The following is a 57671-nucleotide window of genomic DNA, read 5'->3' on the forward strand; positions in this document are numbered from 1 at the left end:
AAATAAGCATTTCAATCCTAAAATAACGACGCAACCAGATACGATCTTGATTGAAAAAGTATAATGTATAAAAAGCCCTGCAGATGCAGGGCTTTTTATATGGATTTACGTCAAGATTAAGCTTGAGTCGTGAAGTAATCTTCAGAGAAATTCATTACTACTTCGCAACCAGCTTTCACTTTAGTGATACGCAGTGCTAGTTCAGGCAAGATGCGTTGCGTGAAATAACGCGCCAGTGCCAGTTTGTTTTGGTAGAACTCACCATCTTTGTCTTTTGCAGCATTAGCAATACGTGCAAACATATAAGAGAAGCTCAATAGGCCTACTGCGTGTAGATAATCAACCGCTGCAGCATTCGGGAATTCTGCATTTTCGCCAGCAGCTTCAAGTACGAACTGAGTCAATGATTCGACTTCAGTAGCTGCATCTAAAGTTGCATCTTTAATGAAGTTCAGGTCTGCATCTAACTGGTTTGCAAAGTCACGGATTTCTTCGATGTATTCACCGATGTACGCACCGCCACATTTAATGGTTTTACGGCCGATTAAATCTTGCGACTGAACGCCGTTGGTTCCTTCGTAAATCTGTGAGATACGCAGGTCACGGATACACTGTTCCATACCCCATTCACGGATATAACCATGTCCACCAAAGACCATTTGTGCATCTAGGGTTGCTTGGAATGCAGTATCCGTCAGGTAAGCTTTTGCAATTGGTGTCAACAGTGCCACACGGTCATTGGCTTTTTTCACGGCTTCAGGATCAGTCGAGAACTTGGTGATGTCCAGTTGTTGACCTACATAGACTGCAAATGCACGAGATGCTTCGTTGTTTGCACGAACATTCAGCAACATACGACGTACATCACCATGTACCAAAATGCTGTCTGCCGGTTTAGCCGGTGATTGAGCACCAAGTGCACTACGACCCTGTAAACGATCTGTCGCATACTGTGCAGCATTTTGATAAGCAAATTCTGAAGCGCCTAGGCCTTGGATGCCCATAGACAGACGTTCGTAGTTCATCATCACGAACATGGCTGCCAGACCTTCGTTTTCTTTACCCACCAGGTAACCTTTGGCACCGTCAAAGTTCATAACGCATGTTGCAGATGCCTTGATTCCCATTTTGTGTTCGATTGAACCTGGGCCAACCGGGTTACGTTCGCCAATTGAACCATCTTCATTGACCAGGAACTTCGGTACGATGAACAGGGAAATACCGCGAGAGCCGGCAGGCGCATCAGGCGTTTTTGCCAGCACCAGGTGAATGATGTTTTCAGCGAGATCGTGGTCACCACCGGTGATAAAGATTTTGGTACCGGTAATGCTATACGTACCATCTTCATTACGTTCAGCTTTGGTTTTGATAATACCCAGATCAGTACCGGCATGTGGTTCAGTTAAGCACATGGTGCCTGACCATTCGCCAGAATAGATTTTAGGAAGATAGGTTTCTTTTTGTTCTTGAGATGCATAACTGTTTAAAGCCATACCTGCACCCACAGAAAGAAGCGGGTAGAGCATGAAAGATGGATTGGTTGCAAACAGCATTTCATCAGAAAGTACGGTTAGCATTTTCGGCATTTCCTGGCCGCCCCATTCTGCATCGGCACCCAGACCGATCCAGCCGCCTTCAGCATATTGTTTAAATGCTTCTTTAAAACCTGCTGGTGTGGTGACATTGCCATTTTCATATTTTGCGCCTTCTTCATCGCCGGTACGGTTCAGAGGAAGCATAACGTTTTGCGCAAACTTCGCCATTTCTTCAAGAATGGCTTCTGCTGTGGCAGTATCCAAGTGGGCAAGATTTTCATTCGCCTGCCAGAACTGTTCTGCATTGAAAACATCATTCAGGATGAATTTCATGTCAGCAAGTGGCGCGTTATAAATTGGCATAGTATGTCACCTGTTTTATTGTTTAATTGGATTGTTTTGGCTCAGTCTAAAGCATTAAAAATCTGAATGTTAGACGACTAAAGGTTAATTCTGTAACTCTTTATAAAGAAAAAGGACTGCCTGAAGATGACCGTCCTTTTTCTTATTATGCATTTAAAACTGCATCAGCTTAGAATGCGAAATGTTCAGCATCTAAAGACATAAGCGGTTCTACACCAGTTGCAATCACGTCAACGTGAGAACGAACACGTGGCAGGATTTTCTTGAAGTAGAAGCGTGCAGTCGTCAATTTGGCATTGTAGAAGTCTGCATCAGTGGTACCTGCAGCAAGAGTTTCTTGAGCAACCAGTGCCATACGAGCCCACAGGTAAGCCAGTGTTACATAACCAGAGAAGTACAGGTAATCTACTGCAGCTGCGCCCACTTCTTCAGGGTTTTGCATCGCACGCATACCAATCTGCATGGTCAGGTCGCCCCATTCTTTGTTCAATGCCGCAAGCGGTTCAACAAATTCTTTCATTGCAGAATTGTCTTTGTTCGCTTCCGCAAATTTGTGGATGATCTTGGTGAAGTCTTTCAACATCGCACCTTGAGTACCCAGTACTTTCCGGCCTAACAGATCCAGTGCTTGAATCTCAGTCGTACCTTCGTACAGGCAGGCAATACGTGTATCACGTACGATTTGTTCCATGCCATGCTCAGAGATAAAGCCGTGACCACCGAAGACTTGAACACCATGTTTCGCAGCTTCTGAACCGGTTTCAGTCAGGAATGCTTTTGCAATTGGAGTTAAGAGTGACAGGATATTGTCAGCGAACTTGCGCTCTTCTTCAGAAGTACCTTGTTCAACCACATCAGCATATTGAGCCAACAGGTAAACCAGTGCACGACCACCTTCAGCAAATGCTTTTTGAGTTAAAAGCATGTTACGTACAGCTGGGTGAACAATAATTGGATCTGCTTCTTTTTCAGGTGCCTTAGGACCAGAAAGAGAACGCATTGCCAGACGGTCTTTAGCATAAGTTAAAGCGCCTTGGAACGCTGCTTCAGATGCAGACAGACCTTGTACAGCAGTACCGATACGTGCAGTGTTCATGAACGTGAACATACAGTTCAGACCACGGTTTTCAGGACCAATCAGGAAGCCTTTTGCGTTATCGAAGTTGATGACACAAGTTGCGTTGCCATGGATCCCCATTTTGTGTTCGATTGAACCACAACGTACGCCGTTACGCTCACCGATTGAACCGTCAGCATTCAGATTGAATTTTGGTACGATGAACAGAGAAATACCTTTAGTACCTTTAGGCGCGCCAGGAAGACGAGCAAGTACAATATGGATAATGTTCTCTGCCATGTCGTGTTCACCAGCAGAGATAAAGATTTTCTCGCCAGAGATTGCATAGCTACCGTCTGCTTGTGGTTCAGCTTTAGTACGGATAATACCGAGGTCAGAACCTGCATGAGATTCAGTTAGACACATGGTACCTGTCCATTCACCTGAAACCAGTTTAGGCAGATAAGCGTCTTTTTGTTCTTGAGAACCGTGGTGTTCTAAAGTACGAACTGCACCATGAGACAGACCAGGGTACATGCCCCAAGCCCAGTTCGCAGTACCCACCATTTCAGAAATAGTGATACCTAAAGAATTTGGTAAGCCTTGACCGCCGTATTGCTCTTCAGCAGAAAGAGAAGGGAAGCCTAGCTCGATGTATTTTTGGTACGCTTCTTTAAAGCCAGTCGGTGTTGTTACAACGCCGTCATTCCAGGTACAACCTTCACGGTCGCCTACTTGATTTAGAGGAGATAATTCATTTTCACAGAAGTCAGCTGCAGCTTCTAGGTACTGATCAACCAACTCACGGCTTACGTTTTCTTGAAACGCAGGAAGTTTTGCGTAATGTTCTTCAGCATTTAATAATTCGTGTAGAACGAATTGCATGTCACGTAAGGGCGCTTTGTATTGTGGCATATCGGTTTCCTCAATACTGGTTTAGACCAGCGTTATCATCCTAAATTAATTGAAACGTGCCTTCAGTGACACGTATTGCTATGAATCTAATCGTGCAACATCTTGCCCGGCCATACAAGCTTTCACGCGGCTTTCTTGGTGACTATAAAGTCAAAGATTAATCTGCACAGAACAGTAAACATATTGACTGCAAAGACTTTTGTAGAAATTAGCAGAACATGAATGGTCAAAAGAGGACTGAGGAGTCAGCCATAAAAAAAGGCACCCGAAGGTGCCTGAATTTGAAGGAATAAGAAACGTAGAAAAGATTAAGATGCAGCTTTAGTCATCTTGATGGGTGCATTCGGCTGGAAATGGACGATACATTGACCATCAATGGTTTGAGTACCCGATTTCACTTGAACTGCCTTGCCATGGGTTTGACCTTTACAAGCGTTGGCAAATGCAGTTTGTAAAGCCTGACGTTCTGATAAACGCTGATCATACTGTTTAACCATTTCTGCACGTTGACTATCAGTTAATGCTTCTCCACGGTTCATACCACCTCGGAATTCACCACGCATTGGACGATGTTCACCGCGCATACCACGGAATTCACCACGTTGACCTTTCATGCCTTTATGGTCAGGTTTGAAAGAAACCTTGCATTGACCATCAATGGTTTTATCGCCCGCCTTGATTTGGACTGCACTACCTACAGCTTTACCGTCACAGGCCTGTTGAATCTGTTTATGCAATTGCATGCGTTCTGCACGAGCGGCTTTGAATTGTTCGCGTTGCTCTGGAGTGAGACGATGCTGTTTTTGACCTTCATGATGTTTCATCATACGAGAATGATCTTTCTGCTCATTCACGTTGCTCGTAGATTGACAGGCAGTTAATGCACCCATCGATAAAACGCTGGCACTGATTAAGGCGATTTTTGTCATTGCTTTCATGTTTTTACCCCATTCAAGAACTGATTCTTTTTGATGAGTAAAGATTAAATAATAAAGATGAAGAAACAATGGAGAGTTTTTTAAGTCTGTGTTCGCTACAATAATGAATATAGAGAAGAAAAACTGAGATTTTTACTTTGAAGATTCGCCGTATTCCGATTGCATTACGTCTGTTTTTGACTGTTTTATTGACCACTCTGGTAATTACCACGGTGAGTCTGGGCGTATTGCATCTGAATATGCAGCGCAACTTTACCCGCTATGTCGCAGATGTAGAAATGCAGAAGCTGGATCATGTGATCGAAAATCTGGCTGATGTCTATACGGTATATGAAGACTGGGGTAACGCCATTCAGGCACAAATTCTGCAAATCGAAGGTGAAGCCGCACCGGATGATTATGACCGTTTATCGCGCTGGTGGTTGCGCCGTCAGTATGATATTGCCTTGCAGCAGCGTTATTTTCAGGAGCAGACCTTAGCTACAGTAGCGCCTTCAAGTATGGTTGAACCAAATTTGACACCACGTTCAGTCAATGAAGAAGAATTGCGTATTCTGGCATCTAACCTGCCTTCACAATTCCAGCCCTTTGAAGGTTTAAGATTTCCACTTAGCTCCAATCAGAACCTGTTTAGAACTGACCGTAAAGACAATAATGGCGGTCAACAGCCGGTTCAGCAGCCCACTGGCAAGAAGCAGTTTATCCAGATGCCAGACCGTCTGGGTCTGAGTTCACGCCTGTCACTCTATGATGCCAAACGTCGTTTTGTAGTAGGCGAAGCATCTGATGAGCAGATTTCCTATCGTCCAATTATGGTTGAAAACCAGGTAGTCGGTTATCTGGGCTTAAAACCGGTTTTAGACCAAGATGATGCTTTAAGTATTAATTTCTTTAGTAATCAGAAACGTTACCTATTTTTAGTTTATGGTTTAAGTATTCTAGCCAGTCTGATTGCTGCATTATTACTGGCAACTTATTTTAAAAAACCGATTCAGCGTTTGTTGAACGGAACACGTGAATTGACTTGCGGTAATTATCAGCATCAGGTGAAAGTGAAACGTAATGATGAGCTGGGTGATCTGTCTAATGAGTTAAATCAACTGGCAGTGATTCTAAACCAGCATGAAACTTCACGCCGTCAGTGGGTGGCCGATACTTCACATGAACTGAAAACTCCGCTGGCAGTCTTGCAGGCACAGATTGAAGCGATGCAGGATGGAATCCGTAAACCGACACCAGAGCATTTTGCGTCGATGTTGGCACAGGTAACCAGCCTGAAAAAACTGACTCAGGACTTGGCAGCTCTAGCGCAGGCTGATGCCCAGCAATTACAGTTCTATTATGCAACTGTCAATCCGTGGGATGTGGTGCAGCAGGAATTGATGAACTTCCAGCCTAAATTTGAACAGGCTGATCTGAAAGTGACTGTTGAAGGTGATGGTGCTGAAGTTGATCTGGATCTGGACCGTTTCAAGCAGATTGTAGCCAACCTGCTCAGCAACAGTATTCGTTATACAGAAGCCGGTGGCCAGGTACATATCCATACCGAACAGAATGAGAAAGAATGGACCTTATATGTCGATGACAGTCCATTCGGTCTGACCGATGAGCAGCTGGCTCGCATTGGTGAACGTTTCTATCGTGTCGATGATTCGCGTACCCGTGCCACCGGTGGGACAGGCTTGGGTCTGGCCTTATCTTGTAAAATTACTCAGGCTATGGGTGGTAGCTTAAGCTTTGCACATTCACCATTAGGTGGTTTACGATGCAAACTAAGCTTTCCTAAACAAATGAAACCATAAAGGAAAATATATTCATGAAACATATCATGCTGGTTGAAGACGAAGTCGAACTTGCCCTGTTGGTGCGAGATTATCTAGAGGCTGCTGGTTTTGAAGTCAGCGTGTTTCATGATGGGCAAGAAGCATATAACAGTTTTACCCAGCGTAAACCGAGCCTGATGATTCTGGATCTGATGGTGCCACGTATGGATGGTCTGACCATTTGCCGTAAAGTACGTGAACAGTCAGACTTGCCGATCATTATGGTGACTGCGCGTACTGAAGAAATTGACCGTGTACTGGGCCTGAATATGGGCGCGGATGACTATATCTGTAAGCCATTTAGTCCAAAAGAACTGGTTGCCCGTGTACAGGCCGTATTACGCCGTTTAGACCGTAAAGCTGAGCCGGAAAGCAATGATTTGTTCCGTATGGATAAATCACAACAGCGTATCTGGTACCAGCAAAAAGCCTTGAACCTGACCCCGACTGAATTCCGTTTACTAGAGTTGTTCTTGGAGCATGTCGGCCAAGTGTATTCACGTGCGCAGCTACTTGATCATATCAATCCGGACAGTTTTGATGTGGCAGACCGTGTGATTGATAGTCATATCAAAAACCTGCGTCGTAAAATTTCAGATGCGGCAGAAACCGGAAACCGTCATGAATGGATTCAGGCCGTCTATGGGGTAGGTTATCGTTTTGAATATCCTGAAGACTGATATTCGAATTCGTTAAAGAAAAGTGGATAGACTTCTTGGTTTGTTCGCTTTTTTTATTTCTGAAAATGATCAATATAAGAGAGCCAAAATAATGAAAATTATCATTCGGGATGAACAGTTAGAAGATATTCCAGCCATTGCTGCATTGACTCAAGCAGCTTTTCAAAATGCTGCCCATTCAAGTCATACTGAACAATTTATTGTCAATGCTTTGCGCAAGCAAGATCAACTGACTATTTCTCTAGTTGCATTTGAAAATAACCAGCTGGTTGGCCACGTGGCTATTTCACCTGTTACTATCTCTTCAGGTGAAACTGGCTGGTACGGTCTTGGCCCAATTTCGGTATTACCTGCAAAACAAGGACAGGGAATCGGCACTTTACTTATGCAGGCAGCTTTAGATCGTCTGCAACAGTTAGGTGCTCAAGGATGTGTAGTGCTCGGTGATCCTCAATATTATGGTCGTTTCGGGTTTAAGGTTTTTCCAGAACTTTACCTCAAGGATGTTCCACCAGAATACTTTCAAGTCATTGCATTTAATGGATCTATTCCTCATGGGGAAGTGGTTTACCATGAGGCGTTTAATGCGACGCAATAATTCATCAAAAAGAGCTATTTCTATTTAGAAGTTAGGGAGTTTTAAAATGTTAAATAGTTTTTAACTAGCATGTATTATGAAATCAATTATTTATATTTCTTTTGATCTTAGTAAATACAAAAAATAAAAGTTTAATAATTAATAACTTAAATTTATGTATTAGTTGATTAGTTGGATACCCGTTACAATTCGGTTTTTTATTCATCATGAGAGCGTGTCTTGGAGAGTGAAACACCGCAATTACAGCGCCGTTTAAAGAACCGTCATATCCAGCTGATTGCTATGGGCGGGGCCATTGGAACCGGATTATTCTTGGGGTCTGCACAGATTATTCAGTCCGCAGGACCTTCTATTATTCTGGGCTATTTGATTGGTGGTTTGATTGCATTTCTAATTATGCGCCAGTTGGGCGAAATGATTGTGCATGAGCCTGTGACTGGTTCATTCAGTTATTTTGCATTTGAATACTGGGGTAAATTTCCAGGCTTTTTAACCGGCTGGAATTACTGGATTTTATATATTCTGGTCGCAATGACAGAGCTGACCGCCATTGGCAAATATATCAATTACTGGTGGCCACATATCCCAGCTTGGGTGTCTGTACTTATTTTCTTTTTGGCAGTAACCCTTGCCAACCTGGCCAATGTCAAAATTTATGGTGAATCTGAGTTCTGGCTATCGATGATTAAAGTCTTTGCCATCATTGCAATGATTATCTTTGGTATATATTTGCTCCTCACTGCTGATGCAACCTCAACCGCTTCGATCAGCAATTTATGGATTTATGGTGGCTTTTTTCCGAATGGCTTTGATGGGCTGTTTTATATGCTCGCTTTTATGATGTTTGCTTTTGGTGGTATTGAGCTGATTAGTATGGCAGCGGCAGAAACCGAAAATCCTGACAAGAACATTCCACGTGCTGTGAATCAAACTGTGATTCGGGTATTTTTATTTTATATCTGCTCGCTTGCCGTATTACTTTCACTCGTACCATGGAATCAGCTGAATTTAGGCGATTTAGATCATAGTCCATTTGTAATGATTTTCAGCCAGATGGGGATTGAATGGGCTGCACATTTACTGAATTTCATTATTTTAACTGCTTCACTTTCAGTCTGTAATAGTGGCATGTATGCCAATAGCCGTATGTTGATGGGGCTGGCTCAACAAGGGAATGCACCACAATTATTTAAGAGCGTAAATAAACATGGTGTGCCTGTGGCTGCGGTATTGTTCTCAGCATTTTTGATCTTTGGCTGTGTGATTCTGAATTACTTTGTGCCTGAAAAAGCGTTGAGTTACCTGATTTATATTGTGGTAGCAGCTGCGGTATTGAACTGGATGATGATCAGTTTGATTCATTTGAAATTTAGACAAGCCATCAAACGAAAGGGGATTCAAACCGGATTCCCAGCGATCTTTGCGCCGTTTAGCAACTATTTTGTTTTAGCTTTTATGCTGATGATTCTATACATCATGTGGACGCAAGGCTTTATGTTGTCAGTGTTGATGTTGCCGGTGTGGATTGCGGTGTTGTTTGGCGTGTTTAAGTTTCTGAATAAAAGGAATGCTTAAGCCTAAAATCTCCAATCAGAAGAAGCCCGACCAGAAATGATTGGGCTTTTTTCATATTGTCGCAATATCTAAAGCTTTTAGATGAGTTAAGGTTTATTTTGATCTTAGTGGCAGAATATACTGAATACAGTCTTTAAGGTCATTTCCCAATAAAGGAAAGATGGTCCAAGCACGAAGCAGTTGCTGTTTATGAAAACCTGTTTTTTCTAATACTTGTCTTGACGCTAAATGTTCAGTAGCACAAAAGGTTTCAATTTTATTGAGTTTTTTAGTCTGTTTTAGAAATTGGATTACCGAAGTCATCGCTTCACACATAAAACCTTGTCTCTGATAAGAAGTTCCAAGCCCGAAGTGAATTTCCCCAATGTCATGCCTTTGTATAAAGATCAAAATACCTATGGGTTGCTGAGTTAAATGATCTGCAATAATCCACATAAACTCAGGATCTGAGTTTTCCCACTTTTACCTTGCCCAGTTTTCTATAGTTTGTCGAGTTTGAGTTTGGTTCTGATGTGGATGTCTTTGCAAATATTTTGAAGCTGCTAGATCGCTGAAATAGTTTTGAAATAAATTGATTTCATCACCACAGTGGTAGGAGCGGAGAATTAAACGCTTTGTCCTTAATGTTATTGGCTTGATCTTGATCATCAGTATCTGCACTTATTTTTCTAATGTTCGTAATAATTCAATTCGTACTTTTTCTGCTTTCTTTAATTTCGATATTACTAATTCATAAGAATTCTGTACTAGGTCCTCAACCAGAGATTCATCCAGTTGATTATCTTCATACACTGAAATCCAGTGTTGTTTATTCATATGCCAGCCAGCATGGATATAAGAATAAATATCTCGCAGCATAGCAGCATGATCAGGCGCTACTTTTAAATTAATGACAGCTTTGCCTTGAAGATAGAACTGAAGCATAAAGACTTTATCTAGCACTTTGAATACATCACAACCTTCACCGAAAGGCTGAGTCACAGTGACTTCAGGTAAACTTATCGCTATCTGTGCTGAGATTTGATGTAAGGTCATAAGTTATGAATAAACCGAAATAAAACTGTGGATAATGCTTAAATTATCCACAGTTTTTAGTCGTCTTGTGAATAAATTAAGATGAACAACTTACCATGACTTCAGGTACATCACTCGGCAATGGCCCTAGATCTTCAGGGTGTTCCAGATCCGGCTGTTTTAAATAAGGCTGACTCAATAATTTAAACAGGCGATCGACTTCGGAAAAGTCATCCCGCTCAGCCAGTTCAATTGCTTTCTGTGCCATGTGATTGCGCAGGATATAGTGTGGATTGACGAGTTGCATGGCGGCATCTAATTCTTCAATATCCTGATGTTCGCGGATCGCTTCATATTGAGTCAGGAATGCTTCAAACTGACGGCGATCCAAACAATCATCCTTGATTGCTTCATATTCATGATTCTGCAGGCGAATAAAGCTTTGCGTATAGTCGAGTTGCTCGCTTTGCAAGATTCTGAGAAAAGCCATGGCGCAGTCAAAGCTGTCTTTGTGAAAACTCGGTAAGCCCATTTTCTGGTTTAGGCCATGCTTATAATGTTCCAGGAAGGTTGGTTCATAATGTTCCAGACATTGGGCCAGATCCTGTTTCCATTGTTCTTCATCATAGTTTTCAGGACATAATGGAATCAGGTTATTCAGCCACATCCACAAGTTCCAGTGGCCGATGCTTGGTTGCTGCTGATAAGTATAGCGACCCTGATAATCCGAGTGGTTATTAATCCAGTTGGGACGGAACCGCTCCATAAACCCATACGGGCCAAAGTCTAGCGTTGAACCGGTAATATTCAGGTTATCGGTGTTCATGACACCATGCGCAAATCCGACCAGTTGCCATTTGGCAATCATCACTGCCGTGCGCTGAATCACTTGGGTAGCAAATGCCAGAATAGGCTGTTCTGCTTGCAGACATTGCGGATAATGCCATTCCATGCATTTTTGTGTGAATACAGGCAGCAAGTCTGGCTGATACTGATTGATCCATTCAAAATGTCCAAACCGGATATGACAGTCAGACGTCCGTAATAGCATCGCGCCCGGTTCCAGTTTTTCACGCTGTACACCTTGAGCGGAAGAGGTAAAACCAACCGCATTACTGGATTCTACACCTAGCGCATTTAAGGCATGTCCGGCCAGATATTCCCGAATTACCGAGCGTAAGACTGCACGACCATCTCCCATCCGTGAATAAGGCGTTGCACCAGCACCTTTTAAATGCAGGTCAATGGTCTGGTTATCTTTATCCAGAATCTGGGCGATCAGTAGACCACGTCCATCACCCAATTGACCCGCCCATTGACCAAACTGATGGCCAGCATAAACCATGGCCAAAGGTTCAAACTCAGTAAAGGTTTTTTGACCACTACAGATTTCGACCCATTGTGCTTTATCTTCTTCAGACCATTGCAGTTGCTCAGCAAGTGCAGCATTAAAATGTCCCGCTTTAGCACCTTTTAAAGGCAGTGGGGGCTGATGATGATAAAGGCGAGAAGGGAGAGTTTGATATCGGGAATTAAAATACATGGCAGTTAAAATACTTAGGCAATAGAAGCAATATAACAAAGATCTTTGTTTAAAACTGTTGTAAAAGGAAAGTATAAGTAAGACGAGTAGAAATAAAAAAAGCCCCTGATTTCAGGAGCTTTTTTGAGAATCTAAATCTTATTGAGAGACAGGCGCTTTTTTCAAATTACGTACTAACAGATTCAGTGTTTCACGATGATGGGAAAGACGCTGTTCAACCAGCTGGAATTCAACTTTAAGTTTATCATCCATCTGGTGAATCTTTTCTGCCACAGCAGCCTTTTTCACCTGAATTTCCTGTTCTTTCAGTTTGGCCCAGTCATTCAATGTTTGAGTAAAGGCTTCATATTCCTGAGCAATCTTACTTTTTACATTGATAATGTCTTCATTGACATTATGACCATATACCGCCAGATCCTGCTCAGCATATTTAAACTTCATTGCCAGTTCAGCTTTTTTGATATTAAAGCTTGGAATACGGCGCAGATTTTTAGCCAGACCCAGTTTAGAGCAAGTCCAGATTAACCATTTAGTTGGGTCATATTGCCACCATTTTACGCCATTACGATAATCGTACTGGAAGATGTGATGATAGTTATGATAACCCTCACCCCAAGTCGCAATCGCTAACCAGAAGTTGTCACGTGCAGTGTTTTCATCCGTATAAGGACGTGAACCCCACATATGGCAGAGTGAGTTGATGAAGAAGGTCACGTGATGGCTCAGGATCAAACGAACCAGACCACCCAATAATAATACACCCCAGACATCGCCTACAGCCCAGCCAATTGGCAATAGAATCGCAGCATGTACTGCAATGACTAGAGGCACATAGTATTTGTGCTGGAACATAACGACTTTGTCGTTTTGCAGGTCTGGTGCATTCTTGTAGTTTGGCTCTGCAGCAGGGTAGTCACGCAGCATCCAGCCCAAGTGCGCATACCAGAAGCCGTTATTAATTGAATATGGGTCTTTTTCCACGTCATCGACATGACGGTGATGGGTACGGTGACCTGAACCCCAGTACAGAATACTGTTCTGCACCGCAAAGGTACCCATGATCATTAAAATGATTTTTAAAGGTAAAGTCGCTTCATAAGCACGATGTGCCCAAAGACGATGATAGCCCGCTGTAATCCCCAGGCTACTAACGCCGAGCAAAACAAACATACTGATCCAAGCGGCAAGGCTAAAATCATGGTGATACGCATATAACGGAATCGCGATAACAGCTACAATGGGTAAAACTACCAGAGCAAACACAGCGACCCAGTTAATTGGGGCTTGAGGTAGGGGAGCATTCATCTCCAACAGCACTCCTGGAACCTGGGAAGGTATAACAAAAAGCAGAGGCCGCTATTGTTTATTTTAACAGCGGTTAAGTCATTCATATTAGCACGCCCCCTAGGGCATCACTAGCATTATTGTACGGTTGTATTGTACTTATCGGTAACAGAATAAGTAGGATGAAAACTACCATTTTCGCGGGCTAGACAGGCTCTGATTTCCGAGTAAATCACTGAGATTTTTGAAGCTTTTAATCAAATTTATTTTCTTAAAATGAGTCAAATGAATGTTCATTTTTTCTACTAGATTGCAGAGAAATAAATTTGTAAGCAAACCCGTAACCCAAAGTTAAACAAGATTACAGACAGGCATTCTTCTTTAAATTATTTTTCAAGGCTTAAAGAAAAATAATCTATGTATAGAATCTTGTATTTTGGGTTACTTAAAGATGTTGCATCATTAACTTCGGGTAATCGGTAATGAGACCCTGAATACCCCAGTCACGCAATTCTTTGGCACGATTAACATCATTTACGGTCCAGACGCTGATGGTAAGTTCGGCAGCTTGTGTGGCTTGAATAATATCTTTGCTGGCTAGTTCATTCATCCAGCCAATCTGACAACAGCCAAGTTCCAAGGCTTGATCAATCGCCTGATATTTCACATCTGTTTCAATCAGAAGGCCACGCTTTAAACTGGAATTTTGCTGCTGCAAGGCCTGATGGATTTTAGGATCAAAGCTAGTGATCACAACTGACTGCTCATAACCCTGTAACTGCTGTTCAAGCTCAAGCGTGATTTTTTCGGCATCGGCTTGGCTCGCTACACTTTTGACTTCGACTTCAATATGGTCAAAGTTGTGAATCACAGTTAAGGTCTGATCCAGCATGGGGGTCGCTTCGACCTTATTCCATTCTGACCATTTCACTGCGTGGTTATATTGACTGAGATCCTGACGGCTACATTCGTAGAGGGGTTTCTGCAAACCGGTAGTTCGTACAAAGTTATCATCATGCATGATGATGAGGGCATTGTCTTTAAGCTGGCGTACGTCAAATTCAACCGCACGAATCCCGATATCCTGAATATATTGAAAACCGCCTAGTGTATTTTCAGGCGCTTCCCCACGCGCACCGCGATGTCCGATTATGCGCATGCTGCGATAACCTGAAGAAGTGAAGATGAAAACATAATGATGAAGAGTTGTGACAGGAGTATTGCAATATTCTGCGCCTGAAACACTTTGTTGCAAATACTGTTGGCGCAGAATTTTCCGTGCAATTTAATACATTTTAGCGGATTTATTGATCAATGGTTTCGTTGATATTTTTTTGCCATAACACCTCAGAACCACCTTCAACACGTTGCAAGGTGCGTGAAGCCACAAACAGCCAGTCAGATAGGCGATTTAATAGCTGCAGGGAAGTCGCCTGAATATTCTGGTCGCGTGAGTGAACCGACATCACGCTGCGCTCTGCACGACGACATACAGCACGAGCCTGATGGGCGAAACTGCAAACTAAAGTACCCGCAGGCAAAATAAAATCTTTCAGCATCGGCAAAGCTTCATTCATACGGTCGATGTCATTTTCCAGAAAATCAATCGAGACTGGTTGAACTAAGTTAAAACCTGGAATACACACTTCACCGCCCAGATCAAATAACCAGTGCTGGATCAGGCTTAAAGATTTATCCCAAGCGGCTTGATCTTCAATTGTGCTTGCTGAAATTTGTGCACGTAATACGCCAATCACGGCATTCAGTTCGTCGACATCACCCAGCGCTATGATACGCAAATCATCTTTGGCTACACGTGAACCATCACCCAGTCCGGTAGTGCCCGAATCGCCTGTGCGCGTGTAAATTTTACTTAAACGGTGACCCATGAGAGTTCCTTAAATTATTGCATGCTGTAAATAAAAAGAATCATGCCACAGGCATGACATGATTCTCAAAAGTATTTGCTTGGATTGGAATGAGCTTAATATTTAAAAGTCACGCCGGCAGAAGCGAGGCGGCCTTCATCAACATAATAATTATTCCAGTTGTATTCGATCTTATGACGCACATCACCGACATTTTCTATGTTGGTAAATACTTTGACATGTGGGTTGATATTCCAGTAAGCATTTAAATCGACGGTCGCATAGCCCGGATTATGGTCTGAATCACTCCAGCTTTTTGACTTGGAACGGGCAATAAGAGAAGCACTCATCCCATAAATTTCATTTTCCAAACCTGTGGTCAGAGTGAGGGTTTGACGTGGTCGTTTAGCTAACTCAATATTCGTTTTGCTATCTTTAGCTTGTACATACGCAAAAGCAGTATCGATGAACCAATCGTCTTGTTTCCAGTTCCATGCCAGCTCGCCACCACGAAGCGTTGCTTCGCTGATATTATTTAACTTGCCATCAACTTTTTGGATCATGTTATCCACTTCGTTTTGATACACGGAAAATGAAACAGATGAGTTTTGAGTGAGGGCCTGGTCTAAGCCAATTTCATAAGACAGACTTTCTTCGGCTTTTAAATTTGGATTTGCAGATTCACCACTGTACAGCTCGTTTAAGTTTGGTGAACGAAAAGCTGAACCAATATTCGTATAGACGCTGAGTTGAGGTGATATTGCATAACGTGCAGCAGCTTGCCCTACAGTATGAGAGCCATATTTTTCGTTGTCTTCAACACGGATGCCGAGTTGTGTATTGAGTTTATCTGATTGATATTGATGCTGTGTGTAATATCCTTGAGAGGAAACATCACCTTTGTAGGCAACTCCATAAGAAAGAACATCACCATCAAGATTGCTATGCGTTGTCCCTAGTAAAATATGATGCTGATCATTTAGATTGAGTTTGGCATACAATTCTGCTTCTTGAGTAGTGCTATATGAATAATCGACCTGACCTAGATAATTCGTAGCATTTTGATCTAATTGATCGTCAAACTGGGATAAGCGAGCATTGAGTTCTAATTGTGAGCCTAGGTTAATTCGTCCTCTCAGGTTAACCATTTCATTTTCAAAATCTTGTGAAGTGAGGCTACCTGCATTGTAATCACTTGTGCCTTTATTTTGGCTGTAATCGAGAGATAAGCCATATTGGTCTTTGTGGACGCCAAATTTTGTGCTGAAACCTTTTTGATCAAAGGAGTAATTTTCATCTTCATCATCTAGAACAGATTTTCCGTCAGTTTCCAGGCGTTGACCACGGATTTGGGCATAAAAACCATCTTCAGCTAAATCGGCACCCACGAGTGATTTGTAAGTTTTATTCTCGCCAATTTCACCTGTTATAAATGCACCTGATTGTTCAGGTGTTTTAGAAATCATATGAATGACGCCGCCAATGGCATCTGTACCATATAAAACTGATGCTGGACCCTTCAGAATTTCAATTTGCTTGATATCGGTAGTATCAATAAAAGGGAGAGAAGCTGAACTGCTTAAAGCAGTATTCAATCGCATGCCATCACGCAGAACGAGTGTATGTGACGAGCTTGTGCCTCGCATAAAAATAGAGGATTGTTGTCCATAACCGCCTAGTTGAGCGACGTTTAAAGCAGCCTCTTTTTTCAATAAGTTTGGCAATGAAGCAATAGAGGATTGCTCAAGAGTCGCAGGTTCAATCACTGAAATTCGCGCAGGTACATTTTCAATGTTTTCTGCAGAGCGAGTTGCCGTGACTACAATGGTATCTAAAGAGGCTTTTGCAACTTTTTGCTCGGCGGCATGAACAGATGAAGTAAAACCCAACGCAAGTGCGATCGCACCTACCAAGGCAGTAGGTTGAAATGGAATAGACATGAGATGTGCTCCATACATTCACTCCCCGTGAATGATTGAGTTAAAGAACACAACAAGCAGGTATCCGGACTTAAATGCAGTATTGAAACTCATACTTACTTATCCACCTTCCCACATAATTGATGCAGTGATGTAAATCCTGAAGATTTATAAAGACAAGCTTTTCATTTTTTACCGTTGCGGGGGCAGTGTTGGATTTGCACCAACTTCCCTAAAGCCTTAAGGCCTTGACTCGTTGCAAATTGTAGCAAGTATAAGGTTTGCTTATGACTTAAACAATCAAGATCAAGAATAATCCGTATGAACTTTACGCAAGATCGATGATTTGCATTACAATGATTCACCCCAATCTTATAGATTACTTGATATCTTGGTAAATCAGAGCCAACACTATATGCGAACCCGTGCCAAAATCTGTGGAATCACCCGAGTTGAAGATGTCCAAGCTGTTGCTGATGCCGGCTGTGATGCCATTGGATTTGTGTTCTATCCACCGAGTCCACGTAGCGTGACTCAGGCACAGGCTGAAGTGCTGGTCAAAGCAGTACCAGCTTATATTCAAGTGGTTGGCTTATTTGTTAATAGTACGGCAGATAAAATCCAGGATATTTTAAAAACTGTTCCGCTGGATATTCTGCAGTTTCATGGTGATGAAAGCCCGGAACAATGTCAGGTTATCGCAAAGCAGGTTGGGCGTCGCTGGTATAAAGCGATTCAGGTCAAACCTGATCTGGACGTAGTTGCTGAAATTCAACGTTATCAGACAGCAGGGGCCAGCGCAGTACTGTTAGACGCTTGGCATCCTGATTTAAAAGGTGGCACCGGACACAGCTTTGACTGGAGCACCTTTCCTCAATTAGATATTCCCTTGATCCTGGCTGGGGGCTTAAACCCGGACAATATCGAGCAGGCAATTCACACCACACAGGCTTATGCTGTTGATGTTAGTGGTGGTGTCGAATCCGCAAAAGGTATAAAAGACCAACAACTCATAGAACGCTTTATGCAAGGAGTCCATCGTGGATCAGCAAAGTACTAATCACAACAAGCCCGTGATTGACTATACCCAATTCCCGGATGAGCGTGGACATTTCGGTATCCATGGCGGGCGTTTTGTGTCAGAAACTCTGATGGCGGCTTTACAAGATCTGGAAAAGCTTTATTTCCGCATGAAAGATGATGAACAGTTTCTGGCAGAATTCGACCGTGATCTAGCCTACTATGTAGGTCGTCCTAGTCCTTTATATCATGCTGAACGATGGTCAAAAGAGTTGGGTGGCGCACAAATTTACTTGAAGCGTGAAGATCTGAACCATACTGGCTCGCATAAAGTAAATAACACGATTGGTCAGGCTTTACTGGCTAAACTTTCAGGCAAAAAACGTATTATTGCAGAAACAGGTGCAGGCCAGCATGGTGTTGCAACGGCAACCATCGCAGCACGTTTAGGCCTTGAATGTGTGGTGTTCATGGGTGCCGAAGACGTGAAACGTCAGGCGATGAACGTTTACCGTATGCGTCTGCTGGGTGCAACAGTTGTTCCTGTAGAAAGTGGCTCTAAAACATTAAAAGATGCCATGAACGAAGCGATGCGTGACTGGGTTACTAACGTTGACTCAACTTATTATGTGATTGGTACGGTGGCTGGTCCACACCCATATCCACAATTGGTTCGTGACTTCCAGTCTATTATTGGCCGTGAAGCACGCCGTCAGATTCAGGAACAGGCAGGTCGTCTTCCAGATGCATTGGTTGCTTGTGTCGGTGGTGGTTCGAATGCAATGGGCTTGTTCTATCCTTTCCTGAACGATCAGGATGTGAAAATGTATGGTGTTGAAGCGGCAGGTTTAGGGATCGAAACTGGCAAGCACTCTGCACCACTGAATGCGGGTCACGTCGGTGTACTGCATGGTAACCGTACGTATCTGATGTCTGATAAAGAAGGACAGATCATTGAAACGCATTCAATTTCTGCCGGTCTGGATTATCCGGGTGTAGGTCCGGAACACAGCTTCCTGAAAGATATGGAACGCGTGAACTACGTGCCAATCAATGACCAGGAAGCGTTACAAGGTTTCCGTGACCTGACCAAGATCGAAGGGATCATTCCTGCGCTTGAAAGTTCACATGCCATGGCTTATGTCACTAAACTTGCACCAACTATGGACAAGGATCAAATCATTATTGCCACCGTTTCTGGTCGTGGTGATAAAGACTTAATGACTGTTGCCCGTATTGATGGCGTGGAAATGGTTGAGATGTAAAATCTCCCCCGGCCCCCTCTTTTTCAAAGAGGAAAGAAAGCCCTCCTTTCTAAAAGGAGGGTAGGGTGGATTAAGAAAAATCGTATTGAAGCTATTCAGTACGATTTTTTTATTTTTATAGATAAGAAAATTTTTAAAGATGAAGAGCAAGAAGCAATCTGGCTAAAAATGGGATAAAAACTATTCAAGTTCTGGATAAAACAGCAAAAAATCAGTTTCTCATTCAGAAAATTAAAATAGTTATTTTAAGCAGAATTGGCCGGAAGAGCTGACGAACGGTTTTAAAAAATTCTTTATCAAATCTCAATAATCGGCATAATAGCTTCAAGTAAAAATAGTTTTTGATTGAGATGGAATGTCTTAATGGATTTAATTCAGGAAAATGGACAACCACGTTACGGACGTTTCAAGGAAATTCCAAAAAGTATTGATTACAATGCGTACCAGTACAAAAATCCCTATGGTGATGTACTCAAGGGATGGCGTAAGCAACTAAAATATAAAAAATTTAAATTCTGTAGTATTCAACACGAGCATTATACGATTGGCCTTGCAATTGCGGATATCGCTTGGGCCGGGCACAGTTTTTTCTATATCTATAATCATAGCACCAATGAAGTACAGGAATGGAATGCGATCAATTTCTTCTCGCGCAATACGGTGCTAGATGAACAGCCATTGTTTAATCATAGTTATTTTCATAAATCTCCCTTTCAGATTGATATCCAGCATGCCAATGGGGTGCGTTATATCCATGTGACCAAATATGGTGAAATCAAGCTTAGTGCCCGAATTTTCTGTGCAGGTACAGATCCGCTGAGTATGTGCAGTCCGACCGGAATCAATGGCTGGACCTATACCCAGAAATTGACCACTTTGGGTTGTGAAGGTTATTTCGTAAATAAGCAGGGTGAAACCATCCAGTTTAATGAGCGCACCTTCGCCTCTTTGGATGATACCTGCGGCTTTTTGCGTCCTGAAACTGCCTGGTTCTGGCTATCTTGTAATTTCTGGGATACCAATCGTAACCGTATCGGGATCAATCTCGCTTCCGGCGTCAATGAAAGCTTTGGCAATGAAAACTGTTTGTGGGTAAATGGCAAAATTTATCCTGTGGCGGATGTATTGTTTCAGCAGGAATCTGACGAACGCTGGAACATCCAGTCATTAGATGGCTGTTTGAACCTGAATGTACACACAGGCTGGCGCCGTTATGAAAATCTGAATCTGCGTCTGGTCGGCAGTCAGTTTAGCCAGTGGCAAGCGAAAGTATCTGGTACTATCCGGCAAGATGGCCAAGATATTGTACTGGTCAATGAATATGGACTTTTAGAACAGCACTATGCTAAATGGTAATTCATTTTTCCAACTTCTAAATCTAAAAAAGCCTTCGATTCTGAAGGCTTTTTGATTTCTATATTCAATCTTCTGCAGCTTGCCAGAGTGCTTCTCCAGCCTGAATGGGATCACCGGTTTCAGCCAGCGTCTTTATCCAGATATCATATTGCGCAATCACCGGATGCTGGCTTGGATGAAAGTCTTTTTTAAACCAGTCACGATACTGTTTACTCATACGGGTCAGCGTGCCTTTTTTGCCAAAGAACCATGGCAGGCCACGGATATTCATCTGTAGACGTTGGCGAGGTGTAAATCCGTCATGCTTTAACATCACATTGGCACGATAAATGGTAAAGCCGATCATCAATGCACTGGTCCACGCCAGGGTAAATTTACGCAGATTTTCTGGTACATCCCCGACCTGTTGCATGACATCAAAGGCCACATCACGATGTTCCATTTCCTCAATCGCATGCCAGGCGAATAGGGCGCGTACATAAGGATGCGCTTCTCTCAAGGTGTCTTTATAAGAATAGAAAGTTTCTGCCATGAGGGCCGTCATATGCTCAGCCGCAGCGGTCATGGCAATGTTATATTGAGGTGAACGTCTTTCCAGTTCAAATTTAAACATCTTGTTTAAGCGCTGAATAAACTGATCGACCGGCATGCCTTGTTCCCGCATCAGGTTATTCATCTTGTCATGGGCAATGCCATGCTGGGCTTCTTGACGGATAAAATCCGCTACCCGTTTCTGTAAATCTGGATCTTTGATCTGGTCGCGGAACAGACGCACACTCTGAATGAAATAACGTTCACCATCCGGAAAAGTCAGGCTGAGCGCATCAAACATACGGGTCAGGAATGGATCGCCACCAAACCAGTAACGCGGAATTTCACTCAGCTTAAAATCAAGATTACTACGTACCACAGGCTGTATGGAAGATTTTAAAGGTGCGTTCATCTGCTTTCATTCTTTTTCTGAAGATGCTGACAGTATGTTCAGAATTGCACAAATTGTTTTGACAGATATGGCCAATTTTTATACATTTTACGCCAGAGAAAAATAAAATATACATTCGCAGCGGAGACAGGGACGCGCTCATGCAGGACATCAAAATCTCCAATGGCTATATCCAGCTATGGGCCACCTATTTGCGTAGCTTAAATATAGAACCTTTAACTGCAGAGTTTCTTGCAGATCTACGACCTCAGCTCATTGGACTGATTGATCAGCCTTTTGATGCGCAAGTTCCGCTGGATTTTCTCAATAACATCTTGTTAAGAACCCAAAAACAGTTAGCATGCCCCCAGTTAATTTTTGAAATTGTGCAATGTATTCGGCCAGAACATTTTGGTGTGTTGGGCTATATGGTATCTAAAAGCAGCAGTATTCCTGAGATCATTGGCTACATCATGCGTTTTCAGCGACTGGTCATTGATGGGAGTGAATTTGTCCCATTGCAACTGAGACAGCATGCACAGAGTATTGAGTTATATTGGGTCTATCAGGATGAGCGTTATAACCTGCTGAATGAGCTGACCATCGCAGCCATGGTGCAATTGGGACGTTTTATTTTGCAGGATCATCCTTTGCTCTTGCGTCGGGTGCGTTTTGCCCATGCTCCGAAAATTGCCCAAATTTATTATCAAAAATTCTATGCTGCAGAAGTGCAGTTTTCACAGCAGGATTATGGCTTTGAACTGGATATACAGGGACTGAACCTGAAATCGGAACAGGCCGATCCAATGCTATTACAGTTATTGATTCGTCAGGCTGAAGAAGCGATTGCAGCCAAACCGCCTGTGGAAAGTATTTTGAGCCAAGCCCAAAAAGTGGTTGCGGAGCATCTAAGAAGCAGACAGCAGGCCATTAAAATTGAACAGCTGGCCGAGCAACTGTTTGTATCGACCCGCACTTTGCAACGTCAATTAAATGAACAGGGTATTTCTTTTAAAAAACTGTTGGAACAGGAAAGGATCAAGCGCTGTGAAAGTTTATTGCATCAGCCCCTAAGCCTGACCGAGATCGCTCAGCAACTGGATTATTCTGACCAGTCGGCTTTGGCCCGAGCCTATAAGGCGGCAACAGGCCGGACTTTATTGCAATATAGAAAACAATTAAAACAGGATCAGGCATAAAAAAACGGCCGTCATTGGCCGCTTTATCTTATGACTTAATTTAAGCTGTTTTTAATTTAGGGTACCGGAAAGTAATTGCGATCACTGCAAATATTGCCAGAATCCAGCAATAATACACGCCCCCGATTAGCTCGACTGGAGAAAGCTTGGCAATTGAACAGGCAAGTAATAATTGCGCGCCATAAGGAATCAGGCCCTGTACCACACAGGAGAAAATATCCATCAGGGCGGCGGCACGTTTTGGATCAACCTCGTATTCTTTCGCCACTTCACGGGCCATGTCCCCGGCCAGAATAATCGCGACAGTATTATTTGCCACAAACAGGTTGGAAAATACGACCAAGAAACTGATCCCGATTTCACCGGCACGTTGACGGCCCACTTTAAATAAGCAAGTCAGCACGTAGATGCGTTCGATCAGCCAGCGTAGGCCACCTTCACGTTGCATGATCGCAGACAGGCCACCCAAGAACATGGATAACAACGCCACTTCAAACATGCCGACAAAGCCGTCATAAATGGAAGTGTTCAGCTTGAGGATATTGAAGTCTGGCGTTGCAAATAGCCCAAATAAACCCGATAACACGACACCGATGGTTAAAACCGCCAGAACATGCAGGCGGCTAAAAGCCAGTAAAAAGACCGCAATATAAGGCAGGACCAGGATCCAGTTAAAGTCCTTGTATTCTACTGGACTGGAACTGCCAGCATTGAAGATATAGATCAAAATCGTGACGATGGAAGCCGGCACAGCAATCCAGACATTGACGCTGAATTTGTCACGTAACTGAACTTTCTGGCTGCTGGTTGCGGCAATGGTGGTGTCGGAAATCATGGACAGGTTATCACCGAACATCGCTCCACCGACCACGGCGCCAATTGCATAAACTACCGGAATCTCGGTCACTTGTACAAAGCCAAAGGCAATCGGTGCACAGGCGGCAATGGTTCCCATAGAGGTACCCATCGCCGTCGCAATAAATGCCGAGATCACAAACAGCATTGGTAACACAAAGCTTGGAGGAATGACAGACAGGCCCATTTGTACGGTGGCATCAACACTGCCAATGGCACTGCTAACACTAGCAAAAGCACCGGCTAGCATAAACACCATGAACATCAGAATCAGGTTGGGATGGCTGGCACCTTTCAGAAATTCTTCAATACCCTGGTTGAGTTTGCCGCGATACACTAATGCAGCCAAGATAATCGCGGGCAGGGCGGCAACAGGTGCTTTAATCTGATAAAACGCAAATTCAGTTCCGATAAGAGAATGATAGATCCCGCTACCTAAAAAGATGGTTAAAAATACAATAAGCGGCAGCAGTGCAATGGCGCGTGCCTGCACTGTACCTTCAGAGTCAGTCTGCATAGGAGATAAAAAAATAAGAGAATGGGGCTAGTATAAAACAGGTTTTGCAATTTCAGAAAACTTTAAATGAATGCGCTAACACCTGCATTTTTATTAATTTTTCCATGATAAAAATAAGTTTATCTAAATATTCAACATTTTAGGGAATGCCAAAATTAGGCATCTTTGATCATTGAGAAAAAAATCAAAATAATCGTAAATAGATCCCTTCGGGTTGTTCTGAAATCCTCGCACAGGAAATGAAATGCCAGAGGTCGATGTTGCACACTGTTCAATGTACAAAAAATAGCGTTACAATGCGATGTCTTGTATTTCTACATAGTCAATGTCTCAAGTTTGAAACACCTTAAGGAAAGCTCAGCCCTATGTCACGTTTAGCCACACGATTTGGACAACTTAAATCTCAACAGCGTAAAGCTTTAGTTTCTTATGTTATGGCTGGTGACCCGCATCCAGAGGTAACCGTACCTTTGCTGCACCAGATGGTGGACGCTGGCGTCGACGTGATTGAACTGGGTCTTCCTTTCTCAGATCCAATGGCAGATGGTCCGGTGATTGCTCTGGCCGCTGAACGCGCGCTGGCCGGTGGCACTAATACCCTAGATGCACTGCACATGGTGAAAGAATTTCGCTTGAAAGACCGCGAAACACCAGTAGTGTTAATGGGTTACCTCAATCCGGTTGAAGTCATTGGCTATGAAAAGTTTGTGGCTTATGCCTATGAATGCGGTGTCGACGGCGTGCTTCTGGTCGATCTTCCTCCTGAAGAAGCTCAAGATCTGGGTCAAGTACTGGAAAAATATGAAATGGATCAGATTTTCCTGTTGGCTCCGACCTCAACTGATGAGCGTATTCAGCATGTAGTAAAACAGGCCAGTGGCTTTATTTACTATGTGTCGTTGAAAGGTGTGACGGGTGCTGCAACATTAGATGTATCTGAAGCAGCTGCACGTATTCAGAAAATTAAGGCAGAGACAGATGTTCCTGTAGGCGTTGGTTTTGGTATCAGTGATGCTGCATCTGCGAAAGCGATGGGTGTTGCTGCCGATGCAGTTATTGTGGGAAGTGCGTTTGTAAAACAGTTTGCAACCCTCGCGCCAGAACAAGCCGTTATTGCGACGGTGAATAAAGTCAAGGAGCTTCGAGCAGCGCTCGATGAGTTATAGTATGAGTCAACAAGTGAAATCAGGCAAAATTCTGAGCCCATCGACCCCATGGACGGAGCGTATTGTTCCGGGCATTCATGTACCTGATGAGCAAACCACCCTAAAAGCGACATTCACAGAGCCAACGATTGAGTGCCCTGAATGTCATGCTTTGGTGACACGTACTGCAATGTCATTTAATGCTTATGTTTGTCCACAATGCGATGAACATCTGAAAATGAAAGCACGTGACCGTCTGAACTGGTTCTTTGATCAGGTACAGACTGAAATGGGTCAGGAATTTACTGCTAAAGATCCACTGAAATTTGTCGACAGCAAAGCTTATCCAGAGCGTATGTCGGAAGCGCAAAAGAAAACAGGTGAAACTGAAGCACTGATTGTGATGCAAGGTCTGCTGAAAGGCGTGCCAATGATTGCAACCGCATTTGAATTCGACTTCATGGGCGGCTCTATGGGTACCGTAGTGGGTGACCGTTTTGTGCAGGCAGCAGAGCGTGCGATTGAAACACATCAGCCTTTGATCTGTTTTGCAGCTTCTGGTGGCGCGCGTATGCAGGAAGGCATGCTGTCTTTGATGCAAATGGCACGTACTTCAGCAGCGATTCAGCGTTTGAAAGAAGCAGGTCTGCCTTATGTGGTGGTATTGACCCACCCAGTCTACGGCGGTGTAACTGCATCTTTAGCCATGCTGGGTGATGTGCATCTGGCTGAACCAAAAGCGATGATCGGCTTCGCGGGTAAACGTGTCATCGAACAAACTGTACGTGAAAAACTGGACGAACCGTTCCAGCGCGCTGAATATTTGCTTGATCATGGTGTAATCGATCAGATTGTTCACCGTCATGCATTACGTGATACAGTTTATCGTATTATCACGAAATTGATGAACCTGCCTTGAACACAGCACCATTAGCAACTGATTCACTTGATACATGGCTCGATTATTGGAGCCATGTTCACGTTACGGGGATTGATTTAGGTCTGGAACGTGTCATTCCTGTGGCTGAAAAGCTGGGGGTGATCAATCCGGAGGCTAAAGTCCTGACGGTTGCCGGAACCAATGGTAAAGGTTCAACGACCACGACTCTGGCTGCCATTCTTAATGCTCAGGGATTTAAAGTCGGACTGTATCAGTCTCCTCATGTATATCGCTTCAATGAACGGGTGAAATTACGCGGGGTTGAAGTCGAAGATCAGTTACTGATTGATGCGTTTGTTGAAGTCGATCGGGCACGTCGCGAATGCGATTTAAGCCTGTCATTCTTTGAAGCGACCACACTTGCTGCATTTGTGATTTTTAAACATGAACTGTGTGATGTGTGGGTGCTGGAAGTCGGATTGGGCGGTCGTCTGGATGTGGTCAACGTGGTTAATCCGGATGTTGCGGTCATCACCAATATCGGACTGGATCATACCGACTGGCTCGGTGATACCATTGAAAAAATTGCTTTTGAAAAAGCTGGTATTATCCGTCCGAATATTCCCGTGATTTTTGGCGGTCAGCAAGATATTCCGCAAGCCATTCTGGATAAAGCTGCTGAATGCAATGCGCCGTTATATGCGGTCAACCGTGATTATTTCTATGAAGCTTTCGAAGATAGTAAAACCTGGGCTTTTGCATCGTCAGGTACGACTTTAAAATTGCCGACAGGTTCACTGGCGCTGGATAATATTTCGACAGCGGTTGCAGCGATCTTGCTGAGTGGTCTGGAAGTTAACCAGACAGCGATTGCGGAAGGAATTCAGGCAGCTAAATTGCCGGGTCGTTTTGAAGTCCGAGAAATTCAGAATAAGACCGTAATTTTTGATGCCGGACATAACCCGCATGGGGTAGAGTTCCTGTTAAAACAATTACGCAATTATTTAAATTACAACAAGAAATACAAAGAAGTCATTTGTGTATTTTCCATGCTGGCAGATAAAGATATAAATTCTGTCGTCAAGTTGTTGAAAGACACTGTTCATTTGTGGAAAATTGCACCATTATCTGTGCCACGTGCGGCAGAGGTCACACTTTTGACTGATGCATTGCAGGGTGAATTGATAGAACAATTTGACAATGTAAAATTAGCTTTTAAATCAGCGCTGGATGAAACAGAGAATAATCAGCTGATTTTGGTATGTGGATCATTTCATACCTTAGAAGCGGTATGGGAGTATTTGGAAGAATGTCAATGAATAACAAACAACGCTGGATGGGTGGCGTTGTTTTACTAGGTGGTGGTGTTTTATTGGCAGCATTACTCCTGAAAGGCCAAAATGAAATTCATCAGGATCGTCAGCAAAACCCGGCATTGGCTGCAGAAGTAGAATCAAAAGATACAGTCAATAATTCATTAGGTTCTTTAACAGTTGATGTGGAAACAGAAAAACGTCTGCTGGAACAGCAGCGTCGTGACCGCGAAAAAGCAGTGGCTGAACAGGAAGCCCGTGCAGCTGAATTTTTAGCCATGCAACAGCAGGCTGAGGCAGATGCGGCACGTCGTGCGGCTGAAGAATATGCCGCTTTGAATGCCCATCGTATGGGACAGCAAAGTTCAGACAATATTCCGCCTGAGCTGGCAGAAGATGAACAGACGAAGCAAAAACGTCTGGCTGAAGACAAGGCTGCTGCACAAAAAAAGTTAGAACAGCAGAAGCTTGAGCAGCAAAAAGCCCAAACTTCAGCTGATACTGCCAAGAAACAGGCAGAGCAGAAGGCTGCAGAAGAAAAACGTAAGCTAGAAGAGAAACGTAAAGCTGAAGAAGCGCATAAGGCAGCTGAAGCAAAACGTAAGGCCGAGGAAGAGCATAAAGCGGCTGAAAAGAAAAAAGAAGCTGAGCATAAAGCTGCTGAAGAAAAACGTAAGGCAGAAGAAAAGCGCAAAGCTGAAGAGAAGCATAAAGCAGAAGAGGCCAAGAAAAAGGCTGAAGCTGAAAAAGCCCGTAAACTTCTTGAAGGTGAAAGTGATAAACAGTGGATGGTGCAGGTGGCATTGGCTGCCAATGAAGCCAATGCTGATGCCATTGCGGCCAAACTGCGGGCCAAAGGCTACAAGGTCACCAAGAGCCAGACATCTAAAGGTGTGCGTATCATGGTGGGTCCATCCAAAGACCGTGAAACAGCAGATGCACTGCGTAAGAAAATCGCGTCTGATGCCAGCTTGAATATGAAATCAGCTTGGGTGAATGATTGGGTGCCGCTAGATAAGCGTTAATTTTCTTACTTAATCGAAGTTTCTGTAGATGGATTCGTGAGTTGCTCGCGAATCCATTTTACATTTTCAGGGGTAAATAATTTTTCAATATTGCGCCAAATGGAATGAAAGCCATAACCACCATGCTTCATTTCCTGTACTGCATCTTCAATGCGCCAGTTCTGAAAAATAATCCGGTACATGGCCACACTGGCACCGGTACGGTCTGAACCGTGATAACAGTGTAAAAGTATTTTTTCATTATTTTGTCGTGCCTGCTGGATTAACTGCATCACATTCAGTAAATCCTCGCGATTCATAGCCCAGGTATGAATGGGAACATGTTTAAGCTTGAGGTCTTCATTTGACAAAATATCCGTATCTTTATCGCGTGAACGCAGGTTGATCACCACATTAATGGCATATTGTTTTAATAAGGGCGTCAGTTCATCGCTTGGCTGTTCACTTCGGTAAAGTTCATTGCTAATCTGATAAAAATTATGTTCTTCATGCAGTTCCTGTCCCCAATGCATTGGGCGTTCCTGTTCAGGCAGCGCTGGAGTACAGCCAGATAAAACAAGCGTAGAAACCAGAAGAAGTACATAATTATTTTTCATTGCAACCTAACTCACCTTTTTAATCATTCTCTTCAACAGCATATCGGCTTTTTCAAAAAAAAGCCTGTCCGAAGACAGGCTTGATGGGAAAAGTTCGAAAACCCGGCTCGTCGGTGGGTATCAAACAAAACATGAAAATGAGGGTTGATGCATGATGATCTTCATTTTCATGGTGGAGAATTTTTTCTAAATTTTCGGTGTCATGGTTAAAGAGCAGTAACTTTGCTTATCCGTATAACTTTAGCATAGCTGAGGTTCTTGAGCGAAAAAGTACCACCTTTTAGAGACTACGCGTTTCGCTTGTCTTACGAATAACTAAAGCAGTGCTTTCAAATTATCACTCGAAGCATAGCTTCTCGTCTTGCATTCAAGCAAAGCGGTGTTTTGGAAGCTACGCGCTGCGCTTGTCTTGTCACAAATTAAAGCAGTGCAATACTGCGCACTTCGTTTGCTTTGCGCAAAATTAAAAAGGAGTCCTTTTAATTCCTTACCAGCCATAGCATAGCTATGGCTCTTGCGCTCGGGCGAAGCAGTGCTTCGCTTATCCTCGCTCAGGCTGTGGCGTAAGACGTAAATAAGGAGTTACTGCTTTATAACCTTTAGGGAAGCGTTGTTTGATTTCTTCCTCATCTTTTAATGAAGGCACAATCACTACATCATCGCCATGTTGCCAGTTAGCCGGGGTTGCGACTTTATGGTTGTCAGTTAATTGTAGAGAGTCGACTACACGTAGTACTTCATGGAAGTTACGCCCTGTTGATGCAGGGTAGGTAATGATCAGACGCACTTTCTTGTTTGGATCAATGATTACCAGAGAACGTACAGTCAAGGTTTCACTCGCGTTCGGGTGAATAAAATCATACAGCTCAGATACTTTACGGTCCTGATCTGCAATGATCGGGAAGTTAACGGTGGTATCTTGAGTTTCATTAATGTCTTTGATCCAGCCATGATGCGATTCAACATCATCCACAGAAAGGGCAATTGCTTTCACGTCACGCTTTTCAAACTCATCTTTCAGCTTTGCGGTAAATCCCAGTTCAGTGGTGCATACAGGGGTATAATCTGCTGGATGTGAAAATAAAATGCCCCAGCTATCGCCTAGAAAGTCATAAAAGTTAATTAAGCCTTCGCTAGATTGCTGTTCAAAATTCGGTGCGGTATCGCCTAAACGTAAACTCATTTTCTTGCCTCAATTGATCTTGTAATGTGTCGATGAGAATAAATATGAACCAATTTTTTTATGATTAAAAATAGTGTTTTTAGAATTTCTTATGAATAAACCGAATAAAGAAGTAGGATATTGATTCAGAATCAGACAAATCAGTCGTCTAATTAACTATATTGCATGGGTAAAATTTGCTACATTACTTTGCCTTAGGTCTCAGGGCTAGGACGAAGGATGAGTTTTTTTCATTGGTTTTCTGGCAAAACCCTTGTAGTTCAAATTTCTAGCACCATAATAACGACTAAGAACATATTTATTTGACAAGCAAGATTTAGAGAGTCTATTCATGTTGGCAAGTCTGATCGGAGGAATCTTCGGTACCAAAAATGAGCGCGAACTCAAACGCATGCGTAAAATCGTAGACAAGATTAATGCGCTCGAGCCGACGATATCAGCCCTAAGCGATGCAGACTTATCTGCAAAAACTGAAGAATTCAAACAACGATATAATAAGGGTGAAAGCCTAGATAAGTTACTTCCTGAAGCATTCGCAGTCTGTCGTGAAGCTGCAAAACGTGTTATGGGAATGCGTCACTACGACGTACAGTTGATTGGTGGTATTACCCTGCATGAAGGCAAGATTGCCGAGATGCGTACCGGTGAAGGTAAAACCCTGATGGGGACGCTGGCCTGTTATCTTAATGCTTTGAGCGGACAGGGTGTCCATGTCATCACGGTGAATGACTATTTGGCACAACGTGATGCTGAGTTAAACCGTCCATTGTTCGAATTCTTGGGTTTAAGCATTGGGATTATCTATTCCATGCAGAATCCGATAGAAAAATCTGAAGCCTATAAAGCAGATATCACTTACGGTACCAATAACGAATTCGGTTTCGATTATCTTCGTGACAACATGGTGTTCTCGCTGGCTGAGAAAAAACAGCGTGGTCTGACCTATGCTATTATCGATGAGGTCGATTCGATCCTGATCGATGAAGCGCGTACACCACTGATTATCTCTGGTCAAAGTGAAGACTCCTCCCAGCTTTATGCAGCGATCAACAGCATTCCACCGAAGTTAAAAGCACAGAAAGAAGAAAAAGTACCGGATGGCGGTCATTTCTGGATTGATGAAAAACAGCGTTCTGTTGAAATTACTGAAACCGGTTTTGAAACCATTGAAAGTGAATTGATTGCAATGGGCTTGCTGGCTGAAGGTGAAAGCCTGTATTCAGCTTCTAATTTGAATTTGCTGCATCATGTGACTGCTGCGATTCGTGCGCACTATCTGTATCAACGTAACGTGCATTACATCATCCATGAAGGTGAAGTGATCATCGTCGATGAGAACACCGGTCGTACCATGCCAGGTCGTCGCTGGTCTGAAGGTCTGCACCAGGCAGTTGAAGCAAAAGAAGGTCTGGAAATCCAGCCGGAAAACCAGACCCTTGCAACTACTACATTCCAGAACTATTTCCGTCTGTATAAAAAATTATCCGGTATGACCGGTACTGCAGATACTGAAGCTGCGGAAATGAAAGAAATTTACGGTCTGGATGTGGTAATCATTCCAACCCACCGTCCAATGATCCGTAATGACCAGAACGATTTGATCTACCTGAATCGTGAAGGCAAATACAACGCGATTATTCAGGAAATCCAGCGTGTTCATGAAGCTGGTGTTGCACCAATCCTAATTGGTACGGCCACTATTGAAGCGTCGGAAATTCTTTCTGACAAGCTTAAAGAAGCTGGTATTGAACATGAAGTCCTGAATGCCAAACAGCATGAGCGTGAAGCAGATATTATTGCCCAAGCGGGTGCACCGCGTGCTGTAACGATTGCAACTAACATGGCCGGTCGTGGTACCGATATTTTGCTGGGTGGTAACTGGAAAGCGCTACTGGCCAAAATTGAAAACCCAACCCCTGAAGATGAAGCACGCCTGAAAGCAGAATGGGAAGCGAATCATGAAGCAGTTCTTGCTTCTGGTGGTTTGCATATTATCGGTTCTGAGCGTCATGAATCTCGCCGTATCGATAACCAGTTGCGTGGTCGTGCGGGCCGTCAGGGTGACCCGGGTGTATCGCGTTTCTACCTGTCTCTTGAAGATGACTTGATGCGTATCTTTGCGGGTGACCGTGTGGTTGCCATGATGCGTGCAATGGGCTTAAAAGAAGATGAAGCGATTGAACACAAAATGGTGTCACGCTCAATCGAAAATGCACAGCGTAAAGTAGAAGCACGTAACTTCGACATTCGTAAGAACCTGTTGAAATACGATGACGTGAATAACGAGCAGCGTAAAATTATCTATAGTCAGCGTGATGAGATTCTGGCTGAAAGCTCATTGCAGGATTATATCGAAGAGATGATCCGTGAAGTGATGCAGGGCATGATCGCGAACTACATTCCACCTGAGTCGATTCATGACCAGTGGGATATTGAAGGTCTGGAACTTGCACTACGTGAAGATTTGTCGATTGATCTACCAGTCGCACAATGGTTAGAGCAGGATCGTCGTTTAGATGAAGAAGCACTGGTTGAACGAATTACTGAAGAAGTGGTAAATCGTTACCGTTCACGTCGTGAGCAAATGGGTGCTGAATCTGCAGCATCACTCGAACGTCATTTCATGTTGAACTCTCTGGATCGTCACTGGAAAGAGCATCTGGCTGCGATGGATTACCTGCGTCAGGGTATTCATTTACGCGGTTATGCACAGAAAAATCCAGAGCAGGAATACAAAAAAGAAGCCTACAACCTGTTTGTAAACATGCTGGGCGTGATTAAATCTGACGTCATTACTGATCTGTCACGTATCCATGTGCCAACACCTGAAGAGCTGGCTGAAATGGAAGCACAGCAGCAGGCACAGGCTGAAGCGATGCGTTTGCAGTTATCTCATCAGGAATTTGATGGATTACTGGCTGAAGAAGATGAAATCACCACTGAACAGAATGCGCAGGCCAATCCGGTTGCACCAGTCTTTGAAGCACCGGCAAGCCGTAATGCACCTTGTCCATGTGGTTCAGGTCTGAAATACAAACAGTGTCATGGCAAGATCTAATTTCTGCTAAGTTTCTAAACTATAAAAAGATCAGGGCCAAATAGCCCTGATCTTTTTATGTATATGGGCTTTTCAGCTGGTGAATACTGTTTGCACTGTGCCGGATTAAATGGTATTTAATGGCAGATTGAACACCGCAAAGTGGAAGAAACAATGACAAAAGTATTAAAAACGATGATGGTTGCTGCTTTGGCAATCCCGGCTTTAAGTTTTGCAGAAACAGCAACAACGACACCTGCTAAAGTTCAGCAGGCCATTGGTCCAACTACGGCTCAGGTTCAGACAGGTATAGATGGTCAGGTGACTATTGCAAGTCCGCGTACTGGCATTCGCTATACCTTTAATAATTCAAACCGCCCAATCGTTTTGCAAACTGCAGCGATTGCAGCAGCCAATGCAGCCAATGCTGACCGTATTGTAGCTTCTAATCCTGCGCTTTCTGCGGCAAGTCAGCAACAGGCGAAACAGGCTTTATTGAGCGAATCAACCCAGCTGGCTAAAAACTAAGTTTGATCCAGTTTAATAAAACCAGTCACTATGACTGGTTTTTTATTGTGAAAAACTATAAGAAAAGCGAGTGTTCATCTGGCTTTGGCTCGATTTTTTAATGAAGATCAACTAAGCTGTATTTTTCTGAAATTTCAATATTGGACATTTAAAAATGGCAGTTGGTGACGTATCTATGCCACAGATGCATGTGGTAAAAGGGGTGAGAATTGGTTCGGCAGAAGCGTATGTACGCTATCAGAACCGACGTGACCTGGTGATATTTGAACTGGCTGAAGGCTCCAATGTTGCAGGTGTATTCACCCAGAATGCTTTTTGTGCTGCTCCTGTACATGTTTCTAAAGCACATCTGGCGGTAGGTAATCCACGTTATTTAGTGATTAATACCGGAAATGCCAATGCGGGTACAGGTGCTACAGGTATGGCAAATGCTGAAGCCACTTGTGCCAAACTGGCTGAACTTGCAGGCGTGAAAGCTGAAGAAGTATTGCCATTTTCAACAGGGGTGATTGGCGAACAATTACCAATGGAACGTCTTCTGAATGGTTTGCAGCCTGCATTAGAGTCATTGCGTGATGATGCCTGGATCGATGCGGCAACCGGCATCATGACCACAGACACTACACCAAAAGGTGCATCTGAACAGTTTGAGCTGGATGGTATCACCTATACCATGACCGGGATTTCCAAAGGCGCCGGCATGATTCGTCCAAATATGGCCACTATGCTGGGCTATGTGGCGACTGATGTGCCAATCAGCCGCGAACTGGTTCAACAGCTTTTATCCGAGACAGTGAATCAGTCATTCAACCGTATTACCATTGATGGTGATACCTCTACCAATGACTCTTGTATTTTCATTGCCACAGGTCAGGCCGGTGGAACAGAAATTTCATCAGTTGAAGATCCGCGTTATGCTGCTGTGCTTGAAGTATTAATGCGTACCATGAAGCGTCTTGCACAACTGATTGTGCGTGATGGTGAAGGCGCAACCAAGTTTATTACTGTGGCCGTAGAAGGTGGTGCCAATACTCAGGAATGCTGTGACGTGGCCTATAGTATTGCGCATTCTCCATTGGTGAAAACTGCGATCTTTGCTTCTGATCCAAACTGGGGGCGTATTCTGGCTGCAATCGGTTATGCAGGTGTGGCGAATTTAGACGTTGCAAAAATTCAGGTTTGGTTAGATGATGTACAAATCTGCAAGGATGGTGGTGCAGCAGCAGATTATACCGAAGAGGCAGGTGCACGTGTGATGGCACAAGCTGAAATGACGATTCGTGTTGATCTTGGACGGGGTGAAGCAAAAGATACAGTCTATACCTGTGACCTGTCCTATGATTATGTGAAGATCAATGCTGATTATCGTTCATAATTCAGATTGTTTCTTAAGCCTCCGTTGTGGGGCTTTTTTTATATCTTATGATTTTTAATGACTGGTCAAAAAGCATTTTGCTGGAGATGACCGGGATGTAGGGTGAAAGGTTCGTTGAATAGTGAGCCATGAGGGTAGAGTAAGAGTTGTTATGAATGATGCGACCAAATTAATAGCCAATGAAGCCAAATCGATTGTACAGGCGCATTTAGATCGTTTAGGAGAACCCAAAGAGCATCAGATCAGTGCACAGGCCAAACAGGAAAAATTCGCACAGATTCAAGCTGAACTGGAAAAGCAGAATGCAGTGCTAGTTGCGCATTATTATTGTGATCCTGAAGTACAAGAACTAGCGGAACTGACTGGTGGCTGTGTCTCCGATTCATTGGAAATGGCACGTTTTGGGCGTGACCATCCTGCGTCGACCTTGGTGGTGGCCGGGGTTAAGTTCATGGGTGAAACCTCAAAAATACTTTCACCAGAAAAAACCGTCCTGATGCCAACTCTTGAAGCAACCTGTTCACTGGATTTGGGCTGTCCGGTAGAGGAATTTACCAAATTCTGTGATGCGCATCCTGATCATACTGTAGTCGTTTATGCCAATACTTCGGCTGCGGTTAAAGCCCGCGCTGACTGGGTCGTGACTTCAAGTTGTGCAGTTGAGATTATTGAACACCTCGATAGTTTGGGCGAGAAAATTATCTGGGCACCGGATCAGCATCTGGGGCGTTATATTCAGAATAAAACTGGTGCTGACATGCTGCTTTGGGATGGTGCTTGTATTGTTCATGAAGAATTCCGTTCGCGCGGAATTGCCAATATGAAAGCCTTATATCCTGATGCGGCAGTGCTGGTTCATCCAGAATCACCGATGTCTGTGGTAGAAATTGCTGATGCAGTTGGAAGTACTTCTCAGTTAATCAAGGCAGCTCAAACCTTGCCACATCAGCGTTTGATCGTGGCAACGGATCGCGGTATTTTCTATAAAATGCAGCAGGCTGTACCAGATAAGATTCTGATTGAAGCTCCAACCGCTGGAGAAGGAGCAACCTGTCGTTCATGTGCACACTGTCCTTGGATGGCCATGAACGAGCTAGATGGAATCTTGCATGTTCTACAACATCGTGATCAGGAGATTCATGTTGACCCCGCATTAGCTCAACGAGCCAAACTGCCTTTAGATCGTATGCTGGATTTTAGTGCCAGCTTGAAACGCTAAAATTTTGTATAAAAAATGTCTGAAATGCTTGATAAATAAACGCTTGAAGTGTTTTTTTGATTTTTTTTAAATATAGGTGTTGACGTCTTATGGCGTCACGCCTAGAATGCACACCGTACCAAGCGATAAGCTTGATACGAAAGCTGAGATGAATCGGAGCATAGCACAGCCTGGTAGTGCACCTGGTTTGGGACCAGGGGGTCGTAGGTTCGAATCCTACTGCTCCGACCAATTCTTCAAGGCGGATGGTGAAAATCATCAGTAAAGCGCTTGTAGCTCAGTTGGATAGAGCATCCGCCTTCTAAGCGGATGGTCACAGGTTCGAATCCTGTCAGGCGCGCCATTTTTGGTGGCTTGATATTTAAGAACCAAGGCAATGGTGGATGTAGCTCAGTTGGTAGAGCCCCGGATTGTGATTCCGGTTGTCGTGGGTTCGAATCCCATCATTCACCCCAACTCTTTGAGTTGAACATCGGAGCATAGCACAGCCTGGTAGTGCACCTGGTTTGGGACCAGGGGGTCGTAGGTTCGAATCCTACTGCTCCGACCATCTTCTTCATGGTGGTTAGGATTAATAATACCGCGTCAAGCGGTTTTTTTATGTCTAAATAATGAAGACACCGTGATGGTGGATGTAGCTCAGTTGGTAGAGCCCCGGATTGTGATTCCGGTTGTCGTGGGTTCGAATCCCATCATTCACCCCAACTTTTTTGAGTTGAACATCGGAGCATAGCACAGCCTGGTAGTGCACCTGGTTTGGGACCAGGGGGTCGTAGGTTCGAATCCTACTGCTCCGACCATCTATAAAAATGATTAATTATATGGATACCGCATTAGGCGGTTTTTTTATGTCTAAAATTTAAGTACGAACTAAATTTAGCAATCAAAATAAAAATAGATTAAAAACTGGTTATTTATTAAGTTCATTCTTCATTCTTCATTCTTCATTCTTCATTCTTCATTCTTCATTCTTCATTCTTCATTCTTCATTCTTCATTCTTCATTCTTCATTCTTCATTCTTCATTCTTCATTCTTCATTCTTCATTCCAGAATTATGTTTTTAATAAGTCGAGCTAAATGTACCTAGATCTTTTTATGGGTGAGTCGCATTTATTGGGAGGTCCATAGGGATTGTGAAAATAAGAAAAATATTTATTCGAGTGAGTTGGAAGAATATTTTAAGCAAGAGTAGTTATAGGAATAAAAAACTAAATTGCACTTTATTAAGCTGAAACGAAATAGTCCCTGTTTTTTAAATTAAAAAATGGAAATAGTAAAAAGATATCTAAAAAATAGGGTTTTTAGATTAAAGAATATGCATATGGGGTTATTTTGTAGAAATAATAATCAACTGAAGTATTTTCTTAAAAATAGGGGTTGCGCTTGTTTGGGATTGGTCTATAATGCACATCCATCGGCGGTGATGAAGATTAAAACTTCTGATAAAACAGTAACTTAGCATGAAATGGTTGAGTTGAGTTTTAGAAAGGAAGTTTAAAAATAATTTTCATTACTGGTTGACTTTCTAGAGATAGAGAGTAATATAGCCGACCTAGCTTGCTACTGACGAAGTAGCAAGAAGATCATTAAGAGATTATGAAGAACAACTTGTGTGGATTTTTACTGGTTGATTGATCGAAATTATTTTCATTGATTGAATGGTAGAAATTACTCGAAGTTTATTTGAGAAATATTTGTCAGAAAATTGATGAGCCAAGTTTAAGAGTTTTACTTATAAAACTCGAAATGATTTTAACTGAAGAGTTTGATCATGGCTCAGATTGAACGCTGGCGGCAGGCTTAACACATGCAAGTCGAGCGGGGATAGGGTGCTTGCACCTGATTCCTAGCGGCGGACGGGTGAGTAATGCTTAGGAATCTGCCTATTAGTGGGGGACAACGTTCCGAAAGGGACGCTAATACCGCATACGTCCTACGGGAGAAAGCAGGGGATCTTCGGACCTTGCGCTAATAGATGAGCCTAAGTCGGATTAGCTAGTTGGTGGGGTAAAGGCCTACCAAGGCGACGATCTGTAGCGGGTCTGAGAGGATGATCCGCCACACTGGGACTGAGACACGGCCCAGACTCCTACGGGAGGCAGCAGTGGGGAATATTGGACAATGGGGGCAACCCTGATCCAGCCATGCCGCGTGTGTGAAGAAGGCCTTTTGGTTGTAAAGCACTTTAAGCGAGGAGGAGGCTTACCTGGTTAATACCTGGGATAAGTGGACGTTACTCGCAGAATAAGCACCGGCTAACTCTGTGCCAGCAGCCGCGGTAATACAGAGGGTGCAAGCGTTAATCGGATTTACTGGGCGTAAAGCGCGCGTAGGTGGCTAATTAAGTCAAATGTGAAATCCCCGAGCTTAACTTGGGAATTGCATTCGATACTGGTTAGCTAGAGTATGGGAGAGGATGGTAGAATTCCAGGTGTAGCGGTGAAATGCGTAGAGATCTGGAGGAATACCGATGGCGAAGGCAGCCATCTGGCCTAATACTGACACTGAGGTGCGAAAGCATGGGGAGCAAACAGGATTAGATACCCTGGTAGTCCATGCCGTAAACGATGTCTACTAGCCGTTGGGGCCCTTGAGGCTTTAGTGGCGCAGCTAACGCGATAAGTAGACCGCCTGGGGAGTACGGTCGCAAGACTAAAACTCAAATGAATTGACGGGGGCCCGCACAAGCGGTGGAGCATGTGGTTTAATTCGATGCAACGCGAAGAACCTTACCTGGCCTTGACATACAGAGAACTTTCCAGAGATGGATTGGTGCCTTCGGGAACTCTGATACAGGTGCTGCATGGCTGTCGTCAGCTCGTGTCGTGAGATGTTGGGTTAAGTCCCGCAACGAGCGCAACCCTTTTCCTTATTTGCCAGCACTTCGGGTGGGAACTTTAAGGATACTGCCAGTGACAAACTGGAGGAAGGCGGGGACGACGTCAAGTCATCATGGCCCTTACGGCCAGGGCTACACACGTGCTACAATGGTCGGTACAAAGGGTTGCTACTGCGCGAGCAGATGCTAATCTCAAAAAGCCGATCGTAGTCCGGATCGCAGTCTGCAACTCGACTGCGTGAAGTCGGAATCGCTAGTAATCGCGGATCAGAATGCCGCGGTGAATACGTTCCCGGGCCTTGTACACACCGCCCGTCACACCATGGGAGTTTGTTGCACCAGAAGTAGGTAGTCTAACCTTAGGGAGGACGCTTACCACGGTGTGGCCGATGACTGGGGTGAAGTCGTAACAAGGTAGCCGTAGGGGAACCTGCGGCTGGATCACCTCCTTAACGAAAGATTGACGATTGGTAAGAATCCACAACAAGTTGTTCTTCATGACGATGTATCTGAGGGTCTGTAGCTCAGTTGGTTAGAGCACACGCTTGATAAGCGTGGGGTCACAAGTTCAAGTCTTGTCAGACCCACCACTACTGACGAAGCGTTAATTGCAGAGCGAACAGAAACGGAACGATACATTGACTTATTGATAAGCTGGGGACTTAGCTTAGTTGGTAGAGCGCCTGCTTTGCACGCAGGAGGTCAGGAGTTCGACTCTCCTAGTCTCCACCACGTATTCGTTCGAATACGTAATAAGCAAACGGTTTGATAGCTTATAGAGCTTAGTAAGAAAGCGGCGTATAATGCGCGGCATTGTTATTAACCTCTGTGATTTATCACAGTAATGCAGTCCGACGAGGATGCATTAAATCATTAACAGAATATATTTGAGTTGAAATAATTTGTTCATACTCATACAAGAGCGGAAACGACACGACTTCGGTTGTGAAGTTGAAGTGATTGAATGAGAACTAGCGAAATTAACTGAATCAAGCGTTTTGGTATATGAATCTAATTGAAGCTGTACAGTGATTAAGTTCACGAGACTCTAACTGTGTAATTAACTGAGTGATCGGTTGATTATGTTGTTTATCCTACTTGTAGGGATGAACGACTGTTTGGGGTTGTATAGTCAAGTAATTAAGTGCATGTGGTGGATGCCTTGGCAGTCAGAGGCGAAGAAAGACGTGATAGCCTGCGAAAAGCTCCGGGGAGGCGGCAAATATCCTGTGATCCGGAGATGTCTGAATGGGGAAACCCACCGGCTATAAGGTCGGTATCATAAACTGAATACATAGGTTTATGAGGCGAACGCGGAGAAGTGAAACATCTCAGTATCCGTAGGAAAAGAAATCAATTGAGATTCCCTCAGTAGCGGCGAGCGAAAGGGGAACAGCCCATTAAGTCATATCAGTTTTAGTGGAATGCTCTGGGAAGTGCAACCATAGTGGGTGATAGTCCTGTACACGAAAGGGCTGATATGATGATGTCGAGTAGGGCGAGGCACGTGAAACCTTGTCTGAATATAGGGGGACCATCCTCTAAGGCTAAATACTCCTGACTGACCGATAGTGAACCAGTACCGTGAGGGAAAGGCGAAAAGAACCCCTGTGAGGGGAGTGAAATAGATCCTGAAACCGCATGCATACAAGCAGTGGGAGCCACTTTGTGTGGTGACTGCGTACCTTTTGTATAATGGGTCAGCGACTTATATTCAGTAGCGAGGTTAACCGAATAGGGGAGCCGTAGAGAAATCGAGTCTTAATAGGGCGTTTAGTTGCTGGGTATAGACCCGAAACCGGGTGATCTATCCATGAGCAGGTTGAAGGTTGGGTAACACTAACTGGAGGACCGAACCCACTGTCGTTGAAAAGCCAGGGGATGACTTGTGGATAGGGGTGAAAGGCTAATCAAACTCGGTGATAGCTGGTTCTCCCCGAAAGCTATTTAGGTAGCGCCTCGGACGAATACCATTGGGGGTAGAGCACTGTTTCGGCTAGGGGGTCATCCCGACTTACCAAACCGATGCAAACTCCGAATACCAATGAGTACTATCCGGGAGACAGACTGCGGGTGCTAACGTCCGTAGTCAAGAGGAAAACAATCCAGACCGCCAGCTAAGGTCCCTAAATCATAGTTAAGTGGGAAACGATGTGGGAAGGCATAGACAGCTAGGAGGTTGGCTTAGAAGCAGCCACCCTTTAAAGAAAGCGTAATAGCTCACTAGTCGAGTCGGCCTGCGCGGAAGATGTAACGGGGCTAAAACTATGTACCGAAGCTGCGGATTTGCAATTTATTGCAAGTGGTAGGGGAGCGTTCTGTAAGCCGATGAAGGTGTGTTGAGAAGCATGCTGGAGGTATCAGAAGTGCGAATGCTGACGTGAGTAACGACAAAACGGGTGAAAAACCCGTTCGCTGAAAGACCAAGGGTTCCAGTCCAACGTTAATCGGGGCTGGGTGAGTCGACCCCTAAGGCGAGGCCGAGAGGCGTAGTCGATGGGAAATTGGTTAATATTCCAATACTTCAGTGTAATGCGATGAGAGGACGGAGAAGGTTAAGTCAGCCTGGCGTTGGTTGTCCAGGTGGAAGACAGTAGGCATGCATCTTAGGCAAATCCGGGGTGCTCTATGCTGAGAGTTGATAGCAAGCCAGTTTACTGGTGAAGTGGCTGATACCATACTTCCAGGAAAAGTCTCTAAGCTTCAGTTACACTGGAATCGTACCCGAAACCGACACAGGTGGTCAGGTCGAGTAGACCAAAGCGCTTGAGAGAACTCTGCTGAAGGAACTAGGCAAAATGGTACCGTAACTTCGGGAGAAGGTACGCTGTTGATGGTGATGGGACTTGCTCCTTGAGCTGTTGACAGCCTCAGAAACCAGGCCGCTGCAACTGTTTATTAAAAACATAGCACTCTGCAAACACGAAAGTGGACGTATAGGGTGTGATGCCTGCCCGGTGCTGGAAGGTTAATTGATGGGGTTAGCGTAAGCGAAGCTCTTGATCGAAGCCCCAGTAAACGGCGGCCGTAACTATAACGGTCCTAAGGTAGCGAAATTCCTTGTCGGGTAAGTTCCGACCTGCACGAATGGCATAATGATGGCGGCGCTGTCTCCAGCAGAGGCTCAGTGAAATCGAATTCGCCGTGAAGATGCGGTGTACCCGCGGCTAGACGGAAAGACCCCGTGAACCTTTACTGCAGCTTGACATTGAACTTTGATCTTACTTGTGTAGGATAGGTGGGAGGCTTTGAAGTGGTGACGCTAGTTGCCATGGAGCCGTCCTTGAAATACCACCCTGGTAATATTGAGGTTCTAACTCTGCTCCCTGATCGGGAGCGAGGACCATGTCTGGTGGGTAGTTTGACTGGGGCGGTCTCCTCCTAAAGAGTAACGGAGGAGTACGAAGGTGCGCTCAGCGTGGTCGGAAATCACGCGTAGAGTATAAAGGCAAAAGCGCGCTTAACTGCGAGACCCACAAGTCGAGCAGGTACGAAAGTAGGTCTTAGTGATCCGGTGGTTCTGTATGGAAGGGCCATCGCTCAACGGATAAAAGGTACTCTGGGGATAACAGGCTGATACCGCCCAAGAGTTCATATCGACGGCGGTGTTTGGCACCTCGATGTCGGCTCATCTCATCCTGGGGCTGAAGCAGGTCCCAAGGGTATGGCTGTTCGCCATTTAAAGAGGTACGCGAGCTGGGTTTAGAACGTCGTGAGACAGTTCGGTCCCTATCTACCGTGGGCGCTGGAAATTTGAGAGGATCTGCTCCTAGTACGAGAGGACCAGAGTGGACGAACCTCTGGTGTACCGGTTGTGACGCCAGTCGCATCGCCGGGTAGCTATGTTCGGAAGGGATAACCGCTGAAAGCATCTAAGCGGGAAGCCTACCTCAAGATAAGATTTCCCTAGGACTTTATGTCCTCTAAAGAGCCGTTGAAGACTACGACGTTGATAGGTTGGATGTGGAAGTGCAGTGATGCATGAAGCTGACCAATACTAATTGCTCGTGAGGCTTGACTATACAACACCCAAGCAGTTGTATATAAAGCATCAATTGATTTCATATTGATCTAACGATCAGACGAAGCCTTGATTTAGTTAAGCTAATCGAACAAATGAGAGTATAATTAAGCACTGCTTAGTTCTACTCGCAAGAACTCAGATACATCTGTTAATGAACTCTATTTGAAGAAAGCTAGGCAAACGAAGCGCAAGCAACGTAGATAAGACCATAGCGAGTAAGCATACCAGTTGTGCTGGCGACCATAGCAAGAGTGAACCACCTGATCCCTTCCCGAACTCAGAAGTGAAACCTCTTAGCGCTGATGGTAGTGTGGGGTCTCCCATGTGAGAGTAAGTCATCGCCAGCTCATTATTCCTAAAAAGCCCTCTGCAGAAGCAGGGGGCTTTTTTTATGCGTGGGATTTAAAAAATTAAATCAAATTATATTAATTTACAAATTGGTTAATTACTGTTTAATAAAAATAAGTGATTAATAATGCTTAAAAAATTATATAAAAATGACGGTAGAGTTCATGAAATCACTATAGTTTTGTGTGTTTTTTTATCAAACTATGTTATAAAAGTTAAAACGGCATGAAAATTGCTTATAAAACGAGATTTTTATTAGGGGGTCATATGAAATTATCAGTGGGATTACGAATTGCCAACTCGCTGTCATTAACTCCACAGTTACAACAAGCAATCCGCTTATTACAATTATCCAGTCTAGAACTAGAGCAAGAAATCCAGCTACAACTTGATAGTAATCCTTTGTTAGAAAAAGTTGAAGAGCAAATCAGTGTTGAAAGTCTTTCGACTGTTGATGCGAGTCAAAAGGATTTAACCAATGAACTCAATGCAGACCATCTTCCGGACGATCTACCTGTAGATACCGACTGGGATGATGTCTATACTCATCAACCTACAAGTCTGGGTGCAGCAGAGTTCGAAGAGCGCGAAGATAACCGTCAAAGCCAGCAAAGCCTACAAGAATATATGCTCGAGCAGATTAATCTGCTGCACTTTTCTCGCATTGATCAGCTGATTGCATACTGCATTATTGATTCCCTAGATGAAAAGGGTTTTCTGGATGCAGAAATTTCTGAAATTACTGCATCAGTACAGCATCTTTTATCTTCCATGGATTATGAGGAAGAAATCGAAGAGGATGAAGTACTCGTTGTTCTCAAGCATATTCAGCGTCTTGATCCGATTGGAGTGGGTTCCAGAAACCTAGCTGAGTGTTTATTGATTCAGTTGGATAGCTTGCCAGTTAATACCCCTTGTCGTAATGATGCGGTTAAATTGCTGCAACATTACGAGCTGCTGATTACCAATGAATTACCAAAACTCATTAAGCAAACTGGCTTAAATCAGGAACAATTACGCTGTGCCGTTGATTTACTGAAAACTCTTAAGCCATATCCTGGACTAGAGTTTGAAAGTAAGGAATCTGATTATCAGATCCCGGATGTCGTGGTAATGAAAAAGAATGACTGCTGGCAGGTGACGTTGAATCCTGATGTGATGCCAAAGTTAAGACTAAATTCTTTTTATACCAACATGATTCGTCGTGCTGATCAAAGTGAAGATAATCAATATCTGCGTAATCAGATGCTAGAAGCAAAAAACTTTATTAAAAGCATCGACGAACGTCATAAAACTTTATTGAAAGTAGCTACCTGTATTGTTGAACATCAGAAAAGTTTTTTAGAAATTGGCCCTGAAGGTATGAAGCCTCTGGTTTTACGTGATATTGCTGAAGAAGTCGAATTACATGAATCAACCGTATCTCGTGTAACGACTAACAAATATATGCTGACCCCACGTGGTTTATTTGAACTGAAATACTTCTTCTCGAGTCATGTGGGAACGACTTCAGGTGGTGAGGCTTCATCTACTGCGATCCGTGCCAAAATTAAGAAAATGATTGCTGAAGAAAATGCACGTAAGCCTTTATCTGACAATGCAATTGCCAATCTTTTGAAAGAAGAGGGGATTGATGTGGCACGACGCACGGTCGCGAAATATCGTGAATCGTTACATATTCCTTCATCTTCTGAGCGAAAAGTCTTGATCTAGTTTTTGAAATTTGATTATTCTAGAGATTCATTATGACATCGTAATGAATCTTTTTTTCTTTTGAGGAATGGTGAAAATGATCTGAATAAATACTTTAAATCACGATTTTGCTTGAGCAAGTTATTGTATTCTTTTCATTTTTAACTGTGACTCTTCTGATCCTAACGAAGGTGAGGGATAGAACTATGCAAATAACAATTCGTGGACATCATTTATCAATTACGCCAGCGATTGAAGAAACTATAAAAACGAAATTTTCACAGATGACCAAACATCTGGATCAGGTGAACAGCATGCAGGTTAAGCTTTCCAAAGATCATCAGATTGATAAGCGCTCAAAAAGAGGCAGTAGTAACCATATCGCAGAAGCGATTGTCCGTTTACCGGGTATTGAGTTTTTTGCTCATGCCAATGCTGATGACATGTATACCTCAATTAAAATTTTGACGGAAAAATTAAAAAAACAGATTGACCGATATCGCGAAATGCAGCTGAATCATCAGAGTTTAGCCATTTAAGCGACCAAATGGGGAAAAAGAGGTTTTTAAAAGCCTCTTTTTTTATATATATAATGTATGTGACTAATGAATTATTTTTTACATTTATAGTAAAATGACTCGTTTTACACCCTTAGTCCTATAAGAGGTCTTGTGATGAATAATGAACAGCTCGCTGAAATTTTAAAAGCCGCTTTTCCTGAGGCGGATGTTGCTGTGAGTGGTCAGGGCGGAAAATTCGATCTCCGTATTGTGGATGATCAGTTTGAAGGTAAACGTCCGGTTGCACGTCAACAAGCTGTTTATGCTCCTCTCAATTCCCATATTGCCAGTGGTGCAGTGCATGCTGTGACCATTCGTGCATTGACCAAAGAAGAATGGCGTAAAGCAAGCTTATTTGGAGCTTAATCAATTAATGGATAAATTCTTAATTCAGGGCGGTATTAAGCTCGACGGTGAAGTGCGTATTTCTGGTGCAAAAAATGCAGCGCTTCCATTATTAGCAGCAATGATTCTTGCTGATACGCCAATCACACTTAGAAATGTTCCAAATCTAAAAGATGTAAATACCTTGGTGAAGCTGATCGCAGGTCTTGGGATCACAATTAGCTATGAAGGCGATACAGTTATTGCAGATACCTCTACCTTGGATAACCAGTTTGCACCTTATGAACTCGTAAAAACCATGCGTGCTTCTATTTTGGTGCTTGGCCCTCTCTTGGCGCGCTACGGTAGTGCAAAAGTATCTTTACCAGGTGGATGTGCGATTGGTTCTCGTCCAGTCGATCAGCATTTGAAAGCACTAGAAGCTTTAGGTGCCGAGATTGAGGTTGAGGCCGGCTATGTCCATGCTAAAGTCGATGGTCGTCTGAAAGGCGGTGAAGTTGTCTTTGATATGGTGACTGTGGGTGGTACTGAAAATATTCTGATGGCTGCAGTATTGGCGGATGGTGTGACCACGATTCGTAATGCGGCGCGCGAACCTGAAATTACTGATCTTGCTCAAATGCTGATTAAGATGGGTGCGAAAATTGAAGGTCTAGATACCGATACCCTAGTGGTTACCGGTGTAGAAAGCCTGCATGGCTGTGAATATGCAGTAGTGGCCGACCGTATTGAAACTGGTTCTTATCTGGCTGCTGCAGCTATTACAGGTGGTCGTGTTAAAACCACACATACAGATCCAGCTTTAATGGAAGCTGTACTGGATAAGTTTGAAGAAATGGGTGCAGAAGTCACTCGTGGTGATGACTGGATTGAACTGGATATGATGGGCAAACGTCCGAAAGCGGTGAGCTTCCGTACCTTGCCACATCCAGATTTCCCAACAGATATGCAAGCCCAATTGATGGCAGTCAATGCTATTGGTCGTGGATTTGCCACAATTTCTGAAACGATTTTTGAAAACCGTTTTATGCATGTTCCTGAATTGGCCCGTATGGGAGCCAATATTCAGGTCGAAGGTAATGATGCTGTCGTAACGGGTGTAGAAAAACTTTCTGCAGCACCTGTGATGGCAACAGATTTACGTGCTTCATTCTCTTTAGTTCTTGCAGCACTTGCAGCCGAAGGAGAAACATTGATTGACCGTATTTATCATATTGACCGCGGTTATGAAGATGTCGAAGCAAAGTTACAAGGTTTAGGTGCCCAAATTAAGCGAGTAAGTTAATGAGTGATATGAGAAACGATGATCCAAACTTTGACGTAATGGGCAATTTTGATCATGGTTTAACGTTAGCATTAAGCAAGGGCCGTATCTTAAAAGAAACTTTACCTCTGCTTGAAACAGCAGGGATTAACCTGCTGGAAGATCCGGATAAATCACGTAAGCTGATTTTTCCAACCACGCATAAACAGGTGCGTATCCTGATTTTACGTGCTTCTGATGTGCCGACTTATGTTGAAAATGGCGCGGCAGATATCGGTGTTGCAGGTAAAGATGTGTTGATGGAACATGGCGCGCAAAATGTCTATGAACCATTAGATCTTAAAATTGCCAACTGCAAATTGATGACAGCAGGTAAAGTCGGCATGGAGCGTCCGAAAGGCCGTTTAAAAATTGCGACTAAATACGTGAATCTGACCCGTCAATACTACGCGAGCCTCGGTGAGCAGGTTGATGTGATCAAGCTCTACGGTTCGATGGAACTTGCACCATTGGTCGGTCTGGGCGATTACATTGTCGATGTGGTCGATACTGGTAATACCTTACGTGCCAATGGTTTAGAGCCACTTGAAGAAATCTGTAAAGTCTCTTCACGTTTAATCGTCAATAAAGCCAGCTTCAAACGTAAGCAAGCCTTGTTAAATCCGATTCTGGCTCAGCTTGAAAAAGCAGTCGAAGAACGCGAAAAGGCAAAACAGGCTTAAAATTGATTGCTTAAGAAACCGCCCAATCCGGGCGGTTTCTTATTTCTCTATATATCAGATTCTATTTAAATCCTTTCATCAATTTTACCCAAAGCTATTTTCAATAAAACTCATAGAGCTAGAGCACTATGTCTGCCGACAAAAGCCTAGAAAACAGGTAAACTAAAGCCTTCGAATTCAAACCTGATGGGTAAATTGATGCGACGTTTATCGACCCAAGATCAAAACTTCAAGCAAGCATTTGCTGACTTGTTGGCTTTTGAGACTGTGAATGATCCTGAACTTTTAAAAACTGTAGATCAAATTATTGCTGATGTTCGTCAGCATGGTGATGCACATGTTCTTAAACTCACTCAACAGTTCGATCGACATCCGGCGCATCAATTTTCAGATTTAGAACTGACTCAAGAGCAACTTAAAGCAGCTTTCGAAGGCTTAACGACTGAAGTGCGTGAAGCTTTAGAATTGGCTGCAAACCGTATTCGCGAATTCCATCAGGCACAAAAACAGGATGGTTGGACGTATGTCGATGCTCTAGGTAATACCTTGGGTCAGAAAGTGACTCCACTGGATCGTGTCGGGATTTATGTGCCGGGTGGTCTGGCATCTTATCCATCCTCAGTACTGATGAATGCAGTGCCTGCACATGTGGCGGGTGTCCCTGAAATTATTATGGTGGTGCCTGCCCCGAATGGTGAACTCAATCCATTGGTATTGGCTGCTGCATATTTGGCTGGCGTAACACGTGTCTTTACGATTGGTGGTGCACAAGCCGTTGCAGCACTCGCATATGGTACAGAAACCGTACCACCTGTCGATAAAATTACTGGTCCAGGTAACCGGTTTGTGGCTGCAGCAAAACGTGCGGTGTTTGGTCAGGTCGGTATCGATATGATTGCAGGCCCTTCTGAGATTCTGGTCTATGCCGAAGGCGAGAATAACGCTGAATGGTTGGCGATGGACTTATTGTCACAGGCTGAACATGACACTGTGGCACAAGCCGTTTTCATTACACCTGATGAAGCACTTTTAGATGCTGTTGAAAAGTGGATTGAAAAACACTTAGAAGCATTACCGAAAGCAGATATTGCACGTACTTCAATTGAGAACCGCGGTGCTTTGGTATTGGTAAAAGACCGTGCTGAAGGTGCTGAGCTGATTAACCAAGTGGCGCCAGAACATCTCATGCTATGTTTAGATGAAGCACAAGAGATGGCAGAAGATATTCGCCATGCAGGCGCGATTTTCATGGGTCGTTACACCCCTGAAGCGATTGGTGACTATTGTGCAGGTCCAAACCATGTATTACCGACATCGGGTACAGCACGTTTCTCATCACCACTGGGTGTGTATGATTTCCAGAAACGTTCAAGCCTGATTATGTGTTCTGAAGATGGTGTGAAAACCCTTGCGAAAACTGCAGATGTTCTGGCACAGCAGGAAAATCTGGATGCGCATGCCCGTTCAGCACGCTACCGTTATCAGTAATTAAATACTTATATTGAATAAAAGATATTTCTTTCCCTTCGGGAGAGGTTAGGTAAGGGGAATTATTTGACCTCTCCCTAACCCTCTCCTAAAAGGAGAGGGAATTTGAGAATAGAAAATGTCGAATATCACCATAGAGCAAATGCGTTTTTGGAGCCCTGAAGTCCGTGAGCTAGAGCCTTACGTTCCAGGCGAACAGCCCAAAATTCAAAACCTTTTAAAATTAAATACCAATGAAAATCCGTATCCACCATCACCGAAAGTCGTGGAAGCGGTGCAAAAAGTTTTAGCCAATGGCGCAGATGTTTTACGTCTTTATCCAGATCCAGATGCATCTGAATTGAAACATGCCATAGCTAGACAGCAAAATGTTACTGTTGAAAATGTCTTTGTAGGAAATGGTTCTGATGAAGTCTTGGCACATATTTTTAAAGCCTTCTTTATTCAGGAACAGCCACTGCTTTATCCAGATATTACCTATAGCTTCTATCCGGTTTATAGTCAGTTCTTTGGTGTCAAAACCAAAATCTTGCCACTCAATGAAAATTTTGAAATTGTAGTAGATGATTATAAACAGCCAAATGGCGGTATTATCATCACTAATCCAAATGCGCCAACCAGTATTGCACTTGGTTTGTCTGGCATTGAAGAAATCCTGCAAGCGAATCCAGATTCAGTAGTCGTCATTGATGAAGCCTATGTAGATTTTGGTGCTGAATCAGCAGTGAGTTTGATTGATAAATACGAGAATCTAGTAGTCTGTCAGACGACTTCAAAATCCCGCTCTTTAGCAGGCTTACGTGTCGGTTTTGCGATTGCCCAATCGCATTTAATTGCAGCACTTGAAGCGGTAAAAAACAGCTTTAACTCTTATCCAATGGATCGTTTTGCGATTGCGGCTGCGGTCGCTTCATTCGAAGATCAGGAATACTTTGAAGCACAAAATGCCAAAGTCATTGCCAGTCGTGAAAAACTGGTTAATCAGTTGAATGAGCTCGGTTTCAAAGTCTTGCCATCAAGTGCGAACTTTATTTTTGCTTCACTACCATCAAAAGATGCAGGTGAGTTAGCGGCTGAATTACGGGAACGTGGCATTATCGTACGTTACTTTAATAAACCTCGTATCAATCAATTTTTACGTATTACCATTGGTACAGATGAGCAAAATCAGCGTTTGGTAGACACATTGAAAAATGATATTTTAGCTTAGTTAAATCCACCCTAACCCTCCTTTGATAAAGGAGGGAACCTTTTTCTTTTTAAAGAGAGAGAATCCCCCTCTTTGTTAAAGAGGGGTTAGGGGAGATTCAAGACTCTATGGAGCCGCTTTTTTATTTATTCGGGTTTATACCAGGTGTTGATTAAATCCAGCATTGCTTCAACCTTATCAAAACATTCCTGATATTCCGCATCACAGTCAGACGAAATCGTAATTCCGCCACCCGCCCAAAGTGAAACCTCATCCTGATATTTCTGAATGGAGCGAATCAGAATATTCCAGCTTCCTGTTCCATCAAAATTAAAATAACCTAATGAACCACAATATGCTCCACGTGGAGCATCTTCTAACTCTTCAATAATTTGCATGGCGCGAATCTTTGGTGCACCGGTAATTGATCCACCGGGAAGCGCAGACAGTAATACATCAAAAGGATTCACATCTTCTTTTAAAGTTGCTTCGACTTCGCTGACCATATGATGTACTTGGTTAAATGACTCGATATTGAATAACTTAGGTGTCTTGACTGAACCTGTTTCTGCATAAACACTGAGGTCATTGCGTAACAAATCTACAATCATGACATTTTCAGCCTGATCCTTCCTTGAGTCTTTTAATCGTTGTTTTGATTGTTCATCAAGCACCGGATCGGCAAAACGTGGCATGGTACCTTTAATCGGTTTGGTGACAATTTTTTGATGTGCTTCAAAATCAATAAACAGTTCAGGTGAACAGCTCAATAATTCAAAATTACCAATACGAAGATAGCCCGCATATGGTGCATTGGTTAATGTCCAGAAAGCATGTGCAGTTTCTAATAATGAACCTTCAGCCAGTGCTGTAAATTCCTGGGTCAAGTTAATCTGGTAACAATCACCGGCTAGAATATAATCCTGAATATCCTGAAATGCCTGTGCATAGCGAGATTTGTCCCAACGTGGGCTGCAAAGGGTTTTTAATTGAAATTGTGATGGTATAGAGGCTTGATTTAATAGATTTTGAAGATGATTGAAAATATCTTCTGCTTGCGGATCATGACTATAGAATACCCATTGACCAGCTTCAAACTTAATATAAGAATCAAACTGACCAATAAATAGGCTAGGTTGAGCTCGCACCGGGTATTGGGTGTGCTGTTGAGCAGCGTAATCATAGCCAATAAACCCAACATAACCTCCAGAAAATTCATTTGCTTTAATATCTGGAGTTTGCTCAAGCTCTAAGCTGAGTTCAGCTATATCAGCCTGATATTGCTCGATATCCACTCTCTTAAATGACTGAATTTGTCCATCCTGCACCATAAAATATTTCTGTGCACAGCAGGCAATAAAAGGCTGCCCATTGTTATTTAAATATATCAGGTGATCTAAGGGGCTTAATGCATGCAATAGATCTTTAAGCTGAAGAGATGCAAAACTTAAAGGACAATGGTAAGGAGCTTCGTTCATTCAGTAGCGCATATTCCGATATGACCCGGTATTTTATATCAAGAATAGGAAAAAATATTTCTAAATCATCAAATACCGTTTGTCGGTAAGCTCAATATTGCGACCAACAACAGTTGATCAAAATATGACTCGACGTTAAGTTAAGTGGGCGAGCAAAATTACTCAAGGAAAGATGCTTTGCGTTGTCAGAAAATAAAAAACACAACGTCAGCACTGAGTGATTCACAACCAAAAAAAATAGTACTCTTGGGAGAGTAAACAATGAAAAAATTCACAAAATTGGCTTTAGCTGCTTCAGTTGCTTTTAGTGCAAACGCAATGGCGATGCAATCACTGGACGATGCATCTCTAAGCGCGACTACAGGTCAGGACGGTTTGAAAATCGGTATCGGTATTTCAAAAATTGAAATTGAAAAACTATTTATCCATGATAATGATGGTTTAGCTGAAGATTCTACTGCAACAGCGGGTGTTATTGAAATTTATAATAATGATGGAGTTGTTCTTCGCCCTGGAGAGGCTGCTAATGGTATTGTGGGTGGTACTGGTGAAGCAGGTGCAATCTATATTAAAGCAAATGGTAAAGGAAGAACAACAGCTAATGGTATCGTGATTGGTGCAAACTACGATGACAATGGTGATTATTTACTAGCTTCACGTAACCTTGCAGATTTAACCATTGACTCAGATGCTGGTGCTGGTAATCCATTCATCAACATTGCAGCAGAAGTATCTGGCTTAGATATTAACATCGGTGAAATTGGGGTTGTGGGATCAGCTTCATCTCTTACGGATTATGAAAATGGTTTAGCTTCAGCTACTAGTATTCGCCGTGGTGGTGCTGGTAAGGAAAATGCGATTTTATCTGGCCTATCACTTAAAACAGGTCCAATGTCTGCCAATATTCAATTGGGTGCTGCTCCACAGGGCGCAATGATTAAACTGAATGCAACAATGATTGGCGGCTTAACAATTACAGATTTGGGTATTCTCGATAACTCAACAGCTGGTCAACAAGTTGCTGACGGTGTAACTACTTCTGGCCCAGGTGAAATCTTCATTGAAAGCATCAAGTTAACCGATGCTGGTACTAAAGATTTGACATTGAACCAAAGCATCAGTGTATTTGGCGAATCAACTGCAAACGATGGTTTCATTCGTATTGTGAGCTCAAGTGGTGCACATGATAACTATGTGAAAGGTATTCACCTAGGTAGCCAAAATGCAGCATCAATTGGTGATATGGAAATTCAAGGTCTGCAAACTTACTTTAGCCCGGCAACTGGCCAATATGCAAAAGGTGCAATTATTACCATTTCTGGTCACTAATTTTTACCTTAAAAAAGCGCGTGTTTACACGCGCTTTTTTTTATGACTACAACATCTATCTAAAAAAATAAAAAAAGACTGTATTTTTTTGAAAAAGAAGGTATCTTTCTAGTTACAGGGAAGTAGAGTGAAAACTCTATAAAAAGAAAAATTAGGCACATCATGCCAATGATAAGAAAAGTAAAAGAATATGTTAGAGATTGCATTGGGCTCGGCATTGATGTATTACGCTGCCAAAGAAGCTCTGGATATTAAAAAACAGCCTCCAGGCGCTGTTCACTATACTGAAGTTCTTGATTCAAGAAATGATTCTTTCGTACGTATGCACCGCGAACATGTGGAAGTCAAACCTGCACTGTTAGACCAGTTTCAGGGAATTGTGCGTCAGGCTTATGATTATAGTTGTGGTTCAGCTGCACTTACGACGTTATTAAATGGCTATGTGGGGACCCAACTGGGTGAACAGCAAGTCATGAATGGCCTAATGAAATTTGGTGAAACGGATAAAATCATCGAACGTCGTAGCTTTTCCCTTCTTGATATGAAGCGTTTTGTTGCTGCCTTAGGCCTGGAAAGTGGTGGCTATCGCGGGGAATTTGAAGATCTGGTTAAACAGGGACAACCCGCCATTGTTCCTATTTCCTATGCAGGATTTAAACATTTTGTCGTGTACAAAGCTTATAAAAATGGGCGGGTGTATGTTGCCGATCCAGCACTAGGTAATATCAGTTTTGATGAACAGCGATTTAAGGAAATTTGGGAAAACAATACTTTATATTTAATTAATGTCCCTGAACAATATCGAAAAAACTTTTTGGCATTAAAAGATTCGGATATGCGTCATGTCGAAGATGCAACCATTAACCGTTATGCTTTAGTTGATATGCAGTATCCACAGTTCTATATGGATAAAATTGCCGATAAAGCATCGACCATCCGCATGGATCGTAACCGTAATGTAGATTCAGAAAAATTTGGGGAATATCAATATAATTTTCTCAGACTTTATTACAAGAATAAATAAAACGAAAAGATGGCTATAGAAAAATTAAAAATGGTGAAATGGATATGAACAGTAAATGGATGAACAAGACATTCTTGGCGCTCAGCATTCAGATGGTCATGGGAGTGGCATGGGCTGCGGATGAGCCTGAACTGGGTGAGTATGAAACGGTTGAGGAAGAAGTAGTCGAGACTGCTGCATCCGTTGATATTCAGCCTGAACCAGCAGCAACTCAAGCTGTAGAAGAACCTGAACTTGGGGGGTATGAAACAGTTCAGGAGGAAGCTGTAGCAGAGCCTGAACTGGGAGGATATGAAACTGTTCAGGAAGAAGCTGTTGTTGAAACAGCTGCACCTGCTGAAGCTCCAGCCACTCAAGCAGTAGATGCATCTCAAGCCTTACAGAAAAAAGAAGGAGATGCTACTCAGGAAGCAAGTCTAGAAGAAGTATTTACTTCAAATGAGCGTCAATACTCACTTATTAAACAAGGCGAAATTTCATCCTATTATGATATTGATTATACCTATTATCGAGATACACAACTCGATATGGAAATGGCACAGGGCCAGTTGTATCAGCTCCGTGTTCAGGAAAATGCAACACATAGCCTGACCAATACTTTCACTTTTCAGTACGGGGTGAAAGATAACCTGACCTTAACAGCTTCCTTACCTTTGGTGGCTAAAACAGATTTATTAAAAGATACCTCTACAGCAGGATTAGGGGATATTAGTCTAGGTGCACGTTGGGAGCCATTCCCTTTAAAAGCAGGTCGTTTACCACTTATTTTATTTGCCAATTTGTCGACTAAAACAGGTGATAGCCCATATGAAATTAATGCAGCAAAAGATCTGGCTGCAGGTAAGGGGTATTACTCAGCGGGTGTAGGGGCGAGTACACGTAAATATATTGATCCAGTGGTACTATTTGCCTCTGTTTCTGCAAATTATGGGTTTAAGGAATCTGGCTTAGATCAGCGTCGCGGTACACGAATTATTGAAGAGTTTGAACCAGGGATTAGTGGTGGTTTTGCTTTCGGTTTCGCTTATTCATTTAACTATGATGTTTCCATGACCATGTCTTATCAGCAAAGCTTTAACACTGGTGCAGAATTTAAGTATCACACGGGTGAAAGCTATTCAGCCGCTGATCAGACTAGTTCTACTTTTGCGATTTCTTTAGGGGTGCGTGTATCCCCAGAAACCATTGTAAATGGTACGGTCGGATTGGGGCTGACCGAAGATGCACCAGATGTTTCACTGGGACTTTCATTCCCACTTGATATTTTAGGTTTCGGTAAGAAATTCAGTTAATAGGGGTGTCGTATGAAAAACATTCGACTTAGCCCGTTATTAACAGGAATTATTCTTGCGGGCTGTTCAAGTTATACCTTTGCACAATTAGGGACCAACCTTTCTGTTGACCTGCGTGCATTGTCTATGGGGAACGCAGTTACTGCAGATCCGCCAGGAGTGAATGCAATTCACTTTAACCCGGCTGCATTGGCTAAAATTGAAGGCTTACAAACCGAACAGCAAATTATTGTTGCGAACTTTGATATTCAGCGTGAATTTACTGTTCCTGCTGGATATAACGTTTTTGGTTATTCAGATGATCCAATGGTCTGTAATGATGGGCCTGAAGTATCTTCTGATTTATGTACAGATTTTAAAGGTCCAGTGAAGGGTGATGTAGAGTATGTCAGCCTCTACGTACCTATTCTGAAAAAAATGGTGGATTTGGGTGAAGGCCTTCCGATGGCAGCACCTACTATGGGGGTCTCTTATAAACCACCAGGCTCTAAAGCAACTTATGCAACTGCAGTCTATGCACCACTAGTGGCAGGTTTTGGTCATGAGGATGGTAATCCTGCCAATTTTATGGGACAACAGGTTGCTTTAGAGCGGATTACATATTTATCTCCATCAATTGGTTATGAAGTCAACGACCAGCTTTCGATTGGTGCTTCAATCGGGATGTCTTATCAAGCCATTGCTATGAAAACAGATTTACGTTTTCCCAATGAGCTGATTGGCATGTTGCGTATGATTGATGAAGTCGTATGTACACCATTTAAAGAAAATTCTGACATCATTACTGATATTTTGTTGCTCGGGATCTGTAATGCTGATGAAGGAATGAACCCATTTGGCAAATTTGGCCAAATGCAACTTTCATTAGAACAAAATTTAAGTCCAAGCTATAACCTGGGTGTTCTATGGGAGCCTACTGAAGATTTCAGTTTTGGTATGGTTTACCAGAGTGCGGCCAAAATGCGCTTAAAAGGTAAATATCATATCGATAATGCCAAAGCACCACAGGAAATGATTAAAGGTCTGATGACCTCTCCAACTGGCCAGATTTTAGCTGCAATTCTTGGTTTTCCAAATTATATCCCTTCAAGTGAATCGGGTCTGATCTCTATGGATTTCGAATACCCGGCTCACTTTCAGGCGGGGATCAAATATAAGGTGATGCCAGATTTACAGGTCAATTTTGATATTGGCTGGACAGATTATGCTGCTTGGGACCAATTCAAGTTTGAGTTCGACCGCACCCTTTCTGCCTTGAAGATTGCCAAACTATTATCTGCTAATGTAACGGATTCTTCACTTGCATTACCACTTGGGTTTGAGTCGCCATGGAACTTTGGGATCGGAGTAGAGTATTCAGCAACTGACCGACTGAAACTTCGTGCTGGCTATGAACCACGTACCAGTGCCATTCCAAAAGATAAACGCAATACTATGGTACCGATTAATGGTGCACAGCTATTTGGTTTAGGAGTGGGCTACCGTTTTGACGCAGATACGGATCTGGATCTATCTATTGGTTTTTTACG

At 43.2% G+C, this 57671-nt stretch carries 43 protein-coding genes, 8 tRNA genes, 3 rRNA genes and 1 riboswitch (2 of these 55 only partly in view); of the genes, 39 read left to right on the forward strand and 15 right to left on the reverse strand.

The features are described from left to right. Positions 1 to 64: the final stretch of a hypothetical protein gene (locus AC4MBN_RS02405; protein ID WP_125279369.1), read on the forward strand. 143 nt of this gene lie to the left of the window's left edge; only the last 64 of its 207 coding nucleotides appear in the window; the start codon falls outside the window, past its left edge; the stop codon is at positions 62 to 64. A 52-nt stretch (positions 65 to 116) separates the two neighbouring features. On the opposite strand, the gene AC4MBN_RS02410 is transcribed toward AC4MBN_RS02405, so the two are convergent. From AC4MBN_RS02410 to AC4MBN_RS02420, 3 genes are all read right to left on the reverse strand, one after another. Beyond that, a complete protein-coding gene (locus AC4MBN_RS02410; RefSeq protein ID WP_005232064.1) occupies positions 117 to 1898 on the reverse strand; it encodes an acyl-CoA dehydrogenase C-terminal domain-containing protein in 1782 nt (593 codons plus the stop codon). 169 nt (positions 1899 to 2067) lie between these two features. Then, a complete protein-coding gene (locus AC4MBN_RS02415) occupies positions 2068 to 3870 on the reverse strand; it encodes an acyl-CoA dehydrogenase C-terminal domain-containing protein (RefSeq protein ID WP_034169926.1) in 1803 nt (600 codons plus the stop codon). A gap of 308 nt (positions 3871 to 4178) precedes the next feature. Next, positions 4179 to 4808 carry a hypothetical protein gene (locus tag AC4MBN_RS02420; protein WP_491880591.1) on the reverse strand — a complete coding sequence of 210 codons (630 nt, stop codon included), beginning with the start codon at positions 4806 to 4808 and terminating at the stop codon, positions 4179 to 4181. A gap of 137 nt (positions 4809 to 4945) precedes the next feature. Between AC4MBN_RS02420 and baeS the strand changes: the two genes are divergently transcribed. The 4 genes from baeS to AC4MBN_RS02440 all read left to right on the forward strand — a co-directional run bounded on the left by baeS (position 4946) and on the right by AC4MBN_RS02440 (position 9484). Next, the gene (gene baeS, locus AC4MBN_RS02425) at positions 4946 to 6610 is read left to right on the forward strand and encodes a sensor histidine kinase efflux regulator BaeS (RefSeq protein WP_491880592.1); all 1665 of its coding nucleotides are present in this window, start codon (positions 4946 to 4948) and stop codon (positions 6608 to 6610) included. A gap of 14 nt (positions 6611 to 6624) precedes the next feature. Continuing rightward, complete coding sequence (locus AC4MBN_RS02430) at positions 6625 to 7311, forward strand: response regulator (protein WP_034704234.1); 687 nt, start codon at positions 6625 to 6627, stop codon at positions 7309 to 7311. A gap of 91 nt (positions 7312 to 7402) precedes the next feature. Then, positions 7403 to 7909 carry a GNAT family N-acetyltransferase gene (locus tag AC4MBN_RS02435; RefSeq protein WP_491880593.1) on the forward strand — a complete coding sequence of 169 codons (507 nt, stop codon included), beginning with the start codon at positions 7403 to 7405 and terminating at the stop codon, positions 7907 to 7909. Between the two features lie 219 nt (positions 7910 to 8128). Continuing rightward, a complete protein-coding gene (locus tag AC4MBN_RS02440) occupies positions 8129 to 9484 on the forward strand; it encodes an amino acid permease (RefSeq protein WP_491880594.1) in 1356 nt (451 codons plus the stop codon). Between the two features lie 93 nt (positions 9485 to 9577). Here AC4MBN_RS02440 and AC4MBN_RS02445 read toward each other — a convergent pair whose 3' ends face one another. The 7 genes from AC4MBN_RS02445 to AC4MBN_RS02475 form a co-directional block, all read right to left on the reverse strand. Further along, entirely contained in the window at positions 9578 to 9919 is a 342-nt protein-coding gene (locus AC4MBN_RS02445; protein WP_491880595.1) for a GNAT family N-acetyltransferase, read from the reverse strand. Between the two features lie 225 nt (positions 9920 to 10144). Next, positions 10145 to 10519 carry an MmcQ/YjbR family DNA-binding protein gene (locus AC4MBN_RS02450; RefSeq protein ID WP_491876165.1) on the reverse strand — a complete coding sequence of 125 codons (375 nt, stop codon included), beginning with the start codon at positions 10517 to 10519 and terminating at the stop codon, positions 10145 to 10147. Positions 10520 to 10595: 76 nt separating this feature from the next. Beyond that, positions 10596 to 12041: a protein adenylyltransferase SelO gene (locus tag AC4MBN_RS02455; protein WP_104495367.1), complete on the reverse strand. Its 1446-nt coding sequence runs from the start codon at positions 12039 to 12041 to the stop codon at positions 10596 to 10598. Positions 12042 to 12179: 138 nt separating this feature from the next. Continuing rightward, entirely contained in the window at positions 12180 to 13346 is a 1167-nt protein-coding gene (locus tag AC4MBN_RS02460; RefSeq protein WP_104495369.1) for an acyl-CoA desaturase, read from the reverse strand. 424 nt (positions 13347 to 13770) lie between these two features. Next, positions 13771 to 14484: a glycerophosphodiester phosphodiesterase gene (locus tag AC4MBN_RS02465; RefSeq protein WP_104495371.1), complete on the reverse strand. Its 714-nt coding sequence runs from the start codon at positions 14482 to 14484 to the stop codon at positions 13771 to 13773. 145 nt (positions 14485 to 14629) lie between these two features. Beyond that, positions 14630 to 15214, reverse strand: coding sequence for a cob(I)yrinic acid a,c-diamide adenosyltransferase (locus AC4MBN_RS02470; RefSeq protein WP_491880596.1), 585 nt, complete (start codon positions 15212 to 15214; stop codon positions 14630 to 14632). A 95-nt stretch (positions 15215 to 15309) separates the two neighbouring features. Continuing rightward, positions 15310 to 17133 (reverse strand): TonB-dependent receptor plug domain-containing protein, encoded by a 1824-nt coding sequence (locus AC4MBN_RS02475; RefSeq protein WP_491880597.1) that lies wholly within the window; start codon positions 17131 to 17133, stop codon positions 15310 to 15312. Positions 17134 to 17171: 38 nt separating this feature from the next. Then, positions 17172 to 17384: riboswitch (cobalamin riboswitch) on the reverse strand. A 143-nt stretch (positions 17385 to 17527) separates the two neighbouring features. Here AC4MBN_RS02475 and AC4MBN_RS02480 point away from each other — a divergent pair. The 3 genes from AC4MBN_RS02480 to AC4MBN_RS02490 all read left to right on the forward strand — a co-directional run bounded on the left by AC4MBN_RS02480 (position 17528) and on the right by AC4MBN_RS02490 (position 20753). Beyond that, the gene (locus AC4MBN_RS02480; protein ID WP_491876162.1) at positions 17528 to 18172 is read left to right on the forward strand and encodes a phosphoribosylanthranilate isomerase; all 645 of its coding nucleotides are present in this window, start codon (positions 17528 to 17530) and stop codon (positions 18170 to 18172) included. Further along, complete coding sequence (trpB, locus tag AC4MBN_RS02485; protein ID WP_004782182.1) at positions 18153 to 19397, forward strand: tryptophan synthase subunit beta; 1245 nt, start codon at positions 18153 to 18155, stop codon at positions 19395 to 19397. Before AC4MBN_RS02480 ends, trpB begins: the two co-directional genes overlap by 20 nt. Positions 19398 to 19760: 363 nt before the next feature. Next, positions 19761 to 20753 (forward strand): DUF2804 domain-containing protein, encoded by a 993-nt coding sequence (locus AC4MBN_RS02490; RefSeq protein WP_419365851.1) that lies wholly within the window; start codon positions 19761 to 19763, stop codon positions 20751 to 20753. Positions 20754 to 20817: 64 nt separating this feature from the next. Here AC4MBN_RS02490 and AC4MBN_RS02495 read toward each other — a convergent pair whose 3' ends face one another. Further along, entirely contained in the window at positions 20818 to 21696 is an 879-nt protein-coding gene (locus AC4MBN_RS02495) for a metal-dependent hydrolase (RefSeq protein ID WP_419365850.1), read from the reverse strand. A 140-nt stretch (positions 21697 to 21836) separates the two neighbouring features. Here AC4MBN_RS02495 and AC4MBN_RS02500 point away from each other — a divergent pair, with 140 nt between their 5' ends. Then, positions 21837 to 22874: a helix-turn-helix domain-containing protein gene (locus AC4MBN_RS02500; protein WP_491880598.1), complete on the forward strand. Its 1038-nt coding sequence runs from the start codon at positions 21837 to 21839 to the stop codon at positions 22872 to 22874. Between the two features lie 40 nt (positions 22875 to 22914). Here the strand turns inward: AC4MBN_RS02500 and AC4MBN_RS02505 are convergent, their stop codons facing one another. Further along, complete coding sequence (locus AC4MBN_RS02505) at positions 22915 to 24246, reverse strand: Na+/H+ antiporter NhaC family protein (protein WP_491880599.1); 1332 nt, start codon at positions 24244 to 24246, stop codon at positions 22915 to 22917. A gap of 365 nt (positions 24247 to 24611) precedes the next feature. On the opposite strand from AC4MBN_RS02505, the gene trpA reads away from it, so the two are divergent. From trpA to AC4MBN_RS02525, 4 genes are read left to right on the forward strand one after another with little or no spacing between them, the layout of a single operon-like run. After that, a complete protein-coding gene (gene trpA / locus AC4MBN_RS02510) occupies positions 24612 to 25412 on the forward strand; it encodes a tryptophan synthase subunit alpha (protein ID WP_004782187.1) in 801 nt (266 codons plus the stop codon). A gap of 1 nt (position 25413) precedes the next feature. Then, a complete protein-coding gene (gene accD, locus AC4MBN_RS02515; protein ID WP_034169942.1) occupies positions 25414 to 26310 on the forward strand; it encodes an acetyl-CoA carboxylase, carboxyltransferase subunit beta in 897 nt (298 codons plus the stop codon). Then, positions 26307 to 27590, forward strand: coding sequence for a bifunctional tetrahydrofolate synthase/dihydrofolate synthase (gene folC / locus AC4MBN_RS02520; protein ID WP_491880600.1), 1284 nt, complete (start codon positions 26307 to 26309; stop codon positions 27588 to 27590). The genes accD and folC overlap by 4 nt, the downstream gene beginning before the upstream one ends. Continuing rightward, the gene (locus tag AC4MBN_RS02525) at positions 27581 to 28609 is read left to right on the forward strand and encodes an SPOR domain-containing protein (RefSeq protein ID WP_411580945.1); all 1029 of its coding nucleotides are present in this window, start codon (positions 27581 to 27583) and stop codon (positions 28607 to 28609) included. Before folC ends, AC4MBN_RS02525 begins: the two co-directional genes overlap by 10 nt. A gap of 5 nt (positions 28610 to 28614) precedes the next feature. On the opposite strand, the gene AC4MBN_RS02530 is transcribed toward AC4MBN_RS02525, so the two are convergent. Together AC4MBN_RS02530 and AC4MBN_RS02535 are read right to left on the reverse strand one after the other, a co-directional pair. Beyond that, positions 28615 to 29205, reverse strand: a complete 591-nt coding sequence (locus tag AC4MBN_RS02530) for a dual specificity protein phosphatase family protein (protein ID WP_491880601.1) — start codon at positions 29203 to 29205, stop codon at positions 28615 to 28617. A gap of 541 nt (positions 29206 to 29746) precedes the next feature. Beyond that, positions 29747 to 30388: a peroxiredoxin gene (locus AC4MBN_RS02535; RefSeq protein WP_491880602.1), complete on the reverse strand. Its 642-nt coding sequence runs from the start codon at positions 30386 to 30388 to the stop codon at positions 29747 to 29749. A 331-nt stretch (positions 30389 to 30719) separates the two neighbouring features. Between AC4MBN_RS02535 and secA the strand changes: the two genes are divergently transcribed. From secA to hisC, 22 genes are all read left to right on the forward strand, one after another. Then, positions 30720 to 33446 carry a preprotein translocase subunit SecA gene (secA, locus tag AC4MBN_RS02540; protein ID WP_180031926.1) on the forward strand — a complete coding sequence of 909 codons (2727 nt, stop codon included), beginning with the start codon at positions 30720 to 30722 and terminating at the stop codon, positions 33444 to 33446. Between the two features lie 153 nt (positions 33447 to 33599). Next, the gene (locus tag AC4MBN_RS02545) at positions 33600 to 33953 is read left to right on the forward strand and encodes a hypothetical protein (RefSeq protein WP_491880603.1); all 354 of its coding nucleotides are present in this window, start codon (positions 33600 to 33602) and stop codon (positions 33951 to 33953) included. Positions 33954 to 34107: 154 nt separating this feature from the next. Continuing rightward, positions 34108 to 35328, forward strand: coding sequence for a bifunctional glutamate N-acetyltransferase/amino-acid acetyltransferase ArgJ (gene argJ / locus AC4MBN_RS02550; protein WP_180138167.1), 1221 nt, complete (start codon positions 34108 to 34110; stop codon positions 35326 to 35328). A gap of 151 nt (positions 35329 to 35479) precedes the next feature. Beyond that, complete coding sequence (gene nadA / locus AC4MBN_RS02555) at positions 35480 to 36547, forward strand: quinolinate synthase NadA (RefSeq protein ID WP_175966732.1); 1068 nt, start codon at positions 35480 to 35482, stop codon at positions 36545 to 36547. Between the two features lie 154 nt (positions 36548 to 36701). Next, positions 36702 to 36778, forward strand: a tRNA-Pro gene (locus AC4MBN_RS02560). A 35-nt stretch (positions 36779 to 36813) separates the two neighbouring features. Beyond that, a tRNA-Arg gene (locus AC4MBN_RS02565) sits at positions 36814 to 36890 on the forward strand. Between the two features lie 36 nt (positions 36891 to 36926). After that, positions 36927 to 37002 (forward strand) — tRNA-His (locus AC4MBN_RS02570). An 18-nt stretch (positions 37003 to 37020) separates the two neighbouring features. Beyond that, positions 37021 to 37097: transfer RNA gene (locus tag AC4MBN_RS02575), tRNA-Pro, on the forward strand. Positions 37098 to 37175: 78 nt separating this feature from the next. Further along, a tRNA-His gene (locus AC4MBN_RS02580) sits at positions 37176 to 37251 on the forward strand. Positions 37252 to 37270: 19 nt separating this feature from the next. Next, positions 37271 to 37347: transfer RNA gene (locus AC4MBN_RS02585), tRNA-Pro, on the forward strand. Positions 37348 to 38301: 954 nt separating this feature from the next. Then, positions 38302 to 39839: ribosomal RNA gene (locus tag AC4MBN_RS02590) — 16S ribosomal RNA — on the forward strand. A gap of 61 nt (positions 39840 to 39900) precedes the next feature. Continuing rightward, positions 39901 to 39977, forward strand: a tRNA-Ile gene (locus AC4MBN_RS02595). 66 nt (positions 39978 to 40043) lie between these two features. Further along, positions 40044 to 40119 (forward strand) — tRNA-Ala (locus tag AC4MBN_RS02600). Positions 40120 to 40517: 398 nt separating this feature from the next. Further along, a 23S ribosomal RNA gene (locus AC4MBN_RS02605) occupies positions 40518 to 43409 on the forward strand. Between the two features lie 234 nt (positions 43410 to 43643). Next, positions 43644 to 43758, forward strand: a 5S ribosomal RNA gene (gene rrf / locus AC4MBN_RS02610). The 16S, 23S and 5S rRNA genes sit together here with 2 tRNA genes alongside, the layout of an rRNA operon. 268 nt (positions 43759 to 44026) lie before the next feature. Further along, on the forward strand, positions 44027 to 45472 hold the full coding sequence (locus AC4MBN_RS02615; RefSeq protein WP_125279334.1) for an RNA polymerase factor sigma-54: 1446 nt from the start codon (positions 44027 to 44029) through the stop codon (positions 45470 to 45472). Positions 45473 to 45657: 185 nt separating this feature from the next. Then, on the forward strand, positions 45658 to 45990 hold the full coding sequence (gene hpf, locus AC4MBN_RS02620) for a ribosome hibernation-promoting factor, HPF/YfiA family (RefSeq protein WP_004783414.1): 333 nt from the start codon (positions 45658 to 45660) through the stop codon (positions 45988 to 45990). Positions 45991 to 46125: 135 nt separating this feature from the next. Further along, on the forward strand, positions 46126 to 46377 hold the full coding sequence (gene ibaG, locus AC4MBN_RS02625) for a BolA family iron metabolism protein IbaG (RefSeq protein WP_004783413.1): 252 nt from the start codon (positions 46126 to 46128) through the stop codon (positions 46375 to 46377). A gap of 7 nt (positions 46378 to 46384) precedes the next feature. Next, the gene (gene murA / locus AC4MBN_RS02630) at positions 46385 to 47641 is read left to right on the forward strand and encodes a UDP-N-acetylglucosamine 1-carboxyvinyltransferase (protein ID WP_004783411.1); all 1257 of its coding nucleotides are present in this window, start codon (positions 46385 to 46387) and stop codon (positions 47639 to 47641) included. Beyond that, positions 47641 to 48342 carry an ATP phosphoribosyltransferase gene (gene hisG / locus AC4MBN_RS02635; protein WP_491880604.1) on the forward strand — a complete coding sequence of 234 codons (702 nt, stop codon included), beginning with the start codon at positions 47641 to 47643 and terminating at the stop codon, positions 48340 to 48342. Before murA ends, hisG begins: the two co-directional genes overlap by 1 nt. Before the next feature lie 186 nt (positions 48343 to 48528). Then, positions 48529 to 49830 (forward strand): histidinol dehydrogenase, encoded by a 1302-nt coding sequence (hisD, locus tag AC4MBN_RS02640; protein WP_491880605.1) that lies wholly within the window; start codon positions 48529 to 48531, stop codon positions 49828 to 49830. A gap of 118 nt (positions 49831 to 49948) precedes the next feature. Then, positions 49949 to 51040: a histidinol-phosphate transaminase gene (hisC, locus tag AC4MBN_RS02645; protein ID WP_419365674.1), complete on the forward strand. Its 1092-nt coding sequence runs from the start codon at positions 49949 to 49951 to the stop codon at positions 51038 to 51040. Between the two features lie 125 nt (positions 51041 to 51165). On the opposite strand, the gene AC4MBN_RS02650 is transcribed toward hisC, so the two are convergent. Further along, entirely contained in the window at positions 51166 to 52497 is a 1332-nt protein-coding gene (locus tag AC4MBN_RS02650; RefSeq protein WP_491880606.1) for an anthranilate synthase component I family protein, read from the reverse strand. 261 nt (positions 52498 to 52758) lie between these two features. On the opposite strand from AC4MBN_RS02650, the gene filA reads away from it, so the two are divergent. The 4 genes from filA to filD all read left to right on the forward strand — a co-directional run. Beyond that, positions 52759 to 53826 (forward strand): putative pilus system protein FilA, encoded by a 1068-nt coding sequence (filA, locus tag AC4MBN_RS02655; protein ID WP_491880607.1) that lies wholly within the window; start codon positions 52759 to 52761, stop codon positions 53824 to 53826. Between the two features lie 190 nt (positions 53827 to 54016). Next, a complete protein-coding gene (gene filB, locus AC4MBN_RS02660; protein WP_180054084.1) occupies positions 54017 to 54850 on the forward strand; it encodes a putative pilus system C39 family peptidase FilB in 834 nt (277 codons plus the stop codon). 38 nt (positions 54851 to 54888) lie between these two features. Then, the gene (filC, locus tag AC4MBN_RS02665; RefSeq protein WP_432211135.1) at positions 54889 to 56142 is read left to right on the forward strand and encodes a putative pilus system protein FilC; all 1254 of its coding nucleotides are present in this window, start codon (positions 54889 to 54891) and stop codon (positions 56140 to 56142) included. Positions 56143 to 56154: 12 nt separating this feature from the next. Continuing rightward, a protein-coding gene (filD, locus tag AC4MBN_RS02670) for a putative pilus system OmpP1/FadL family transporter FilD (RefSeq protein ID WP_491880608.1) crosses the window boundary here: on the forward strand, positions 56155 to 57671 show its 5' portion. It continues 148 nt past the right edge of the window; 1517 of the gene's 1665 nt are visible here — the first part of the coding sequence; its start codon is at positions 56155 to 56157; its stop codon lies off the right edge, out of view.

It is taken from the genome of Acinetobacter sp. CAU_H_60 (genome assembly GCF_058599385.1).

Bases quoted from the DNA above. Each gene is read 5' to 3' on its own strand.
- AC4MBN_RS02410 (WP_005232064.1), bottom strand. From the start codon at position 1,898: ATGCCAATTTATAACGCGCCACTTGCTGACATGAAATTCATCCTGAAT.
- AC4MBN_RS02415 (WP_034169926.1), bottom strand. From the start codon at position 3,870: ATGCCACAATACAAAGCGCCCTTACGTGACATGCAATTCGTTCTACAC.
- AC4MBN_RS02420 (WP_491880591.1), bottom strand. From the start codon at position 4,808: ATGAAAGCAATGACAAAAATCGCCTTAATCAGTGCCAGCGTTTTATCG.
- AC4MBN_RS02430 (WP_034704234.1), top strand. From the start codon at position 6,625: ATGAAACATATCATGCTGGTTGAAGACGAAGTCGAACTTGCCCTGTTG.
- AC4MBN_RS02435 (WP_491880593.1), top strand. From the start codon at position 7,403: ATGAAAATTATCATTCGGGATGAACAGTTAGAAGATATTCCAGCCATT.
- AC4MBN_RS02445 (WP_491880595.1), bottom strand. From the start codon at position 9,919: ATGTGGATTATTGCAGATCATTTAACTCAGCAACCCATAGGTATTTTG.
- AC4MBN_RS02450 (WP_491876165.1), bottom strand. From the start codon at position 10,519: ATGACCTTACATCAAATCTCAGCACAGATAGCGATAAGTTTACCTGAA.
- AC4MBN_RS02455 (WP_104495367.1), bottom strand. From the start codon at position 12,041: ATGTATTTTAATTCCCGATATCAAACTCTCCCTTCTCGCCTTTATCAT.
- AC4MBN_RS02460 (WP_104495369.1), bottom strand. From the start codon at position 13,346: ATGAATGCTCCCCTACCTCAAGCCCCAATTAACTGGGTCGCTGTGTTT.
- AC4MBN_RS02465 (WP_104495371.1), bottom strand. From the start codon at position 14,484: ATGCGCATAATCGGACATCGCGGTGCGCGTGGGGAAGCGCCTGAAAAT.
- AC4MBN_RS02470 (WP_491880596.1), bottom strand. From the start codon at position 15,214: ATGGGTCACCGTTTAAGTAAAATTTACACGCGCACAGGCGATTCGGGC.
- AC4MBN_RS02475 (WP_491880597.1), bottom strand. From the start codon at position 17,133: ATGTCTATTCCATTTCAACCTACTGCCTTGGTAGGTGCGATCGCACTT.
- AC4MBN_RS02480 (WP_491876162.1), top strand. From the start codon at position 17,528: ATGCGAACCCGTGCCAAAATCTGTGGAATCACCCGAGTTGAAGATGTC.
- AC4MBN_RS02490 (WP_419365851.1), top strand. From the start codon at position 19,761: ATGGATTTAATTCAGGAAAATGGACAACCACGTTACGGACGTTTCAAG.
- AC4MBN_RS02495 (WP_419365850.1), bottom strand. From the start codon at position 21,696: ATGAACGCACCTTTAAAATCTTCCATACAGCCTGTGGTACGTAGTAAT.
- AC4MBN_RS02500 (WP_491880598.1), top strand. From the start codon at position 21,837: ATGCAGGACATCAAAATCTCCAATGGCTATATCCAGCTATGGGCCACC.
- AC4MBN_RS02505 (WP_491880599.1), bottom strand. From the start codon at position 24,246: ATGCAGACTGACTCTGAAGGTACAGTGCAGGCACGCGCCATTGCACTG.
- trpA (WP_004782187.1), top strand. From the start codon at position 24,612: ATGTCACGTTTAGCCACACGATTTGGACAACTTAAATCTCAACAGCGT.
- accD (WP_034169942.1), top strand. From the start codon at position 25,414: ATGAGTCAACAAGTGAAATCAGGCAAAATTCTGAGCCCATCGACCCCA.
- AC4MBN_RS02525 (WP_411580945.1), top strand. From the start codon at position 27,581: ATGTCAATGAATAACAAACAACGCTGGATGGGTGGCGTTGTTTTACTA.
- AC4MBN_RS02530 (WP_491880601.1), bottom strand. From the start codon at position 29,205: ATGAAAAATAATTATGTACTTCTTCTGGTTTCTACGCTTGTTTTATCT.
- AC4MBN_RS02535 (WP_491880602.1), bottom strand. From the start codon at position 30,388: ATGAGTTTACGTTTAGGCGATACCGCACCGAATTTTGAACAGCAATCT.
- secA (WP_180031926.1), top strand. From the start codon at position 30,720: ATGTTGGCAAGTCTGATCGGAGGAATCTTCGGTACCAAAAATGAGCGC.
- AC4MBN_RS02545 (WP_491880603.1), top strand. From the start codon at position 33,600: ATGACAAAAGTATTAAAAACGATGATGGTTGCTGCTTTGGCAATCCCG.
- argJ (WP_180138167.1), top strand. From the start codon at position 34,108: ATGGCAGTTGGTGACGTATCTATGCCACAGATGCATGTGGTAAAAGGG.
- nadA (WP_175966732.1), top strand. From the start codon at position 35,480: ATGAATGATGCGACCAAATTAATAGCCAATGAAGCCAAATCGATTGTA.
- AC4MBN_RS02615 (WP_125279334.1), top strand. From the start codon at position 44,027: ATGAAATTATCAGTGGGATTACGAATTGCCAACTCGCTGTCATTAACT.
- hpf (WP_004783414.1), top strand. From the start codon at position 45,658: ATGCAAATAACAATTCGTGGACATCATTTATCAATTACGCCAGCGATT.
- ibaG (WP_004783413.1), top strand. From the start codon at position 46,126: ATGAATAATGAACAGCTCGCTGAAATTTTAAAAGCCGCTTTTCCTGAG.
- murA (WP_004783411.1), top strand. From the start codon at position 46,385: ATGGATAAATTCTTAATTCAGGGCGGTATTAAGCTCGACGGTGAAGTG.
- hisG (WP_491880604.1), top strand. From the start codon at position 47,641: ATGAGTGATATGAGAAACGATGATCCAAACTTTGACGTAATGGGCAAT.
- hisD (WP_491880605.1), top strand. From the start codon at position 48,529: ATGGGTAAATTGATGCGACGTTTATCGACCCAAGATCAAAACTTCAAG.
- hisC (WP_419365674.1), top strand. From the start codon at position 49,949: ATGTCGAATATCACCATAGAGCAAATGCGTTTTTGGAGCCCTGAAGTC.
- AC4MBN_RS02650 (WP_491880606.1), bottom strand. From the start codon at position 52,497: ATGAACGAAGCTCCTTACCATTGTCCTTTAAGTTTTGCATCTCTTCAG.
- filA (WP_491880607.1), top strand. From the start codon at position 52,759: ATGAAAAAATTCACAAAATTGGCTTTAGCTGCTTCAGTTGCTTTTAGT.
- filB (WP_180054084.1), top strand. From the start codon at position 54,017: ATGTTAGAGATTGCATTGGGCTCGGCATTGATGTATTACGCTGCCAAA.
- filC (WP_432211135.1), top strand. From the start codon at position 54,889: ATGGATATGAACAGTAAATGGATGAACAAGACATTCTTGGCGCTCAGC.